42 protein-coding genes (2 of these 42 only partly in view) are annotated in these 57,671 nt (G+C 40.6%); 19 read left to right on the plus strand and 23 right to left on the minus strand.

The window, feature by feature from the left end:
* The 5 genes in view from J8M01_RS03060 to J8M01_RS03080 are tightly spaced (at most 21 nt apart) and all read right to left on the minus strand, a layout consistent with a single transcriptional unit that may run on beyond the window.
* Positions 1-603, minus strand: partial view of a hypothetical protein gene (locus tag J8M01_RS03060; protein ID WP_211056961.1) — the 5' portion only. It extends 159 nt beyond the left edge of the window; only the first 603 of its 762 coding nucleotides appear in the window; its start codon is at positions 601-603; its stop codon lies off the left edge, out of view.
* Positions 590-2,869, minus strand: coding sequence for a hypothetical protein (locus J8M01_RS03065; RefSeq protein WP_211056962.1), 2,280 nt, complete (start codon positions 2,867-2,869; stop codon positions 590-592). The genes J8M01_RS03060 and J8M01_RS03065 overlap by 14 nt, the downstream gene beginning before the upstream one ends.
* Positions 2,856-5,969 (minus strand): poly-gamma-glutamate biosynthesis protein PgsC/CapC, encoded by a 3,114-nt coding sequence (locus J8M01_RS03070; protein WP_211056963.1) that lies wholly within the window; start codon positions 5,967-5,969, stop codon positions 2,856-2,858. The genes J8M01_RS03065 and J8M01_RS03070 overlap by 14 nt, the downstream gene beginning before the upstream one ends.
* On the minus strand, positions 5,969-7,948 hold the full coding sequence (locus J8M01_RS03075) for a hypothetical protein (RefSeq protein ID WP_211056964.1): 1,980 nt from the start codon (positions 7,946-7,948) through the stop codon (positions 5,969-5,971). The genes J8M01_RS03070 and J8M01_RS03075 overlap by 1 nt, the downstream gene beginning before the upstream one ends.
* A gap of 21 nt (positions 7,949-7,969) precedes the next feature.
* A complete protein-coding gene (locus tag J8M01_RS03080) occupies positions 7,970-10,201 on the minus strand; it encodes a CapA family protein (protein WP_211056965.1) in 2,232 nt (743 codons plus the stop codon).
* 260 nt (positions 10,202-10,461) lie between these two features.
* Here J8M01_RS03080 and tyrR point away from each other — a divergent pair, with 260 nt between their 5' ends.
* Positions 10,462-12,018, plus strand: coding sequence for a transcriptional regulator TyrR (gene tyrR / locus J8M01_RS03085; protein ID WP_192508310.1), 1,557 nt, complete (start codon positions 10,462-10,464; stop codon positions 12,016-12,018).
* Between the two features lie 30 nt (positions 12,019-12,048).
* Here the strand turns inward: tyrR and J8M01_RS03090 are convergent, their stop codons facing one another.
* A complete protein-coding gene (locus tag J8M01_RS03090; protein ID WP_192508309.1) occupies positions 12,049-12,537 on the minus strand; it encodes a hypothetical protein in 489 nt (162 codons plus the stop codon).
* A gap of 133 nt (positions 12,538-12,670) precedes the next feature.
* On the opposite strand from J8M01_RS03090, the gene J8M01_RS03095 reads away from it, so the two are divergent.
* Entirely contained in the window at positions 12,671-13,207 is a 537-nt protein-coding gene (locus J8M01_RS03095; RefSeq protein ID WP_192508308.1) for a thioesterase family protein, read from the plus strand.
* A gap of 53 nt (positions 13,208-13,260) precedes the next feature.
* Here J8M01_RS03095 and J8M01_RS03100 read toward each other — a convergent pair whose 3' ends face one another.
* The gene (locus J8M01_RS03100; RefSeq protein ID WP_192508307.1) at positions 13,261-13,911 is read right to left on the minus strand and encodes an OmpW family outer membrane protein; all 651 of its coding nucleotides are present in this window, start codon (positions 13,909-13,911) and stop codon (positions 13,261-13,263) included.
* Positions 13,912-14,195: 284 nt separating this feature from the next.
* Between J8M01_RS03100 and dapE the strand changes: the two genes are divergently transcribed.
* From dapE to J8M01_RS03130, 6 genes are all read left to right on the plus strand, one after another.
* Positions 14,196-15,383 carry a succinyl-diaminopimelate desuccinylase gene (gene dapE / locus J8M01_RS03105; RefSeq protein ID WP_211056966.1) on the plus strand — a complete coding sequence of 396 codons (1,188 nt, stop codon included), beginning with the start codon at positions 14,196-14,198 and terminating at the stop codon, positions 15,381-15,383.
* A gap of 169 nt (positions 15,384-15,552) precedes the next feature.
* Complete coding sequence (locus J8M01_RS03110; protein ID WP_192508305.1) at positions 15,553-15,999, plus strand: Hsp20 family protein; 447 nt, start codon at positions 15,553-15,555, stop codon at positions 15,997-15,999.
* Between the two features lie 249 nt (positions 16,000-16,248).
* Positions 16,249-18,783 carry a YdbH domain-containing protein gene (locus tag J8M01_RS03115; protein WP_211056967.1) on the plus strand — a complete coding sequence of 845 codons (2,535 nt, stop codon included), beginning with the start codon at positions 16,249-16,251 and terminating at the stop codon, positions 18,781-18,783.
* An 11-nt stretch (positions 18,784-18,794) separates the two neighbouring features.
* Positions 18,795-18,974 carry a YnbE family lipoprotein gene (locus J8M01_RS03120; protein ID WP_210995492.1) on the plus strand — a complete coding sequence of 60 codons (180 nt, stop codon included), beginning with the start codon at positions 18,795-18,797 and terminating at the stop codon, positions 18,972-18,974.
* A gap of 11 nt (positions 18,975-18,985) precedes the next feature.
* Complete coding sequence (locus tag J8M01_RS03125) at positions 18,986-19,306, plus strand: YdbL family protein (protein ID WP_211056968.1); 321 nt, start codon at positions 18,986-18,988, stop codon at positions 19,304-19,306.
* Positions 19,307-19,452: 146 nt separating this feature from the next.
* A complete protein-coding gene (locus J8M01_RS03130) occupies positions 19,453-21,054 on the plus strand; it encodes a winged helix-turn-helix domain-containing protein (protein WP_211056969.1) in 1,602 nt (533 codons plus the stop codon).
* A 17-nt stretch (positions 21,055-21,071) separates the two neighbouring features.
* Here the strand turns inward: J8M01_RS03130 and J8M01_RS03135 are convergent, their stop codons facing one another.
* From J8M01_RS03135 to J8M01_RS03145, 3 genes are all read right to left on the minus strand, one after another.
* Positions 21,072-21,986, minus strand: coding sequence for a glycoside hydrolase family 16 protein (locus J8M01_RS03135; RefSeq protein ID WP_247670959.1), 915 nt, complete (start codon positions 21,984-21,986; stop codon positions 21,072-21,074).
* Between the two features lie 385 nt (positions 21,987-22,371).
* The gene (locus tag J8M01_RS03140) at positions 22,372-23,466 is read right to left on the minus strand and encodes an efflux RND transporter periplasmic adaptor subunit (RefSeq protein ID WP_211056970.1); all 1,095 of its coding nucleotides are present in this window, start codon (positions 23,464-23,466) and stop codon (positions 22,372-22,374) included.
* A gap of 11 nt (positions 23,467-23,477) precedes the next feature.
* On the minus strand, positions 23,478-26,600 hold the full coding sequence (locus J8M01_RS03145; RefSeq protein ID WP_211056971.1) for an efflux RND transporter permease subunit: 3,123 nt from the start codon (positions 26,598-26,600) through the stop codon (positions 23,478-23,480).
* Positions 26,601-26,963: 363 nt separating this feature from the next.
* On the opposite strand from J8M01_RS03145, the gene J8M01_RS03150 reads away from it, so the two are divergent.
* Positions 26,964-27,428 (plus strand): hypothetical protein, encoded by a 465-nt coding sequence (locus J8M01_RS03150; protein WP_211056972.1) that lies wholly within the window; start codon positions 26,964-26,966, stop codon positions 27,426-27,428.
* Between the two features lie 3 nt (positions 27,429-27,431).
* On the opposite strand, the gene J8M01_RS03155 is transcribed toward J8M01_RS03150, so the two are convergent.
* The 6 genes from J8M01_RS03155 to dinG form a co-directional block, all read right to left on the minus strand.
* On the minus strand, positions 27,432-28,169 hold the full coding sequence (locus J8M01_RS03155) for an NPP1 family protein (RefSeq protein WP_211056973.1): 738 nt from the start codon (positions 28,167-28,169) through the stop codon (positions 27,432-27,434).
* A gap of 141 nt (positions 28,170-28,310) precedes the next feature.
* Complete coding sequence (locus tag J8M01_RS03160) at positions 28,311-28,472, minus strand: DUF2496 domain-containing protein (RefSeq protein ID WP_210995499.1); 162 nt, start codon at positions 28,470-28,472, stop codon at positions 28,311-28,313.
* The gene (locus J8M01_RS03165) at positions 28,469-28,741 is read right to left on the minus strand and encodes a late competence development ComFB family protein (protein ID WP_210995500.1); all 273 of its coding nucleotides are present in this window, start codon (positions 28,739-28,741) and stop codon (positions 28,469-28,471) included. The genes J8M01_RS03160 and J8M01_RS03165 overlap by 4 nt, the downstream gene beginning before the upstream one ends.
* Before the next feature lie 122 nt (positions 28,742-28,863).
* On the minus strand, positions 28,864-29,466 hold the full coding sequence (locus J8M01_RS03170; RefSeq protein WP_211057024.1) for a primosomal replication protein: 603 nt from the start codon (positions 29,464-29,466) through the stop codon (positions 28,864-28,866).
* On the minus strand, positions 29,460-30,239 hold the full coding sequence (locus J8M01_RS03175) for a TSUP family transporter (RefSeq protein ID WP_192508294.1): 780 nt from the start codon (positions 30,237-30,239) through the stop codon (positions 29,460-29,462). The genes J8M01_RS03170 and J8M01_RS03175 overlap by 7 nt, the downstream gene beginning before the upstream one ends.
* A gap of 2 nt (positions 30,240-30,241) precedes the next feature.
* A complete protein-coding gene (gene dinG, locus J8M01_RS03180; protein ID WP_211056974.1) occupies positions 30,242-32,311 on the minus strand; it encodes an ATP-dependent DNA helicase DinG in 2,070 nt (689 codons plus the stop codon).
* A 70-nt stretch (positions 32,312-32,381) separates the two neighbouring features.
* Here dinG and J8M01_RS03185 point away from each other — a divergent pair, with 70 nt between their 5' ends.
* The 3 genes from J8M01_RS03185 (at position 32,382) to J8M01_RS03195 (ending at position 41,129) form a co-directional block, all read left to right on the plus strand.
* On the plus strand, positions 32,382-34,709 hold the full coding sequence (locus tag J8M01_RS03185) for a DNA polymerase II (RefSeq protein WP_211056975.1): 2,328 nt from the start codon (positions 32,382-32,384) through the stop codon (positions 34,707-34,709).
* A gap of 199 nt (positions 34,710-34,908) precedes the next feature.
* On the plus strand, positions 34,909-37,773 hold the full coding sequence (locus J8M01_RS03190) for a TonB-dependent receptor (RefSeq protein WP_211056976.1): 2,865 nt from the start codon (positions 34,909-34,911) through the stop codon (positions 37,771-37,773).
* A gap of 494 nt (positions 37,774-38,267) precedes the next feature.
* Positions 38,268-41,129 carry a TonB-dependent receptor gene (locus J8M01_RS03195; RefSeq protein ID WP_211056977.1) on the plus strand — a complete coding sequence of 954 codons (2,862 nt, stop codon included), beginning with the start codon at positions 38,268-38,270 and terminating at the stop codon, positions 41,127-41,129.
* 116 nt (positions 41,130-41,245) lie between these two features.
* Here J8M01_RS03195 and J8M01_RS03200 read toward each other — a convergent pair whose 3' ends face one another.
* On the minus strand, positions 41,246-43,576 hold the full coding sequence (locus J8M01_RS03200) for a DEAD/DEAH box helicase (RefSeq protein WP_211056978.1): 2,331 nt from the start codon (positions 43,574-43,576) through the stop codon (positions 41,246-41,248).
* A gap of 114 nt (positions 43,577-43,690) precedes the next feature.
* Between J8M01_RS03200 and J8M01_RS03205 the strand changes: the two genes are divergently transcribed.
* Complete coding sequence (locus J8M01_RS03205) at positions 43,691-44,515, plus strand: M90 family metallopeptidase (protein ID WP_211057025.1); 825 nt, start codon at positions 43,691-43,693, stop codon at positions 44,513-44,515.
* A gap of 95 nt (positions 44,516-44,610) precedes the next feature.
* The gene (locus J8M01_RS03210) at positions 44,611-47,781 is read left to right on the plus strand and encodes an amidohydrolase family protein (RefSeq protein WP_211056979.1); all 3,171 of its coding nucleotides are present in this window, start codon (positions 44,611-44,613) and stop codon (positions 47,779-47,781) included.
* Positions 47,782-47,855: 74 nt separating this feature from the next.
* Here the strand turns inward: J8M01_RS03210 and J8M01_RS03215 are convergent, their stop codons facing one another.
* From J8M01_RS03215 to pspF, 6 genes are read right to left on the minus strand one after another with little or no spacing between them, the layout of a single operon-like run.
* Complete coding sequence (locus tag J8M01_RS03215) at positions 47,856-48,617, minus strand: ATP-binding cassette domain-containing protein (RefSeq protein ID WP_192508286.1); 762 nt, start codon at positions 48,615-48,617, stop codon at positions 47,856-47,858.
* The gene (locus J8M01_RS03220) at positions 48,602-49,609 is read right to left on the minus strand and encodes an oligopeptide/dipeptide ABC transporter ATP-binding protein (RefSeq protein WP_192508285.1); all 1,008 of its coding nucleotides are present in this window, start codon (positions 49,607-49,609) and stop codon (positions 48,602-48,604) included. The genes J8M01_RS03215 and J8M01_RS03220 overlap by 16 nt, the downstream gene beginning before the upstream one ends.
* Positions 49,609-50,502, minus strand: a complete 894-nt coding sequence (locus J8M01_RS03225) for an ABC transporter permease subunit (RefSeq protein ID WP_192508284.1) — start codon at positions 50,500-50,502, stop codon at positions 49,609-49,611. Before J8M01_RS03225 ends, J8M01_RS03220 begins: the two co-directional genes overlap by 1 nt.
* A complete protein-coding gene (locus tag J8M01_RS03230) occupies positions 50,489-51,523 on the minus strand; it encodes an ABC transporter permease (RefSeq protein ID WP_210995509.1) in 1,035 nt (344 codons plus the stop codon). The genes J8M01_RS03225 and J8M01_RS03230 overlap by 14 nt, the downstream gene beginning before the upstream one ends.
* A complete protein-coding gene (locus J8M01_RS03235; protein WP_312037116.1) occupies positions 51,523-53,100 on the minus strand; it encodes an ABC transporter substrate-binding protein in 1,578 nt (525 codons plus the stop codon). The genes J8M01_RS03230 and J8M01_RS03235 overlap by 1 nt, the downstream gene beginning before the upstream one ends.
* Positions 53,101-53,133: 33 nt before the next feature.
* Positions 53,134-54,216, minus strand: coding sequence for a phage shock protein operon transcriptional activator (gene pspF, locus J8M01_RS03240; RefSeq protein ID WP_192508281.1), 1,083 nt, complete (start codon positions 54,214-54,216; stop codon positions 53,134-53,136).
* A 185-nt stretch (positions 54,217-54,401) separates the two neighbouring features.
* On the opposite strand from pspF, the gene pspA reads away from it, so the two are divergent.
* The 5 genes from pspA to J8M01_RS03265 form a co-directional block, all read left to right on the plus strand.
* Positions 54,402-55,061, plus strand: coding sequence for a phage shock protein PspA (gene pspA, locus J8M01_RS03245; RefSeq protein ID WP_210995512.1), 660 nt, complete (start codon positions 54,402-54,404; stop codon positions 55,059-55,061).
* Between the two features lie 77 nt (positions 55,062-55,138).
* The gene (gene pspB / locus J8M01_RS03250; RefSeq protein WP_192508279.1) at positions 55,139-55,369 is read left to right on the plus strand and encodes an envelope stress response membrane protein PspB; all 231 of its coding nucleotides are present in this window, start codon (positions 55,139-55,141) and stop codon (positions 55,367-55,369) included.
* Positions 55,366-55,767, plus strand: a complete 402-nt coding sequence (gene pspC / locus J8M01_RS03255; protein WP_192508278.1) for an envelope stress response membrane protein PspC — start codon at positions 55,366-55,368, stop codon at positions 55,765-55,767. Before pspB ends, pspC begins: the two co-directional genes overlap by 4 nt.
* Before the next feature lie 83 nt (positions 55,768-55,850).
* Entirely contained in the window at positions 55,851-57,257 is a 1,407-nt protein-coding gene (locus tag J8M01_RS03260; protein WP_211056980.1) for a YcjX family protein, read from the plus strand.
* Positions 57,254-57,671: the start of a TIGR01620 family protein gene (locus tag J8M01_RS03265; protein WP_211056981.1), read on the plus strand. Its footprint extends 617 nt past the window's final position; the window shows 418 of its 1,035 coding nt (coding positions 1-418); the start codon lies at positions 57,254-57,256; the stop codon falls past the right edge of the window. Before J8M01_RS03260 ends, J8M01_RS03265 begins: the two co-directional genes overlap by 4 nt.

Raw genomic sequence — 57,671 nt, forward strand, 5'->3', positions numbered from 1 at the left:
AGACGTTCCGTATAAATACGCGATAAACCCAATGCTTGTGAAGCAAGTAGTGAGTTGTTGACCAGTCAAGTCGGACGTTTTTCCTTGGCTCACAATGATATCTGCATGTTTTGCTATTTTTGAACGCCTTTTTTTGTTACTAAAACCATGAATTTGGAAGATACGTGCGCTGGGGTTGTGAGTTTGATATGCAACTAATGCCGCATTATGAATATTGTATGGCCGTTTTGAAAAATCCATTGGATATTTATCGGGACTGTCGACGTAGCGTTGATGAGAATTACTTAGCATAACCTGACAAAGGTGAGTGTAGATATGTTTACCGATCATCAGCGTGCCCGTATCATAAAATTGATGCGGAACAGACACGACACAGCGTTGATTAATCGGGTTAAAATAAACGTGTCCACCGCCCTCTTTCGTGGATGTAGCCAGTAATGCAGATTGCGATTCAACTTGTTGAAATTGCCATGGTGCAATGGCCGTAGGAACTTTAAACCATACAACCATATCGTTGTATAATGGTTGAGAGTAATTACTCAACGCACACTGCGAAAATATTATGCAGATTAGATAGAGCGTCAATTTGCTAATTGACTTCATATAACCACCATTTTGCTTGTTTTTGTTGTTCTGATGTTTCTTCTAGTACACTAACCCAAACATCTTGATCGGCCTTTATCGTAAATTTCTTTAATAATTCTATATCGTTATTAATCGGTATTGTTATTGAAGGATAGCTGAAAAGTGATGTTTGAGCAGGGTGAAGTAAAAATGCTTTATTCTCATTCGCCTTGACGAGGGCATAACGTTTTTTCGAAATTGTGTACTCGTCGGTGAGCTTTTTAGAAAAATGCCCATGTAAATGGGTATCAACGGATAAAGGTGTGTCTTGCTCATTATCTGAATAGAGTTTGATTACAATCGAATCAGGTCTTTTATCAAAGCTTAACTCAAGTGATTGACCTGCTTTTAATTTAAATAAGCGCTGTTTTGCCCAGCTCCGATTAGAACCTAGATTGGTATAAAAGTGTGAACGCTTCGATTGTATCCTTAGAGGGGCATCATCAGGTAAGTCATTTAGTGCATATTCAGTATAAAACGGGGCACTTGATGATAACTCTACGACACGTGATTTAGCGAGTAATATCGGGTCGTTAGGCACTGTAATTTCTGACAGGTTTTTTAGTGGCCTAAAATTAAAGTCTTTAGGGGGATCAATAGGATCGAAGTACTTTGGTTCGGTTTTAATTAACGCTGTATTTGAGCGAGGTAAGATATCGATTAGATTTCGACCATAATGAAAGGTTTGCTTAACCTCAATTTCAGGGGGAGGCTCAAAGAGTCTAACATTCAACATCTTTTGTTGTTCAGTAAAGGTAAAGTCATTCTGCGCTTGTTGAGAAAACCACGCATCTATTTCTGTAAATTCAGGTAAATCGACTTGGCATAGAGCTTCGCATAATACCGTTTGGTAATGAAAGTGAGCTTGTCTCGCTTGCATTTTTGCACTAATTGTTTCTTTACTACTTATCGATAAAAACGCAGCATTGCTTGGAAGGCGCAGGTAAAACCTTTCTGAATCTGTGGTTACGCTTCTGAGTGTGTCGGGAGTGATGATGCGGTCAAACAGTGCTTGCTGTCCTTGCAATTTGACTTGATGAGTTTCGATAAGTTGTTTCTGAGTGTTAAATAAGGAAACAGATATGAGAGCGCCTTGTGCACCTCTAAATTGAAAATTTATATCACTATTTGGCGCGACTCGATAGTTGGCAGATAAACTCTCATCAATACCGTAATAATAACTGTGCAATGGTGAGATCGGGGTTGTATCAGCTAAAAACCAACTAGATTGTGCCATTGTTTTGGACTGAATGACGATAAGACCTGGTTGAGTATTAAGTAATTGATAGGTATTAGGGCTTTCTAATTTTTCCAGTGTTAATTTTTTAGGCTTTTCTCGTTGTTTAAGGTCGTACCAGGTTATGTTGATATCTGCGATGTTTCCCTTGATATTTGCAGTAATATCGCCCCCTTCATAAACTCGAAATGAAGCCGATAAGTCTTGATCGGTATAGAAACCGTCAAGATCCAATTGTTGCGCACCAAAATCATATGTCAAAACATGATAAGGGAGAGTTTCATATAAAGTATCGGCTTTGAAATCAATATCAGGTACACCTTGTGGCGCAAGCTTTAGCCAATCAAATGTCACTGCATTATGAATTTCTCGAGTGGTAATCGCATTGGCGCCAATGGTGTGGTAAGCAATTGTACGTTCGCGCCATTCTACCGGGAGCTTTAACCAAGCGCTATTTATGTCATCTGTATCTGTTGGTGTTTTTGCATGTATGCGAACGACCACGCCTTTGAGGCTAGAATCTTCAGGTATTACCCGCAATGCAATCCGACTTGCATTGGTGAGCTGCTCACTATTTATATAAAAAGATTGTCCAGAAGACACTGATAATGCTGCTTTATTCTCAATAATTTGTTTAACTTGTTGTTGGTCGGCGTCCAGAGCCAACTTCGAAGCGTGATGATACACTTTTTGCATCAGCTGGTTATTGTCTTGGTCAAGTAATGTGTATTCTATGGCATAATTAATAGGCTTATCAAACTCGACCTGTTGAGCAAAAATTGCATTCGATAGAATTCGCAAGTTATATGTTCTCGATGGAGAGAAGTTATAAACAAGGGCTTTATCTGAATGTAGCCAATGTACATTCGACCGAGTTTCTTTATCTGAACGTTGCGCCATAGGCTCTGCTGATTGTAGCCAAAAGTAAAAGCGTACCCCAAACCAGAAAACAATAATAAGCAATACTAACCAAAATGTTATTTTCAACAGCCACTTAATATAATACATGCTGGCCCCTTCTTATCGCGGCTTCATATACATGGCGGTCTATTAGCTTGTTTCGGGTTGGTAAGTATAGGGCAATCAAGGTACTCCCGTTTTTAATGGCCAATGCGAGCTCATATTCCGGATCAAGTTTGACAGCTTGTAAAGTACAACGTTTTCCGGCTTTGCAATAGTCAGTGAGTAAAGGTAAGTGTTGAGATATTGCATATTCATCAGTGATGTGGCGCAGCTTTTCAATACTGGCTTTATCTACACTAGCCCAATCATTTGGTGCGAGCGTCGATAGCATTAAACTGGGTAAGTATGCGACATCTGAAATTGCCAATAATCGTTGCAACAGTGCTTGTTCAGATATAGAAAAGTGTTTTTTAAAATCGGAGGCTAACCATAATGTAGCGAGTTCACTATTTGGGGCAAATAACTGATAACCAGTTTGTGGTGATGTGCCGAGCTCTAAGCCCCTTGTTGCAGTTTGACCTTGTACTATTTGATGCTCAACACCTAGTTTTGTTAACGCTAACCGTAAATCCCTTAATACCGTGCTTTGGAATGTGTGCGGATGCGTAAATTGAAATGCAATTGCACTGGGTCTTATATGTGACGGTGCACTATGACTGCGAATTTGCAAGTTCATGATATTTTTATCGTGATCATGACGCAAGACACTTTGATGTACTATGTTAAAAAGTGACTTCACATTTGCAGGGGTCATTACATTAGAAAAAGGGCTTGCGTACGGGTGCGCACCTGCGATAGACAGCACTTTACCTTGAATGTGTGTAAATAATTGTGCTGAAAATTTTAAAGTATTACTTTCGAATAAAGGCCTCGGCACTTGAATATTGAGTGATTTTGCTGGGTTTAGGTTAATAAAGAAAATACCTTGACCCTTTTCATAAAACTGCTGTTCAGGAATGGGGGCTATCATGATGTAACGGCCTTGCTCTGACATCATGAGTGTTAGTTCGTAACCCACCATTTGTGCGATATTGTTAATTTGATTGAGCCTGTTTTGGATATTGGCATTAATCGTTTGATTATTTAAACCATCTACTAAAATGTACAGGGGACGGAGTATCTCAAACTCCCATAGTGCCGCTTCATTATCTGACAATAATGCAAAGTGCTCACTGCCTTTTGCACTAATATGTGGGATGTAATGTTCAATTGCATTTTCTACTGAATCAGTCAAATATGTGATTGGAGCTTGATTAATTTGGCCGTCGGCGAGTGCCACTTTTGACATCAAGGAGGTATAATTTGCGGTGTCTAAAAAGGTTTCTAAAAACTGACCTGAAAACTCTCCCCCAGGTAGGCTAAATGAGCTTGCTAAACCAAACGAACTATTTTTGCAATTAAGCAGTTCTCTTAATTCTTTTTGGCTAATTGCATTCGGTAGTTGATTATAAGCCCACAGTTGACACTGATGTATAAATGGACTGTTGTTTAAGAGACTTTGGCTACGCGTATTTATTTCTCGTACTTGTAGGATTTGTTCAGCTGACAGTGCATTAATGAACGCAAGGTAGTACTTACTTTGTTGGCTAGATGAACTGGCACTCAAAGATTGTGTTAGTTGCGTGCCAAAGAGCAAAGCGCCGCTATTTAAATGTGATAATAATAACCCTGCGGCATCACTTGCTAAGCGCTCAGATGAGGGATGTGGTACTGTGACCAGTAGTTCAGAAGTTGGTTGTTTCGTTAATATAAATAAACCACGCAGAGAAAGCTTTCTTGCATCTTGAATATAAATATAGTGTTCGTCTTGGCGTAGCAAAAAATCTAGTTTCATTAACATAGCACGGGCTTCATCAAAGAGTTGCGTATTTTGCCTGTCTCGGTTTAACAACCTAACAGCGGACTGAAATTGTTGTAATTGTTGCCCCTGTTGATATTGGCTAATCTCAATTTGGTTTTTTTTATCCGTATATAAATAGCTTTTGTATTCACTGATCATATGAGTCAGGCCACTCACGGCTTGATGTGTCTGAAGCTCTTTTATATGTGCCGAGCCAAATATGGATGGTACAAACATGATCACAAAGCCAATCGCGATGGCGATAAAGCCGCCAACAACAGAGGTTTGAAATGTGGCCCTGATCACCAGTCCGAGCGCACTTTTTTGATAAATTTTTAATGCGAGTAAAGTTGAGAGCATATAACCGAATGCAAAAGTGTCGGTGACTTTTAAACTTGGATAATATTGAACAACGACGTAATTTAACAAGAGCTTATACACAAAACCAATATTAAAGAAAAATAGTAGGAGTCGAGCGCCTTCGAAATTAGCATGACGTAGTCTAGTAAAGTGCAATAGCCCACTGCCAATAATAAGAATTACAGCGGTTTCTGCAAATGATGTGAGTAATTTACTCGGCTGCATTAATTGTAAAGCGAGCAATGCAGGGAGCATGATGCCATTAAACTCCCAGCCGTATTTAATATTTGCACGAGATGCGATAAACGCGGTGATGACCAAGATAATGTACGCTTTCGGCGCTGCTATAATGGATGCTGCAACGGCTTCATACATAATAGCAAGATTAGCAATACTAAAGTTGCTGTAAGGCATTAAGATAAAACGGACAATGACATAGGTGAGTAACAGCTGGATTAGCGTCACTTTTGCACCGTATCTGAACCCTCCATTCCACATGACATTCGCGGTAAGAGCAATAATAACGAGCCCTAAGCTATATAATTGGGCAGCATAATCAAAGGTAATGTCCCATAAAGAGAACAGCGACGCGATAGTGGGCCAGAATAAGGTGTCCATGGTGACCCTTACCAAAATGCTGATCAAAATTATGGCGAAGAACCTATCTCTGCCAAACATTTCAGCAAACCCAAATCGTTCCATCATAGTTTTGGCTGATAATTTCATCACAATGTAAACAATCACCGCCTCAATTAAAATAACAGTGGCAGAGGTAGGGCTTACAATAAAGAGTGGAACTAAATACCCCGGGACAACGAGTCCCGTTAAGGGGAATCCAAAGCGTAAATTGAGAAAGCAAACAACCCCAATACCTACCCAAACTGTTGTAATAACAGATTGACCCAGGCCTCCCCCATTCGGGAATATATTTAATAACCAGTCCATTAATCAGATATCCACTCAGACTGCTTTTGAATTTCTTGCTGTTGGGTCAAAGTGGATAATTGTGATAATAACAAGCTGGGGTCATCTAGATGTGCGACGAGATCTGAAATATTTATAAATTCGAACAAGATCCCACCTACCTCAAATGGGTCACCCGCGCTATTTTTCACCTCAGAAGCCCCAATGGTACGCACAGAAAGAATGTAAACTTGATCATCGAAAGTCACTGGCTGGTACAACTCACCCCTATGAAGTGTTAAATAACGTAACTTCCCCTTAGCTACATCATGTTCGAGCTGGCCCACCTTAGCGAGTAAATCTAAAGCTGTCATGTCAAAAATTGATAAACTCTGCTGTCGAGCGAGGGTTTCTAATGCTTGGTTGGTTTGGATAACTTGTCCAAATAAATTAAATAAAACGGTCGCAGAACCGACTTGATTAAAAACGTGTTCAAGTGTGGATAGTTTCTGTTCCATTTCATTGATTGAGAGCTTTATTTTTTGGCTCAGAGGTTTTTCTAAATTTAATGTTAATGCCCGCGTGATCACACTATTATTAGCACTGTCTTGGGCGCTAAAAATACGATAGTGAAATAATAACTCACCTATTTGGTTAGCAAAGCGGTTTACATTTTTTAAAAAAGCCGCTTCATTAAAGTGTTCATCGGTGCGAACAGTCATCGCCCAAAACCCTCTGATATCCCCCGCGTACATGAGAGAGACAATATATTGTGTTTCATCGTCGGTGATATTATCAAAAAATGGCCGCGTAATGCTTACCGCACCAAACTGCTTAATGGCGTCAGAATAGGGGGGACGTTCATAGTCTCGCCGCATTTCATGGATATTTGAGAGCTGGCAGTTAACGGCACGAATTTCGTAAAGTCGATGATCTCCTTCTTGGCGAGCAAGAAATATGCTTCTATCTAAGTCGAGTTGTTGCTTAACGAGTTCAATAATTGCATCCCAAGGATTGCTTTGTTCAACAAAAGATTTAGGCAGGTAGCGTCCTAACATACGTTGCTGGATATTGTTAATAATGCGTTGTAAGTCGTCTTCTTCTACCCATTTCTTAGCAAAGAACATCCACACCAATGTTAAAACAGTATAGGTAGTGAGTTGTCCCGCGGGAATTAAAGTATGCCAATAAATGAGTATAAAATACGCACTTATAAACCAGAATAGGCAAAGACCAAAAGCAATTATCAGGTTTATATTGATACTAAATTTTTGATAAAGCACCATTAATATTAAAACAATAATGACTTGCACAGTTAACGACGGCCAACCATCAAATGTAGCCACTAAACTATTTGTATCGATATTGTGTGCAATGTAGGCATATAAATAGGCGGCATCATGAAATGAGTCGATCTTTGGTGCTTTTAATCTCATTCCATAACCGTGAGTTCGTTGTGTTAATACGATTATTTTATTGTTTAATTGAGATTCTAAAATATCGCCAGATAATACACGATTGCTATCGAATTTTGGGAGGGCGTGTGGTTGTAATGAAAAATTAATCAGTGCGGTATCGGGTAATTGTTTTTTAGGGAAAATGAGGTGCCAAATGTTATCACATGGTTCAGTTGGTAAATTTTTAAAAATGATCGTGTAACCAGCCCAACTTTCAATGGGCGATAAGCATTGATTAGTCTGTGCATGAGGATATAGTACCGTACTAGAGTGTCCGGTCGAGGTGCTGAAAATAAGGTCTGAAAATACAATGACAGCTTTTGGCGACCCAGCATCTATAATGTGGAGTAACGCATTATGCTGTCTTTGAAGGTCGCTACTTTCAATGACAACGACGTCTGTATTTTGCTCAGATTGCACTACACTGAGTAAGTGATATATAGGCGCATTTATTTTCTCGATCGTACCACTTAACTCTAAGGCAAGCATGCACCCCACCAAGCTTAGCATGAGCCAGAATGTTTTTTGGCGCCGAATGATAAAGTACTGCTGCTTTATCGACATATTACTCCTTGCGCAGAGCCGCTAAAAACTGCGAAAAGAAAGTGTTAATGTGAGTGCCTCATCAGTATTGACTCTAAGAAAATCAAGGCCATGCATTTTACTAGTTTGCCATTGAGATTCGTTAAATTGCAAGGGCCTTTGCCATGAAATCAACGCAATTTCATCTAATTGTAGAGTTGCATTACCGTCAGTGGGAGGAGCGTGCGTTAATGCTAAATTAACACCTCTAGCTGGCAGATTTTCAGGACCCATAACTTGACTATCATCAGGGAGTTCAAAATGATGGACGAACGGTGTCCAATCATAACTTGATGCAGTCATAAGAGGGACTCTATTGAATGAAAATTCGAACCCATCTTCAGCTGTCGTTACAGTTAATTCAGCATTAAAGTCGCCTGCATTGTCACCTTTAGCATAGCCAAAAAGTGTAAATTCGTGGTATGCATCGGAAACACTTTCCGATGGGGTGATAGGCATAGTGCGAATTGTTTGTCTAAATGGTAACCGCAAAGGGGTATTGTCGAATTGTGTTCTTGTAAGGCACATACCTTGGCGATGTCTATATACACCTGTTATACAAGGTATTGCATCTTCATCACTGTGTTCCCAGCGAGATACTTCACCAAACTCATCATCGTTATCCCAGTCTTCAAAGTCACCGAATATCATCAAATCTCTGCCGAGTGTGAATTGAGCACTGTTATTTTTGTCAGCAGTAATTTGCGCTAAAAATGCATTGCTTGGCGCGAAAGCTCTTAAATCTACAATTTGTGTTCCAGCCGATATGGTGATTGTTTTTGTGGTAGTTATCGGTGGAGTATTCAGGCCTTGAAAAGTGACTAAGGCATAGCCTGATTTAGGAATAACAGTCACGTTATCGTCTGAAAACTCCGCGAGCCGTCGTGATAAATAATCACTCAAAAAGCCATTTACTAACCGAGGTTGGTAGTCTTCAATATAAATTGGATATGCTTTAGCGCGCTGTATTTTGTGTTCAGCAGCATTATCAATGGTTACAGATACAGCCACACCTAACAAAGTCTCCAAGCGGTTTTGGTCGAATATTAAGTTGCCTAAACCTAAAATCGCGGGTGTCGAGTCATAAACAGCGAAGCCTTGGGCAACGTGAGGGTGGTGTGCAATAGCCAAATCAATAGAGCGTCGAGCTGCGAATTCGAAGCGGTTAGTTATGTACTGTGTCGGAGAGAAAGAGTACTCATCGCCACCATGCATTTGTACTATTGCAAAGTCATGATTTGATGCGACATCAGTGAGTGCATTGTTTAACTCTAAATCGTTGGTTAAATCGGCTGCCCCTCCCTTATTTTCTTGTGCGATATAGTTTATAGGATTGGCGTTACCGGTAATTGATGTCGCAGATACCAAGCCTAAATTAATGCCATTCACTCGTGTTGTAAGTGGGCGGTAAGCTTGAGTCGCATTCATGCCCGCACCACTATGGAGAAAACCCGCATCATTCACGTATTTTAACGTATCTATTAGGCCTGGTTCTAAATAGTCGTACACATGATTATTACCCAGTGCAACATAATCAACGCCTATATCTTTTAAACTATTTAATGTATCAGGGAGAGAGAAAAACGAAAACTCTTTGGTGGGGTGGACACTGCTTGGGTTTGATAATACAGGCGATTCTAAGTTTATTGAGCTAAAATCTGCAGTTGCAAACAAAGGTTTGATAAATTTAGTAATGTTTGTGGCACTGGTTGCAGCAGTTTCATTTTGAATGAGTGCTTGTGCAACATTAGGCACATTGTTGGTCATGGTCACTAAACTGGGGTCCATGAACCTGCGGCCGAACATAGTATCACCACCAAATAACAGTGTAGCCTGCTGTGATGTTTGCGCGATTAAATTAATAGTTGTTGATGTGGTTGATAATAAACGCATATTAGAAATATGTGGCGCATACCCAAGTTTATTTACAACAAGGGTATAGTTTCCGAGTTTTATATTTGTAACTTCTGCTTGGCCTACATTGTCGGTATTTAACACCTTACCTGCAAAAGTGACGAGTGCATTAGCAAGAGGTTGCCCTGAGTGATTAAGTACTTTTAGTGACATATTTGCGGTTTTGTCACTTTGTTGGTTTTGTTGTTGTTGTTCTTGTTGCTGCTGTTCTGTTTCTGGTGCATCGTAAGCATCTTCTACAGAGCAACCTAAAAGTAAGAGTGTAGTACACAGCGCAATTAATACATCTCTAATTGAAAACCATACTTTTTTTCTATGCATATAGCCTCGGACCTAAAAATAAAACATTATTAATACATAAATCCATCCTTTAGTATTGTAATTTAATTATTGTCATAACAACAGACTGTTTAAATATTTATTCAGATGAAATGAATGACTGTGTGGTGATAGCTGTACAATTTGAATGTTAATTAAGAGTATAGACCTTATTGTGCAAAATAGTTTACATTTTTCTAGTCCAGTGACTATTCTTAGAGTATGATCGCGCTAAATTGATAACACCCCTTTTTGAGGAACGAATGCGTCTTGAAATTCATTGTGCAGACCGTATCGGTATTGCTCAGGAAATACTCAATATATTAGTCAATTACCAAGTTGATTTGAAAGGTATTGAAGTGGATTCTGTTAATTGCAGAATGTACGTTAGCTTTCCACCGATTGAATTTGAACAGTTTCAAAAGATTATGCCTGAGATTCGCCTTATTGATGGGGTCGAAGACGTGAGAACGACGGCTTTTTTACCATCGGAACGTGAACATAATGAGTTAAACACTTTGCTCAGTGCATTGCCTGATGGGGTCATTTCAATTGATGCGAAAGGCTGGGTGAGGCATTGTAATGATGCGGCGAGTAAAGATATTAACCTCCCAGATTCAGATATTATTGGTGAAAACATCAATAATTTATTGAAAGGGTTTAATTTTACTCGATGGCTAGAAGGGAAAGAAGTATTAGGTCAAACAACGCGAGTCGAGGTTGGTGGTGAGGATTATATTGCTGATATATTACCGATCGCAGTGCCTCAAGGTCCAGAAGGGGATGTGTTAGCTGGTGCGGTAATTAATATTAAGTCACAAAGCCGATTAGGGCAGCAAGTGAGTGCGTTTAGGCGATACGGACAAGAAAGTTTTGCGACTATCCATAATCATAGTACCGCGATGCGACGGGTTGTACGCGAAGCGCGAAAAATGGCGCAGCTGGAAGCGCCAATATTAATTACGGGTGAAACAGGGACAGGTAAAGAGCTACTGGCAAGAGCATGTCACTATGCGTCAAATCGATCGCTCAAGCCGTTTATAGCACTTTCTTGTGCTTCGTTGCCTGATGATGTTGCTGAGTCTGAGCTATTCGGTTATGCCGGATATGAAGATAATGCTGCTCCGAAACGAGGTGTACTTGAACAAGCTGATGGCGGCACTGTATTTTTGGATGAAGTGGGGGAAATGTCTCGCCAATTACAGACCAAGTTACTACGCTTTTTGCAAGACGGTACATTTAGAAAAGTCGGGGATGAAAACGAAGTTAAAGTCAATGTTAGGATTGTAGCGGCTACACAAAAAGATTTGCCAGCGATGGTACAAGAGGGGAGTTTTCGAGAAGACCTGTACTATCGAATCAATGTACTGACTTTGGAGATCGCGCCGTTACGAGACCGAAAGGCAGATGTTGGCCCGCTAGCAGAGCACTTTATTCAAAAGTACGCGCAGCAGAATGGCCAAGTTGCTCCTTTACTAGACAGTGATTGCCTCGAGTTTCTAGAACAGTACCCTTGGCCTGGAAATATACGCCAATTAGAAAACTCTATCTATCGAGCTGTGTCGTTACTCGATGATAAGCAATTGCGTGTTGAGCATATGCAACTACCGACCTTCACTCATGATTTAGGGTATCTTGAATCAGACTTTGAAGGGTCGTTAGAGCAGGCAGTAAAACGCTTTGAAGCAACGTTATTACGTAAGCTTTATCCCGCATATCCGAGTTCTCGACAACTAGCGAAAAGGTTAGGCCTGAGCCATACGGCGGTTGCGAATAAACTAAGAGAATATGGCATTAACAGAAAAACAGTGAAGGTGTAGGTAACAGCCTACACACTTTCAAATCAGGTGTTATTTAGTCCCCATATTCTTAATAACACCTTCTAGCTTGATATACTTGATGCCATTATCTTCAAAAATTACATCGATACTAATGTTATTTCGCGCAAAAAAGTAGTCAATACCATTGAGTGTAAGTACATAACTGCCTTTAACATCACTGCTAAAGTCTCCTTTACGCAGCGACAATTTGTTTTTACCTAATGTCCAGCTGAATTCATCGATAAAGCCTTTGTAAAATTCTTGGATCCACACATTACTTTCATCTTTGCTGAGTGTAATTGCGATGGAATATGACTCTGGGATTTCAGACATATTGTAACGTTTTGGGCCAATACGAAATTTTTTAATATCGCTTTCCCAACCAAAACCAAAATAAAATCCCTTTGATGCACCGCCAGAAAAGCGCAGTTCACCAGGTCCTTTAAAATCAAAATCTGCATAGCTGAAAGGTGAAAAAGCAAATAACGCAGCTGACAGTAAGATCTTAAATTTACGCATGTTTTCCCCTATGATCAAATCGTTATAACACTGTACTAAGCCTAGTTTAGTGTTTCATTCGGATCAAGTAATACTTGTGAGTGTAAGCGGCTATGATAGAATGAAGTGCCATGCAAACTGGTAAGACCATTTTATGAATCTGTATTTTCGACTATTATTACTTTTCTTAAAAATCAAGAATAATAAATTAACTCAGCCTTTATTAGATCCAGTTGATATTGATTTTAAAGTGATGCCAAGTGATTGTGATATCAATTTACACCTCACCAATTCACGATATCTTGCTTTTATGGATTTAGCCCGAACTTGGATGACAGAGAAAATGGGGCTATTCAGTGAAGTAATGAAACGTCGCTGGTTTCCTATTGTTAATGCTACAGCGATAACTTATATACGAGATATTAAGCCATTTCAAAAGTTTACCGTCACCACAAAACTAGTAAGCTGGGACCATAAATACTTTTATATAGAACAAAAGTTTCATTCGGAGCGAGGGCTACATGCAATTGCATTTGTGCGAGGCGTTTTTCGTCATAAGCATGGTATTGTTCCGATAGAAGAAATGTTAGAGGTAGCGGGCTACAAAGGAGATACACCAGAAATGCCTGTAGAAATTATGCACTGGAAAGCGATGCTAGAGGCGAAGAAAAGCAGCAATTTAGCAAAATAAAAGGCCATTAAACATGGCCTTGATGATTGAGAAAAGTACTGGTTGAAACGATTCTAGAACTTATACTTAATGCCAAGCATGGCGACAACGGGGTCAATCTCAACATCTGACGTGAGCGCTTTTTTACCATCAGCGTACACGGTAGCGTCAGTGTCGATATCCATTTTTGATAGCATTGCGTGGATGCCCCACTTATCATTGAGTTGGTAATTGAAGCCCGCTTGTACGGCAAAACCGAAAGAGTTATCTAAATCGACTTTTACATCATTTGTTCCCAATGTCGCTTTTAATGCGGCTGTTGGCTCTTCATCAAAAAAGACTGTGTAGTTAACGCCAACCCCAATGAATGGTCGAAACTTCGCACCGGCATCTAAAAAGTGGTACTGGGCTAACAAAGTAGGAGGAAGTTGCTTTACTTTCGCGATTTCGGCACCTTGTAATCCACCCGCGCCATTTACCGTATGTGAAAAGGGGGTGGCTGCAATGAGTTCAAATACGATATTGTCTGAATATTGATAGTCAAACGTAATACCCAGTTGTGTATCTGAGTCAGCAACTAAACCAAGCGCTTTGTTTTGGTCAATTGCAGAAGCTGTACTGGTAGGGTTTACATTAATAGCACCTACATTCACGCTTAGTTTAGCTTGAGCAAATGGGGTTGCAACCAAGCATGTTGATAGTAGTACTGCGCTAAATTTTTTCATTTTCATCTCCTGAATCTCTGCAAGGTAATTTGCTTTGTTGGCCCCATGTTATAGCGTTATTTTTTTATAAAATTGTTCTAGATCAAATTTTAAATTATGTTCTTTCAGAAATTTCTGAAAGTTTGATTTGGATTAAGTTTTGCAAATAATTAAGCGTCGATGGCCTACATTGATTTTTTTGCATTACCTTCGTAAGTGACCTAAAAGCGACATAATTACGCCATTAAAGTGCAATAATTAGGCGCTGTAATAGGTAGGGTCTTTTCGCTATTTTGAGTATTGTCATGGCTCAGCAAACCGTTTTACAAAGCTCGGCACTGGATATGCTTGTTACAAGGTTACAAACACTGATACAGGCTCCGTCAATTACACCTAACGATGCAGGCACTATTGACTGGCTTGCCAATGAGTTGCAATTGCTTGGGTTTGAAATTGATGCTTTAACATCGCAGCATGGCGTTAAAAACTTGATAGCAAAGCGATGTTTTGGGGCTGGGCCTGTTATGGCTTTTTCAGGGCATGTTGATGTGGTGCCTGCGAAGAGCGTTGGATGGATTGTCGATCCGTTTCAAGGTGAAGTTGTGAATGACAGTGTATATGGACGCGGTGCGGCAGATATGAAAGGTGGAATTGCCGCTATGCTCTGTGCGACAGAGAGGTTATGTCAGCATCATGAACATGCTATTGGTACCTTTTATTGGCTCATAACGTCTGATGAGGAAGGGGAAGCTGAGCATGGTTCAAAATATATTGCGGCGCACTTACAACAACACAATGTTCAATTAAATGGGTGTTTGGTGGGGGAGCCGACTTCGGATAAGCACGTTGGTGATACGATTAAGAATGGGCGCAGAGGTGCATTATCAGCACGAATGCTAGTGTCGGGGATCGCAGGCCATGTGGCTTACCCTGAAAATACGGTGAATGCAGCACATATTGCAGGTGATATTGTATCTGCATTGGCGAACTTAACATGGTGGAAAGATGTTGCAGGTTCAAAAACCCATTTGCAAGTAACAGGCATATCAGTACCAAATATTATTGATAACCTCGTGCCGAGTGAATGTGAGGTTACATTTAATATTAGATATAGTCATGCTTATGATAGTAAACAGATACAATCGCTCGTGCTATCAGCCCTTAGTAAGTGGAATGCAAATATTTCTGTGAAGTGGGAACGACCATGCGAGCCTTATTACACGGGTAATAAAGGGCAAGGGTGTTTTTTATCAATGGTAGAAAGCGCGGTAGCGAGTGTGACTGCACAGTACCCGGCATTAAGCACTGCTGGTGGAACATCGGACGGGCGGTTTTTTTCCAGCGACTTTACCCAAGTCGTTGAGTGTGGGGTTCGAAATCATACAATTCACCAAACTAATGAGCATGTGCCAATTGCTGATTTGAAACAGGTAGAAAAAATTTACAGAGGAGTGCTCGCACGATTCTTCATTGGCTCAAATAGCGCAATATAAAAAATTGAAGTGGGGCCTTGAAAAAGCATTTGCCGACCATAGATAGGATTATGAAGGTGGCTCATGTAGGACCTTCATATTAATTTAATACTTTTTATATTTTTATTACGTTATTTTTGGTTCTTTAAGAAGAAAAGTAACGTTTATCGCTTATTTAGAGGATAGCATTATGCGTACCGTAGATTTATCTCCACTATACCGTTCATTCATTGGTTTTGATCATTTAGCATCTTTAATGGATGCCGCTGCACGTACCGATAAGCAGCCAAGCTTTCCGCCTTATAATATTGAGGCGCTTGATCAAGATAAATATCAAATTACGATGGCAGTAGCAGGCTTTTCAGAGCAAGAGCTTAATATTGAGTCTGAAAACAATACCTTAAAAGTAGCTGGTGTTAAGGCTGATAAAGTGAGCCAAGCCGAGCGTAAATTTATTCATCAAGGCATTGCCGAGCGTAATTTTGAGCGGAAGTTCCAATTAGGAGATCATGTTAAAGTGATCGCAGCTCAGTTAGATAACGGTTTGCTTGTAATTGATTTAGAAAGAGAGGTTCCTGAAGCGTTAAAACCTCAGAAGATAGCAATCAGAAAAAGCAAATTGATTGAAAGTAATTAGTTACTCGTCAAACGATAACTTGGTCAGGTTGGCCAAGTTTCAACTCTCAATATTAAGTAATGTTAAGCCAGCTTTTATACTTTGAGCTGGCATTTTTTTGTGTGGACATTGGCTTAATGATGCATCGCACAGTTCAAAACCCAATAGCTCAACAGTCTACAACTTCTTACACAATGGCGGATACTTCAGCGCTAAATTAACGTAAGATAGCCAAGGAATAGTGGTAAAACACAGGAATTTTTGGGTTATATGCAATTAAAACGCTGGCACGTATGGACTGTACCAAGTTTAATTATACTTTTCAGTTTATTTTGGTATAAAAACTTTTTAGTACGTTATGCTGTAAACGCTTATGGGTTACCTGCATCTTTTTCGGTTACGTGTTTGTCTTGGTCAATGAATAGTTTGAGCGAGTTAAAAGTTGAAAAGTTATGTATAAAAAATGATGAGTATATAGTAACTATATTTAATGCCATCGTCTCTCGAGAGATAGCTCTGATTGGAAAGCTAGATGTTCAACACAAAAAAAGTCAGGATGCAACATCACAAAATGTTACCGCAACCCCACTGCAGATACCACTCATTGCACAGCGGCCAAGAATAAGTATCAACGAGCTCACAGTTGCGACTGAATATTTGTCAAAGCCAATATCTATAGGTCTCTATGAACATCAATTGAATGTGTTTAGGTTAGAGAGCGACCTAAAAGGGGAGGTGGCAATAAATGCAGACGCTGTAACTGTCAGATTGCACCTAGATAGCCCATTGATTTATCGAAATACACCAAAACAAATCAAACATCTAAAAGGACAGACCTCTTTTATTTATACCGGGTTATCTGTACAGGCAACAGCGGATATAAATATAGAAAGCGCTTTTACACAGGCACAGTGCGAGGTAGGGGCTACTGTATTCGGCCAGCTTTTTCTTGATTTTGATGTGGCTACAGCATCAGCCGATCTTGATCTAAGTAAATTACAGACTGAAGCGGTTGGTACAACGTGTATAGATAGTTTACCAGAAACATATGCGAATTATGTCAAGCCTCTATTAGCGCATCCATGGGACATCTCAATTCCAAAAATAGCAAGAGGGACAACAGATACGATAGCCATTTCAAAAATAACGGCCAATAACAATCTAACGGATGAGGTCGCAATGACTGATATGGAGTTTGATATTAATAAAGCGCAGCTTACTTTTGACTGGCATTGGGCACATAGTTCGAACACGTTAGGTACATTTATACATCGCGCACAAGTCGGAGTAGATGAGCATCAGTTTACTTCACAGAATAATTTGGCGTTTCAAACGTCGGAATTAGATGTTAATGGAGTAAATTTGCATGCTGGAGTAGGCGATATCGAGTTTTCAGTCAATGGAAATATTACAGCTAGTGCCAACTTTGACGTGTCGGGCAAAGGGGTTGTACAGACACAGATGCTCAGATATGAAAGTACACAATTTAATGACGTAAGAGCGGCTATTGAATTTGACGCGCATAGGGGAAATGTTACAGAAATAGATGCCAATATTGAACTAAATACTGACTCGGTTAATTATGAACCGTTGGTGTTATTTGATATATCAGCCAAGGCTAATGTGGCACTGGATAAGTTGCAAAATGTGGTATTGCGTTCAGAGTTATCCGTTGGAAAAATACAACACGCGGATCTACAAATAAAAGGGGTCGAACAGCAGCTTTTTGTTAATGCCAAACTTGATACTAGCGAAAGCCATGCAAAATTTCGTTTACAGACAGCCATCGATGCGATAAAAACGCCCTCGATGAAAATTGGGGCCATTGATATTGCGAGCCAAGGAGATTTTAATCGAAGCTTATCTCTAGAGCATATTATAAGCTATGCAGAGCAAGAGTTACTGCTAGAGCATCAGTTAACCCCTCAAGGTCATCCATTCACTCTGACAATAGCACAGCAGCCGGTTGTAAACTTACAGCCTCTACTGGCACAAGTTATGCCTCAATTACAGGTAACTCAAGGTACTTTTAATGGTAAAGTCGACGGCGATTTAGCATTGCAAAAAGCTGATTTTCGAGGACAACTAAAAGATGTTTCGGTGCTGTATGATAGTCACTTTATTGATGGTGTTGATACCACTTTTTCGGGAAGCCTGAGTTCAGGAGATATTAAGATTGAAAATTCTAAACTGAACATTGAGCAAATACGAACAGGCGCAGTGTTATCAAATATTACGGCTGATTATTGGGTTGATGGACAGCAAGCAACGATTGCAAAGCTGCGCGCTAACGTCTTTAACGGACAGGTGTATTTACCCCAGTTACACGTTTTTTCTGAACAGCAAACATTAGCGCTGTCGTTGCTTGATCTTGACTTGGGTATGGTTGCTGAAGCAGGCCGTGATGCGGGAATAGCGCTATCTGGTAGAGTTTCGGGCAAGTTACCTATCTTTATTAATGGTAATGCCATTAGCATTGAAAATGGCACACTCTATAATGTAGACACGGGACAATTGGTCGTTGAAGACAATGCATCGGTGAACGCCCTGAAAGCTCAACAACCAAGTCTAACCACCGTCATAGGGTTACTGGATAACTTAACGGTTAATACATTGACCAGCGACGTAAATCTCACCGCAGACGGGTGGTTGACATTAGGGGTAAAGATTGTGGGTGAAAATGAAGAGCAAGCTCAACCTGTTAATTTTAATTATACCCATACAGAGAATATTTTTACCCTGTTTAAAGCGCTACGGTTAAGTGATGAAATAACCCAACGTGTTGAACAGGCCCTCACTAAATAGGAGTAAGTTAAATGAAATGGATGATACCCATATTGAGTATTTTACTGTTATCGGCATGTACTCATAAAGTGCAAGTTGAAACGAAAGAGCCGATCACGATCAATTTGAATGTCAAAGTTGACCATGAGATACGCGTAAAAGTAGATAAAGAGTTGGACGATTTGTTTAGCGATGACAGCGAATTATTCTAAAGGAGAATGAAATGAAAATAATTAAATTAGCATTGGTAGTTATTGCATTTAGCATGACTTTTTCTGCACTTGCACTCACGCTGACTAACGCCAAGTCGCAAGGCTTAGTCGGGGAAACGGAAAGTGGATATTTGGCGTTGGTAACAAGCAACCCACAAGCACAGGCTTTAATTAAGTCAGTTAATGCAAAAAGAAAAAGTAAATATGCACAATTGGCAAAGAAAAACAATTTAAGTTTATCGCAAGTAGAGACTTTAGCTGGCCAGAAAGCAGTTGCAAAAACAGCCTCAGGTCACTTTATTAAAGTAAATGGTCAGTGGATAAAGAAGTAACTTTGTGTGGCGACACAACCAAAAAATATTCCCATACTTTTTTGGTTGTGTGCGTTCGTAACCGCCCGTTTAAGTACGATATCAGTTCCTGTTTAAGCTCTTTTTTGTAATACTCTGCTTATGCTTTTCAATTGAAATATGGTGTCATGCAGTACAACATTAATGGCTTATACGTAGATTTAGTGAAGGGAGTTGTGATTGATGGAGTTGAGTGCGCAACGATTCGTAGTAAGACATTACAAGTATTAGTGAAGTTAATTGCAAACCGAGAGCGTATTGTTACCAAGCAGGAGTTGCTAGAGGATATTTGGCATGATGTCATTGTGCAAGAGCAAGTACTGGCGCAATCTATCAAAGAACTTCGAGATTTATTTGGAAGCGACACCATAAAAACCTTCCCTCGCAATGGCTATCAATGGATTGCTGATTTAGAAGTATCCTCGGTAAAGAATAAAAATAATCAAGATAAAAAAAAGATGATATGGGTAAGCGCGATATGTGTCGTTAGTTTGCTGGTATTGACGTTGGTAAATACTCTCTCTTCAAAGAGATTGAGTATTGCATTTTTGCCTGTTGATAATGCGATGCAAGATACAGAGCATAATTGGGTGTCAGTGCAAGGTCTGGAATACTTAAGCCAGCGGTTATCTCAGTCGAGTGAACTTGATGTTATTGACAGCGGCCATATTTTATATGCTTTAGAGCGGTTAGATGTTAATCAACGGCAACGATTCGACGGTGCGAATGTTTATCCTTTGCGTGCTAAATTAGAAGCTGACTTATTGGTGAAAACACGTTTAACGGGGTTCCCTGAAGATTATCAATTACATTACTTTATCTATTCTGAGCATAATGCTGAACGAGGTGTGGTTAACGCTAGAACGGTTAACCGAGGATTTGAACTATTAGTTGAGTTAATCGCAAAGCGCTTTGATTCCTATCAGCCGAGCAACTTTCAACTTAATAAAAATGTGTTTAGTAATGAAGCCTTCGCAAGGGGCGTAGAGTTATATTTACAAAATCAGTTTGAGCAAGCAAGTGCACTATTTGCAAGCGCATTACAAAGCAATCATGAGTTGTTAGCCGCAAGGCGATATCTTGCCGCTAGTTATGCAAATACCGCACGTCAAAGCGAAGCAATCACACTATTGGAAGAAAATATTGTACTGGCAAGTAAACAGCAAAATAGAGAATTGATTAGGGCTCACTTACTGATCGGTTATTTGAAAATTAACTGGCCGACATCAGACAGTCGAACAAATGAATTAAGAGAGGCCTCAGAGCACATTGCTCAAGCAAAGAAATTGGCAGAACAACAGCAAGATAAACTATTTATTGCTTATTCGTATGAAGAACTTGGGAAAATAAAACGCTTACAAGGCCGATATACACAGGCGATTAGATTGCTGACCTTAGCATTGGCTTATCATCGGGAATTTAATAGTAGCTATGGACAAACTGCTGCACTCATTGAGTTAGCTAAGGTAGCTTCTGAACAATTTGAAGTTGATGAAAGTGAGCATTATTTACAGGAAGCACTACTTATTGCGCAGAAAAGTCATGCTCAAGCGAACTTGGTTTGGGTTTATTTAGCCAAAGCAGATATTGCTCGTAGCCAGTTAAATAAAGTAAAGGCATTGCGGTATGCAAATAAGGCCAAAGAAGTCGCGCAGCAAAGTGATAGCCAGCTGCTGATCAGCCGTGTTGAAGCATGGTTTAACCATGCTTCAGTATATAGTGTTAACTAATCAGGTGATTATACGCACTATAGGCTACAGTAGTCTTTTTGCTTAGGAGACCACTCAGGCACACTATCATATTGTTCAATACGATTGTTTCTAAATGAAGATATTTGCTGTGTTACTTGATGTGTTGATAGTAGGGTGTCTTTTGCAAAGTAGACCCAATCCACGTCTTGGTAGTATTGACGCATAACTGGATTTTGTACCAGTTGCTCTTGAATAAACCACAAATTGAAATTAATAGACATAGGTACCTCGGGAAATACTTCAGGTCCGTGAGTGGCGAATAACCGACCATTTATGTAGTAGCGTAATGTATTATCTGCCACATGTAATACGAGTGTGTTCCAACCTTGCAGACTGCGTATACTTGCGTCATGCTGGTTTACTTTTGTCCATGGTGTTAGTTGAAATGTTTCCCATGACGTTGCAAATAAAGCATGGTTCCCTTCTCCCCAGCCCCCATTAGCTAAATATTCAAAGTCCATTTCACTGTAGTTTTTATCCATAGGCGCTACGAGTGGACTAATTGCATAAAAGGTCTCTACTATGCCATCTCCATCAGGCCCATATTGTGGTATGTCGTTAAAGTATACTCGGGCAGCATAGGTACCTTCTCGATATTTTCGCTTGTGACAAACCTGAGTTTGACGGGTATTTACGGATGTACCGTCTGTTTTTGAGGTTAGCCTCATTATAAAGTTAGTATGATCTAAAGGGTGCGGATGGAAGGTGACACCTTCTTTCCACCATGTCGCACCTTTAACACCAGGGTGGCCTTTTTCGGTTCTAACCATCCAACCATTTTCTTTCGCTTGGGTAAAATTGGCGTAATTAAAGTCGTCAAACATTACGTGTGAATATGATTGCTCAACGCCCAGTACGTGAGAGAGAGGCGCTAAGCATAGAATGCTAATAAACATCATTTTTCTGTGCATGACTGAATACCTTGTGGTCAATATTGTTTTCGGGTTTTCAGTTGTAGTTATGTTTGTTATGGGTTGCGAATTAAATTACATTAAATTTACATTTTTTAGAGATTAAAATTTTTTAAATATATGTATATTAATATTTTTATTTTAGGTCTTTTTGATTTAGGTGTTATTTACACATAAGGAAAGCGCACACTCAAAAGGAAAACATTTTGATTAGGTAGGTGCATTACAAGAAAAATGACTATTGAAGTGAGTGTGGGGAAGCGCGAGAAGTTGCTCTGATAATGCTGATGGTTGGTATGATGGAACTTAGAAGAAAAATGAGTAAGGTATACCTAAGTAAACCTTACTCATTGGGCTAGTAACTTTAATTGTGGAATAGTGAGTGCTATGCGCTTGGCACCATTTGTACTTCAACTTCTTGACCCGTTTTTAATCGCTCAGCACCTCGAACAGCTACATTGTCACCGATGGATAATGAACCTTGGCTGATAGGCGTGATGGCAACAAGCGTGCCTTGCCCTTTGCCAACAGTCACTGGGATTTTATGCGCGGTGTTTTTATCATCAATTTTAACTATGTGTACGCCTTCTTTGCGTAAAATAAGGGCATCTCTATTGATTAACCAAGTTGTACTGTTAGTTTTGAGAGGGACTGAAACGTCGACTAGTTGGCCGACAGCCCACAGTTGTGCTGTGTTTTGTGTGAGCGTTGCGCGAACTTCAAATGACTGTGAACGAGGATCGGTTGTTGGAATTATACTGGTAATGATAGCCGTGCTGGCCTGTGGCTTATCTAAATTACCTGCTGTAAAAGGCAGTGATTCGCCTTTCTTTATATAGCTAAGGTACTTAACAGGGATGTACATTCTAATTTCTAAATTGGTCATATCTGTTAGTTGAAGTAACTCATCGGCACGATTAATATCTTTTCCAGAACGCATATAGCGGGCGCTGATCACGCCAGAAAATGGCGCAACCAATGTCGCTCGATGTAATTTATCTGCAATGACTTTTAATGCAATGTTCGCAAGTGCAATATCTGACTGAGCTAAATCATGTTTATTTTGAACTAAATCAACTTGGCTTGCAGCTGCACTACTAGACTGAGCGAGCTTTTTGAGGCGGCTGAGTTCTTGTTTATGGAATCGCAAGTTGATTTTCGCTCGGGTCAACATTTCTTGCTGCCTAGCTTGTTCAAACTCCAATGGGAGCGTATCGATTCTGGCAAGCACCTCGCCTTTTTGAACAGCTGTTCCTGGTTCAATTACATGTGTAAGTAGACCATCAATACCGGCCGTTAATTTAACATCTTGTTTGCCATGCAAAGTGCCATGAAGTGCAAGTTGACTGGTTAATGGCGCCTGTTTAATACTTTCGACTGCGACAGGAACGGCAGCATAAACGCCATTGCACATCATTCCTGCGGCTAAGAGGACGAACTTACTAAAACATGTCAGTTTTAACACTACTTTTTGGTACATAACGCGTCCCTTTATTGATTCGCAACGAGATTAACAATTGAAGCTTTGTCTTTAATAATGTGTGTTTCTTTTGGTTTCTTTTGCTGGCCAAGTAATAATAAACTGGGCATTAATATCAAGGTGAATAAGGCACTAATAGCCATTCCACCGACAATAACAGTGGCGAGACCTCGATAAATTTCAGATCCGACACCAGGCACAAGCATCAAAGGCAGCATGCCAAACAAGCTGGTCAATGTACTTAAATAGACCGGTCTGGCTCTGAGTAATATAGCTTGTCGAACTGCGTCTTTACGTACTATGCCTTGCTGTTCTGCAGTACGGGTTTGGTCTACAAGCAAAATGGCGTTGTTGACGACTAACCCGAGCAAGATAATAAAGCCTATCATAGTGAGTAGGTCTAGGGACTGGAAAGTAAATAGGTTCAGTATATATAACGCAAGCACACCACCTGCAATCGCAAGAGGCATCACCAAAAGTACCAATAAGCTGTCTTTTGCAGATTTAAACAATGCAGTCATTAGTAAAAAGAGGATGAATAGTGCCAACATAAAGTTGAGAGTCATCTCTTCGATAGCTGAGTTCATCTTCTGTGCATTGCCAGCCAATATGACACTGGTATTTTTTGGAATATTTGCTCTGACTGTCGGCATAACCTTCTCAGCTAAAATACTTTGGGCTTCTTGCAAACTCATATTTTCTGGAGGAGTAACAACAACTGACACGGTACGCTTACCGTTAACTCTTCGCAGTTGACTCGGGCCGACAGTACGCTCTATAACTGCTAATTCACCTAAAGTTTGTATTCCTGAGGAAGGAGTTACGATTGGTAGTGCTTTCAGCTCCTCAGGGGTTGACCATGGATGAGCTCTCAAAATAACGTTCATACGCTCATTCCCGTTGAAGTATTCATTAATGAATAGTCCCCCCGTAAATGCCTGCACAGCTTGAGCGACATCATTTCGAGTAAGTCCAGCTTGCGTTATTCTACGATCATTGGGGTGTAGCCTAAGCTCAGGCTCTGCCATATCAAGGCTTGGTTGAGGTTGCGCTGTTGCATCAGGAAATGCCTCTTTTACGGTTTCTAAAGTGACTCTTGCACCCGCTATGAGTTCATCCATATTAGGGCCAGTCAAATCTATATTGATAGCTCGGCCATCACCGCCATTGGAGACACTGATCATTGAACCTCGAAATAGAAATACTTGGGTATCAGGCAGATCATGAAATATCTCTTTTTTGGCAACTTCCATTAACTCTTCAACACGTGTGGGGTCATCTGAATAGATAAATCCACCGGCATTGGCTCCAAAAATATAAAAGTTGTAATCCTTTATTTTTGGGAGTTTTTCGCCATCATGGTAAGGCTTAATACGTTGCTTGACCCGTTTTGCTAACTCTTCTTCCATAAAGCCGATATTGCCACCAGGCGGTGTATTCAAAGAATAAAAGAAGCCATCGGTTGGTGCGCGTGGCATAAAATCTGTTTGTGGCAATAAAGTGAAAGTAATGAACATTGAACCACCGAGTAGCCCAGCCACCCAAGCAATTTGTTTTGTTTTCGTATTGGTTATTGTTGTAATAAAGGCGGTTAAATTGTGCCAATATTTCTTATATGGATCGGCGGTTGGCGTTTTATCTGGCCAAAAGTGATTCGCAATTGGGATCAGAGTCAATGCGCAGACCAATGATGTAATGACCGCAATTGACAGTGTTAGGGCAAGATCTGAGAAAAGCTGACCTTCGATACCAGCCATAAACATGATGGGTAAAAAAATAGCCACGCTTGTCGCTGTCGAGGCAAATAAGGCTCCAGCGACTTGTGTGGCACCAATCAGAGCAGATTTCTTTTGGTGTTTACTGTCACTCGATAGACGTGAGATGTTTTCTTGGACAATAATTGCAGCGTCAAGCACTAACCCGACAGCGAAAGCTAAGCCTGCAAGTGAGATCACATTGAGGCTACGTTCGAAAAGGTGAAGGGTGAAGAAGGCTACCATTAACGACACAGGGATAGTTGCAGCGATTATAAGTGTGGTTTTTATACCTCTAAAAAAGAGCCACAATATCCCGCAAGCAAGCAAAACCCCTAACCCTAGATTACTTTTGACCAGCGCTAAGGCGTTACGTATATGTACTGAAGAATCAAAACTAAGCTCAATAGCTAGGCCTGCTTCTTTTAATACTCCGCTGTTCAATTCACTTATTGCTTGGTTGATTTCATCAAGTACAGCCACTGTGTTTGCGTCATTATTTCTTGAAACAGTGATGTAATAAGCCGGTTTTCCATTTCTTAATGTCATTGAACGTCTGTCTGTAACGGTATCTTCAACAGTCGCTATGTCTTTTAGGTAAATTGCTCGGTCATCTGAATAGCCAACGCGCATCTGGCTAAGCGTATCGACATTGTATTTACCTGTGAACCGCACTGTATATTGTCGTCTCCCAACATCGGCGATGCCGCCTGAGGTATCTGTGGATGTTGAAATAGTGCGTCGAATAGAGGCTAAATCAATCCCTAGAGAAGCGGCTTTGTATGGATCAAATGTCACTCGTAGCTCACGAGCGCGTTCACTGGCCATGTTTACATGTGATATGCCTGGAATTCGCGCTAATCTTGGCTCAATAAAATCTTCAATTTGCTTTTGGTATTGCGCCATATCGAGTGTTTCAGAGTCATAATTTAGGGGGACCACGAGTAAACTTGCTGCTGTTGGCCCACCAGAGCCTGGTCCACCACCGCCACCAGCTGTTACAACTGGGTCAATCGCATCTAATGGGAGTGGAGGTACCTGATTGAGACTCGTTAGTACGTCTAGCATTGCTTGTTGCATATTGGCATCGACAGCAAAGGTCAGAGTAATTGTGCCATTACCTTGATTGATTTGTGTATTAACTTCTAATGCTCCCGGGGTGTTCTTCACTGCGTTTTCAATTGGCTCTATGATCATGGACTCAATCTCTTCGGGTGCTGCTTGTCGCCAGCCAGAAAAGATAGAGATTTGAGGTTGCACAATCTCAGGAGTGAGTTGTAGAGGGAGTTTAAAAATACTGATAGTACCGAATAGTATAATTAGTACCAGTATCACTAATACACTCGCTGGGTTTTTTAGCGAACTGCGTGTTAAGTTCATAGCCATTTCCATTTCTCGACGACAGGGGAAGTATTAAACAAAACAAGGCGGCTTGCTAGTGTGAAAATAAGCAAGTAGCAGAGAATATGTTATCCATCGTAATTTATAGTTGCTCTAGCCCACATACGTTACGCTTTGTAACAATTTAATCGTCTTATATGCTGTGCTTTTATTGTAATTAAAGCATTTAAAGTTACGCAGATAATCAAATGTAATCTGATGATTATAAAATGTTTGGTAACTCGAAATCTAGTGGTCCTCTTTTTAAAACATAAAGAGGAGTAAGAGAAGGTATTTTCTAGTTCGACATTACCTTGTACCCTTAGGCTTAACTGACGTTAAAGTACTAATAAAGGAATAGTTATGTTTATTGCATTAAAGTGGGATCATCAAATAGGCGCACATTTTGTTTCATGGTTAGTTGTTGAGTGTTCATCTGTCACTGAAAAGTTTGGGTTACCTCAAGCTATGCCGCCTAGGAGAGACGTGGCTTATTTTGTTGATGACAAAACTGCTGAGCAAGATGCAAAAGCGTTTGCTACTTATAAGAACAGTGCGAAAGAGGAAGGGAAGCAGGAGCATCACTATTCTGCTTATTTATCGGCGCACCATGGTTACAGTCATTATGAGTGGGATCATTCGTATTTCTCAGGGTTCATTAAGCATGCAGTACTGTATTGGGAGGATGGTGCACATATTAAACCTAGTCCCGTCAGAGATGATGTTGCTTATTTTATATGCCCAGGTAACTCAGAATTAGACAGCCGATTTTTTGCTCAATATAAAGTGAGGCAGTACTCGATAGAGGGGATGGAGCCCCCTCTTTGAAGTTTAATTTAAGTCTGATTGCGCAAAATCGGGATAGTGTGCGGGTTTAAACTTATTTAAGTTAGTTAGAAAGCGACTATCTTTAATGGGCAGCGTTGCTGAGCCATAGTCAAAACGATTTAATCTTTCCCTAAAGGCTGTATTATCGAGGCCATCGCTTTGTATTTCATACCAGCTTACAATAGGGGGTGTAACAAATCGGTTATATTCATTTTCTGCATACTCGGTGTTTTTCGCAAAACGCAATGCATGGGTGAGTATTCCGTCTTTATGATAGACGATTTTTAGGTGGCCGTTTTCAAAAGGTAATTCATTTGCTATTTTTGTAACGAGTTTGCCATGTGCACTATAGCTACCATGCGTTACAACAGAGTCATGTGTCCATATAGCCGCATATTCCCAATCATGGCGATGGCCACCACCGAAAAACGGAAAAATTTGGTCTTTTTTGAAGTACAGGGCGTAAAAGTGGCCGCAAAACTTCCCGTTGACAGTTTCATGGCAAGCGTATCGATGAAAGGTATTTGACGTGTTAAGAAATGATAGCGCTCGGCAGTTTGTGCCGAGTCCTTGAGAGGTTTTTAGGCCAGTATTTTTAATCCCTTCCTGACTTATTCCAGAGCTAGGTAAGCAACCGTCAGTGTCAAAATCAAAAACGGGCTCGGTATTATTGATAACATAATCTTCAGGAAGAGCCTCTGCTAGAGCTACGAAGTCGTTTGCAATTGAGATTGGGCTCATAAGAAAGGCTAAAGGAAATAAAAAAAAACATATTCGTTAAGGTATGTGGTTTTAGTAATATTGTCATCTTATATACTCGTAAAATGACGACTATAATCTCGCTTTATTACAACAAGATAAAATCTATATTATTGCCAACCATTACTTTGTTGAAGTATTTTTTAGTTTGTTCTGGTAATCAGCTTTTACCAGTTCAAGTGCAGCAAGTACTTCAGTCTCAGGTAAATCATGTTGCTCTAACAACATAATTAAATCGATGGCCAGTTTTATATGTGAGGGGGCTGATTCTAGTGGGCTGCTCATTCTGGCGTAGCTCTTTTTTTGGCAACTTGGCTCATTGCGACATCGATAGCAATATTGACACGCTTTTCCATTTGAATTCGTTCATGCTGAGGTAAATAAAATGCCATGTCAACATCGTAGCGTATATAACGCGCTGGGAGTTGATTTAGAATTGTACAACAAAAGTCAGCCATCACTTCATCGCTATACTGTGTACTCAGACCTCGTTCAATCAGCAGGTCTAGCATAATTTTTTCATAATAATTATGCACGTCGTCATGTAGTTTCATTATGTTTTCCTACTGTAATTGATATAGATAAGTTTATACTAAAATAAGGTGCTTATCGACCTAGACAATAAAAACCTAGGCAACAAAGTGTAGAGCAGAGATGGGGAACTGATTTGATGAATTTAGCGGTTTTGTTGTTTTTCTGCAAACTGGATTTTTTCTTCGGTCGCTGAAATTGCTTTTCGACATCGCCCAAGTCTGCCGTGCAATGTCAAAATTTCTTGGTTCAGTGCGCTTGATTGCGCGCTTGTTGCATTATTTAACTGGACTTTGCGCAATTCAATCATTTCTACAAGTCTGCGTTCGAATTCATGGTTTTGAGAGAGCTCTTGATACAAATCATGAGAGCTTTGTACAATTTTTTTTACTGCACTACGGTAAACTTTCTTTTTCTTTGGATAGGAGATTTTATTTTCTTTAGCCCATACCGATGTGGATTTTAATACCTTTAATATCGCTTCAATTTGTGTGGTCACTTTACGCAGTGCAAAAGCATAAACGTGCCTTTTTTCTGCGGGGGGAAGGTGTTCAACCACCGATTTTATTTCATTGACATAGTCGATTAGTTGTAGGCTTTTTGTGGTAAATACAGTGCGGTCAAATAAACTCGGCTGCGATTGAATATAGCGATTCTTTGCAAACCATTTGGCATTATCGAATTGCTGAGCTTGTATCGCTAAATGCTCAATTTGGTTATGTAATTTCTGTAATGCTGTGTTCATGATAAATAGGCTTCAACAATGAGCTTAGCTGCAAGGATTATCACAATGGTATTGAAAAGTGGCTTTATCAGTTTGCTGCCAAACTTAATCGCTGAATGCGCGCCTATCCATGCGCCAAGCATAAGAAACATTCCCATAGTGACACCGAGTATAAAGTTGACGTGTCCAAGTGCAACAAATGTAATGAGCGAAATAAAATTAGATACGAAGTTCATTGAACGGGCTAAGCCACAATTGAGCAATAAACTCATTTTATAAAGAAGGCTATTAGAAGCCGTCCAAAAAGTACCGGCTCCGGGCCCTGCCAAGCCATCGAAAAAGCCTAAAGATAAACCTTGAAGCCATTGCTTGATTTTTAACACATTACTTTTTACTGGTAGCGTGTGTGCTTCGGTTGGGCTCAATTTACCAAATAAACTATAGCAGGCAACTATGATGATGATAATGGGTAATAACTTATTTAAAAAGTCAGTACTTAATTTATCAACTAGCAGGGTACCAAGTATTGATCCAATGGCAGTTGCAAGCACTGAGGCAGCCCAAAATCGAGGGTTAAATAATTGTTTTTTATAATAGGTTACGCTTGCAGTAATGGAGCCAAAACTGGCCGCTAGTTTATTAGTTCCTAGCGTTAAGTGAGGCGGCAGCCCAGCAGTAAGTAATGCCGGAACGGTCAGCATTCCACCGCCACCAGCAACAGCATCAATAAACCCAGCGGCAAGGGCAACCAGGCATAATAACCCCCATGTCATTGGGTCAAGGGCAAGTTCAAACATGATTAATCAATTTGTCTCTTAAATGGTGGGAGAGTATCTAACATGGCTTTACCATATCGCTTAGAGACTAAACGCCTATCGAGCACTGTGATACGGCCAAAGTCCGATTCTTTTCGAAGCAGTCTACCACAGCTTTGCACTAATTTCTTGGCTGCATCGGGAACCGTAATGGTTAGGAATGGATTCCCGCCATTGCTTTGGACAAATTCGGCTTGAGCCTCCTCAATTGGGGAGGTAGGTACTGCGAATGGGATCTTAGTTATAACTAAATTTTCTAAATATTTACCAGGGAGGTCGAGTCCTTCGGATAAACTTTGGGTGCCAAATAAAATGCTGCCTTTGCCCGCATCAATTCTTTGTCGGTGCGTTTTCAACAAACTGTCTCTAGACTGCTCCCCTTGAACAAGGACTTGCCAATTATTAGCCCGTATAAGTTTCACGACATGCTCCATCTGCCAGTACGAAGCAAACAATACAAGGTTGGCTTTTGTGTTGTCGAGGTATGTAGGGAGTATATCAGCCAAATAGTCACTAAATGCTTTGTCAGTAGGTTCTTTGGTTGTTGCCGGTAAGTGAAGGATTGCCTGTTTGGGATAATCAAACGGAGATGTAGCACGAATATATTTTACGCCAGGCTCGTTACGTAACCCACTTTCTTTCGCGAAGTGATCAAATGTACCAAGTGCACTGAGTGTTGCGGAGCAAAGTATGGCACCGGCACATTCTTGCCAAAGTTTATCTTTTAAGTAGTATCCAACTTCAATAGGGCAATCACACAGTAAGTGGTCATGGTGATGTTTGTATTCTAGCCGTTTAATCCAGCGTGCATGCGGGACACTTTCTCCTTTACTTGCATAACTAAACCAAAGTTTATTTAACTGCTCTAAACGATTTATATAAAGACCGCTCTCAGCGAGTAAAGGGTCAGCTAAGTAAGGTTTAACATCTCCATCACTGACATCTACAGTCAGTGCATCGTGCATTTTAGATAGCGAACGAAGCGCATCTAAAGTGGCATCACTAATATCTTTGGCTTTACTGGTTAACGACTCGGGGACGACGCCATGCTCAAATCGAAAAGTATCATCGTCATTATAGGTAAAGTCAGCATTATCTAAGATATCTCGGACTGAACGTAAATCTTTATTGGCATCATTTGCGGCATCATTGAGTTTAAAATTTTGTCCTATTGCTTTTTGGGACTCGATAACATTGGCCATTTTACCACTGAATTTAAGCAGTTTATCTAGCCAGTCAATTGTGCCTTTAATTGTTGCAGCAGCAGAAGAGAAATCTCGGGTAATGTGTGGTAAATGGTGTGCTTCATCAATAACGTAAAATGACTCAGCAGGTTCAGGTAAGATCTTTCCACCTCCGAGTTCCAAATCGGCAAGCAATAATGCATGATTAACTATTAACACATTCATTTGCGCCATTTTTTGCCGAGCAAGATGAAATGGACACAGATGGTGAGATTTCATCTGTCGCTGGCAGGCGTGTTTATCGCACGCAATCAAGTTCCACACTTTATCCGGTATAGTGTCAGCCCAACTATCTCTATCTCCTTGCCACTGTTTATTTTGATATGCCTTTTGAAGGTCATGCAAACATCGCTGTTCCATGTCCGAAAGTGGGGAAGAGAGCGTCGGCACTATAGACATTTGCACTGTATCTTCACTGAGTGCAGCATTGAGTTTTTGAACACATACATATCGTTGTCGACCTTTGACAAGGTCAAACTTAAATTCGAGGCCCGAGTGTTCTTTGAAAAAAGGTAACTCTTTGTCGATTAATTGTTCTTGCAACGCGACTGTAGCCGTAGAAATGATCAAAGTCTTTTTCTTGGCAAGCGCAAGTGGCAATGCACCTAAGCAATAAGCGAGCGATTTTCCCGTCCCAGTACCAGCTTCAATGACGCAGATTCTTTGCGTTTTGTGATATGCACCGGCGAGTGTTTTAGCAACTTCAGCAACTAGGTAGTTTTGACTCGAACGAGGACGATAACCGTCTAAGTTGTCGGCTATGTGTTTATGGGTTTGCCGAATCGTTTTTTTCAAAGCGTCTGAAAGCATGTTAATCGCCTAAATTCATATATATGTATATAATTACAGTATCGAGAGCTATTTTAGATGGGGAACTGGTTTGACACAAGCGGTCTACCCGGGATTTATATTATCACGCCAACAGGTTAATCATAAAGGTCAACTTAATCTGTGCTTTTGGCTAAAAACTGAACAGGGAGTGTTTAGAGCCATAGTTGAAGCACAAACTCCGGTGTTTTTTATTCGCCAAAGTGAAGTTGAAAAAGTCACACACATTTTACAAGCTCGAAAAATACATACAGATATCCGGGATGTGAAGTTAAAGCATTTTGATGGCGAAGTGGTCTGTGCGTGTTATTTCACGACGGCCAAGAGGCTGTTTGATGCGAAACGCGTGTTAAAAGGCCAGTGTGCGTTATATGAGGATGATATCCGGCATCACGACCGCTATTTAATGGAACGATTTATTAAAGGTGGTGTGTGGGTTACTGGCAATTATGTTCAAAAGCTAGGGTATGTGCAAATAAATGACGCTCGGTTAAAAGCGTACCCAGACTACACACCTCAATTGTCAGTGCTGTCGTTGGACATTGAATGTAGCGGTGAAGGAATATTGTTTTCTGTAGGGCTAGCAAACAGTGAAACTCAGTGCGTTATTATGGTCGGAGCGCCTCAAGAGGGTGATGAATACATCATTTGGGTCGCTGATGAGATTGAGCTGCTATACACCTTAATGTCAAAAATAAAAGAGCTAGACCCAGATGTATTCATTGGCTGGAATGTCATTGAGTTTGATTTCGTGGTGCTTGCAGAAAGAGCACTGGCGCTGGGTATTGATTTGATATTAGGAAGGGATGATGAAGCTATTTATGTGTATCGAGGTAATTATGTTCGAATACTCATCAGCGGAAGAGTGGTCATTGATGGTATTGATACCTTAAAAAATGCAACGTATCACTTTGAAAGCTTCAGTCTCGCTAATGTCTCTAAGCATGTACTCGGAAAAAGTAAGCTATTAGAGCAAGATAATCGACTAGAAGAGATTATTCGTCAATTCAATGAAGATAAGCTGAGCTTAGCTGCCTATAACCTGCAAGATTGCCAATTAGTACTGGCCATTTTTAGTAAATTGAAGTTGTTAGATTTTGCAATTGCTCGTACGAGATTAACCGGGCTGGAATTAGAACGTATGGGGGGATCTGTTGCGGCATTTACCAATTTGTACTTACCGCTGCTACATCGCAGTGGTTATATCGCGCCAAATTTAGGGGAACACGGACTGAGTTTTGACAGCCCTGGTGGGTATGTTATGGAATCTAACCCTGGCTTATATCGTAATGTTATTGTACTTGATTATAAGAGCTTATACCCATCTATCATTCGCACATTTTTAGTTGACCCTTTAGCACTTATTACTGGGTTAAGAGCGCCTGCTGATGCTATTACAGGTTTTAATGGCGGTGTCTTTTCACGAGTTCATCATCATCTCCCCGAGCTCGTTGCTCAGCTTCTACACGCTCGCCAGGAAGCTAAGTTAACCTCAGACCCCATGTTGTCGCAAGCGATAAAAATAATTATGAATAGTTTATATGGCGTATTGGGCTCGACAGGTTGTCGGTTTTATGACCCGAGACTTTCAAGCTCAATTACTTTGCGAGGACATGAAATTATGATGCAAACAAAGGCTTGGATAGAAGCTGAGGGTTATGAAGTTATTTATGGAGATACAGATTCTACATTTGTCTGCCTTCCAGAAAGTTGGGATGTCAAAAAGTGCAATGATACTGGCTTAATACTGATGAATTTAATTAATGAACGCTGGAGAGAATATTGTGATGTGACGTTGCAGCTTCAGAGTTATTTAGAAATTGAATTTGAGACGCATTATAGTCCGTTTTTCTTACCCACAATACGTGGGGATAAAAAGGGGTCAAAAAAGCGTTACGTGGGACAAGTATTGGATAAAGGACATCATAAATTGGTGTTTAAGGGCATGGAGTCAGTGAGAAGCGATTGGACTAAAATTGCGAGAAACTATCAGGAAGAATTATTTGAGGCGTTATTTAGTGGACAAGATTTGTTTGAAATAACGGAACAATACATAAATAACATCCGTCAGGGTAAAGTGGATCGTTTGTTGTTATATTCGAAACGATTGGGGCGGGAGATTGAAATGTACACAAAAAATGTCCCTCCACATGTAAAGGCAGCTCGAAATCATATGATGAAAAACCCTGCAATAAAGTATCGAAAAGGCCAGTTGGTAGCCTATACCATTACATTTGATGGGCCTCGTGTAGATGCGGTTCGAAGTGAGATTGATTACGAACATTATATAGAAAAGCAGATTTTTCCCATTTTGACGATGTTACCTAACTATGAAAATGTTTTTTTTAAGTTAACGGGGCAGAAGGGTTTTTCTTTTTAATATCATTGGTTTGTTACGTGAAAGTTGATTTATTGTTTGTTTTTGTTTTAGGTAATTGACATTAATTCAATAATTAGTGTTGACGCTTACGTCACTGCTTGTTTAATATTCATGGTGAATGTTGCTTTTGTGCAATTAAATATAGAGGCTTAAGCCCGAAAAATTACAAGCTACTAACAAGTGGTCCTGGGAGATACAAATGTTAAATCAAAAAGTTTCAAAAGCGGTGCGTTTAGCTATCGCATTTGGCGCTGCGTCAACAGCTGCTTTTTCAGCAAATACGTTTGCTGCGGAAGGTGATGAACAAGTTGAACGTATTGAAGTTACCGGTTCAGCAATCAAACGTACAGATTTAGAAGGTGCGTTACCAATTGATGTTATCAGCGCAGCTGATATTGCAAAAACAGGTGTTACAAGTGTACCTGACCTTATCGCAACGTTACCTTCAATGCAGGGTTTCACTACTGCAGGTGAATCTGTAGGTGGTGGTGGTGGTGGTATTCAAACTGCTTCACTAAGAAACATTGGTGCAGAGTATACGCTAGTACTTTTAAATGGCCGTCGTATGCCTTCTGCTGACTCAGGTGGCACTATCAACCTGAATAACATCCCTTTAGCTGCTGTAAAGCGTGTTGAAATTCTAAAAGATGGCGCATCAGCACTATACGGTTCAGATGCAATCGCGGGTGTTGTTAACTTTATTCTTAAAGATGACGTACAAGATACGACTGTAAGTGCACGTTTTGATAAGCCAAAAGACACGTCAAGCTCAAGCATTTCATTAACAACGGGCTTTGGTGATCTAAGCTCAGATGGTTTCAATATCTTAGCGTCAGTAAGCTATGAAGAGCAAGATAACCTTCAATCAATTGACCGTGATTTTGCTAAAACAGGTTTCATCAACTTTGAACATGGTGGCCAAAATTACCTAGCAGCCGCAGGTTCTGTAAATGCAATCCCTGGTAATGCTTATGTAACTTATAACACGCGTGATGCAGATGGTAACTTTGTTTATCAAAAGGATGCTGATACGGGTGAATTCCTTCTTGATAAAGACGGCAACAAGCAAAACGTTACAGCGACGCATTCTTTCAACCCGTATGCAAAAAACAATAATGACACATGTCATGAGACAAGTGCGCCATCTGGTACAGCTTGTCAGTTTGACTATACAAGTACGCTACAAATTCAGCCAGAGACTGAGCGTACTAGCTTCTTCTTAAGTGGTGTTGCAGAAATTAACGATACAACTGAAGCTTATTCTTCATTGTCATACACAGATTTCTCATTGACATCGCGTATTGCACCTTACCCTACAGGCACATTTACATTACCGACAGATTCAGGTGTTGTACAAGATAATGTGATCCCTCACCTTCCAGCTAATGTATTAGCTGACATGACACGTGTTGCAGCTCGCTGGCGTACACTGCCAGGCGGCAACCGTACAGATGAAAGAAACACGAAAACAAGTCATTTTGTTGCAGGTTTACGTGGTGAGATCAACGAATGGTCATACGATGTTGCTGTAACTGCAGGTGATTCTAAGCAAGAAAACACTCGTCTTACAGGTTATCCGTTAACAGAACCTTTCATGGCGCTTGTAACTTCCGGTAAGGTTAACATCTTTGATGCGCCAGAGAACCTATCTGATGAACAGCGCAAAATGGTAGCAGATACAATGTTCAGTGGCCTTTGGGAGACAACTGATACATCAATGCTAGCGGTTGAAGGTAAGCTATCAGGTGCAATTGCAGACCTAGATGCAGGTACTGTTTATTTAGGTGTTGGTTTTGATTACCGTCAATCAGAGTACTCTCTAACGAATGGTAAAGGACAAAACGACGAGATCGTATTGTTTGAGTCAGCGGGTACTGAATTTGATTTAGACCGTGATGGTTACGGTGCATTTGCTGAGATTATTGTTCCAGTACTAGAGAACTTAGAAGTAACAGGTTCACTCCGTTACGACAACATTGGTGGTGTAACTGACTCACTACGTACTGGTAACACAAGCGTAAGTGATGACGTAAATGATACGACGTATAAGATCAGTGCATCTTACCGTCCTACAGATGAGTTACTACTTCGTGCATCATACGGTACAGGCTTCAAAGCACCAACAATGCGTCAAATTGGTGCACCTCGTCTAGAGTTTGGTGTAACAGCAACAGCGTATGACTGTAATGCACTTCTAGGTGCAACAAATCACCCACTTAAGCAGTTCTGTAACCCTGAGAAAATTCAGTATGACGTATACCGTGAAGGTAATGCGAATCTTTCTCCAGAAGAGTCAGAGCAATACTCAGTAGGTTTTGTATGGGCTGGTGATTCAGGCACAAGTTTCGGTGTTGATTACTGGAACATTGAAATGACAAACCAAGTTCGTCGTTTAGAACCAAACCAAATCTGGTTTGATTCTGCAACGTACGCAGATAAGTTTGTAACTAAGATTGATAATGGTACCGGTGATACTGTACTTGCCATTATTCGTTCAGCACAAAATGTTGGTAAATCAAATACATCAGGTATTGATTGGCATTTCGACCTAACAAATGAGTTATCATTTGGTACATTGAAAACGTCTATCCAAGGTACTTACCTAATTGAAGATGAGAGCCTAAAAGTTGGTACAACTGATGAGTGGGATACTAGCCTTGGCCAAGTAGGTCCAGATGAGCAAGTTGCTTTCCGTAATATCATTAGTGTTAACAATACTTTGACGCATGGCGACTTTACACACAGCTTGAACATTCGTTCACGCAGCGGGTATAGAGATGCTGCTGTAGGTGTTGCATTCCGAGTTTCAGAAGCAGATGACGTAACAAAAACTGTTGACGGCAACCTTATCCAGAAGCAAGTACCAGTATATACATTGTTTGACTACCGTTTAGGTTATGCTTATGGTGACAATGCAAACTTTACATTTGGTATTAAGAACTTATTTGATAAAGAGCCACCTTTAACATTCAATGGTTCAGCTGGTCACCAAGTAGGTTACGATCCACGTTATGCTGATGCATATGGACGTACTTTCTATGTTCAAGCTGATTACACGTTCTAATCATTCGTTAATTATTTAATTAGCTATTTGTATAAAAGCCTCACGAAAGTGAGGCTTTTTTTATGCCTGTTTACTGAAATTCAATTTTACAACTTATTTTTTTACATGTTTTTTGTCGATAATTTAAATTATTGAAATTTATTTCAAATCCCGAATTTTGCACTTTTAAATTTTTACTTAACTATTTGTTATCTTTTTTTATCTGTGTGATTTTATTTAAGCTCCTGTTTTTAGTGCTCACGTTCCTTTTTTAATCTGCTTTCTGCTGTTTTTTATTTTACGTTATTATCCCGGTATTTGGGATTATTGGCTTGTGCGTGGTATAACTCAAAGCTAATTAAGTGTTGACCTACGCTTTTTTCAAGGATTAGTATGTCACGCAGTTGTGAAATCGGTACTTTTGAATTGAAATTGAATCGAAATTTTCAACATACAAATAAAAATTATATAGATCAGTAGTTTACATATTTGCTGATCCCAGGGAGAAATAACACATGTTAAACAACAAAGTTTCAAAAGCTGTTCGCTTAGCGTTCGCATTTGGTGCAGCTTCAACAGTTGCCTTTTCAGCAAATACATTTGCTGCAGACGGTGAGCAAGTTGAACGTATAGAAGTTACTGGTTCGGCAATCAAACGTACCGATTTAGAAGGTGCGTTACCAATTGATGTTATCAGCGCAGCCGATATTGCAAAAACAGGTGTTACAAGTGTACCTGATCTAATGGCAACTTTACCTTCAATGCAGGGCTTTACTACCGCTGGTGAATCTGTAGGTGGTGGTGGTGGTGGTATTCAAACTGCTTCATTAAGAAACATTGGTTCGGAATATACATTAGTACTTCTAAATGGCCGTCGTATGCCATCTTCTGATTCAGGTGGTACAATCAACCTGAATAACATTCCTTTAGCGGCTGTAAAACGTGTTGAAATCCTAAAAGATGGCGCTTCTGCACTATATGGCTCTGACGCAATCGCGGGTGTTGTTAACTTCATTCTTAAAGATGACGTTCAAGACACAACAGTAAGCGCGCGTTTTGACAAACCTCAAGATACATCAAGCTCAAGCATTTCATTAACAACAGGCTTTGGTGACCTAAGTTCAGATGGTTTCAATATCTTGGCATCAGTAAGTTATGAAGAGCAAGATAACCTTCAATCTGTTGATCGTGATTATGCTAAAACAGGTTTCATCAATTTTGAGCATGGTGGAGAGCAGTATCTAGCTGCCGCGGGTTCTGTAAATGCGATCCCAGCTAACGCTTACGTAACCTATAACACGCGTAATGAGGCTGGTGATTTTGTTTATCAAACAGATAAAGACACTGGTGAATTTCTTCTTGATGATGACGGTAATAAGAAACATAAAACTGCCACACATTCTTTCAACCCATACGCAAAAAACAATGGCGGCACGTGTCATGAAACAAGTGCGCCATCGGGCACCGCATGTCAGTTTGACTACACAAGTACATTACAGATTCAGCCAGAATCAGAGCGAACGAGCTTTTTCTTAAGCGGTGTTGCAGAAATCAATGACACCACTGAAGCTTACTCTTCATTCACACATACTGATTTCTCTATGACGTCACGTGTTGCACCATATCCAACTGGTACGTTCACGTTGCCAACAGACTCAAGCATTGTACAGGCAAATGTAATTCCTCACCTTCCAGCTGATGTTTTAGCTGATATGACACGTGTAGCTGCTCGCTGGCGTACCCTGCCAGGTGGTAACCGTACAACTGAGTACAATACTAAGACAAGTCACTTTGTTGCTGGTTTACGTGGTGAAATCAACGAATGGGCATACGATGTTGCTGTGACTGCAGGTGATTCTAAGCGTGATGAAACTCGTATTACTGGTTTTCCACTAGAAGATGAGTTTATGGCGTTAGTAACGTCAGGTGCGGTTGATATTTTCGATGCTCCAGAAAACCTTTCTGACGAACAGCGCCAACAGGTTGCAGGCACTATGTTTAGTGGCCTATGGCAAACAACTGATACATCAATGTTAGCATTTGAAAGTAAGCTATCAGGTGCAATTGCAGATATTGATGCTGGTACTGTTTATTTAGGCGTTGGTTTCGATTACCGTCAATCTGAGTATTCTCTTACAAATGGTGCAGGTCAAAATGCAGAAGTGGTACTATTTGAATCAGCAGGCACTGAATTTGATTTAGACCGTGATGGCTACGGTGCATTTGCTGAAATCATTGTTCCAGTACTTGAAAACTTAGAAGTAACAGGTTCACTACGTTACGATAGCATCGGTGGTGTAACTGATTCACTACGCACAGGTAACACGAGTGTAAGTGACGACGTAAATGATACAACGTATAAGATCAGTGCATCTTACCGTCCAACGGATGAGTTGTTAGTGCGTGCTTCATATGGTACAGGCTTTAAAGCACCTACCATGCGCGAAATTGGCGCACCGCGTTTAGAATTTGGTGTAACAGCAACAGCATATGATTGTAATGCACTTTTAGGTGCAACTAATCACCCACTTCAACAGTACTGTAACCCTGAGAAAATTCAGTATGATATGTACCGTGAAGGTAATGCCGAGCTTTCTCCTGAAGAATCAGAGCAATACTCAGTAGGTTTTGTATGGGCTGGTGACTCAGGTACAAGTTTTGCGATTGATTACTGGAATATCGAAATGACAAACCAAGTGCGTCGTTTGGAGCCAAACCAAATCTGGTTTGATTCAGCAACGTATGCAGACAAGTTTGTTACTAAGGTTGACAAAGGTACTGGCGACACTGTAGTTGCAATCGTTCGTTCAGCACAAAACGTCGGTAAATCAAATACATCAGGTATTGATTGGCAATTTGATTTAACAAACGAGTTGTCTTTTGGTACATTGAAAACGTCAGTCCAAGGTACTTATCTAATTGAGAGCGAAAGTTTGAAAGTTGGTACTACTGATGAGTGGGATACTAGCCTTGGTCAGGTTGGTCCTGATGAGCAAGTTGCTTTCCGTAATATCATTAGCATCAACAACACATTGTCACATGGTGACTTTACACACAGCTTGAATATTCGCTCTCGAAGTGGGTATAGAGATGCTGCTGCTGGTGTTGCATTCCGCGTTTCTAAAGCGGATGATGTTTCAGAAGTGGTTGATGGTAACTTAATCCAGAGACAAGTACCGGTGTACACTTTGTTTGATTACCGTTTAGGTTATGCCTACGGTGATGATGCAAACGTTTCATTCGGTATTAAGAACTTGTTTGATAAAGAGCCTCCAATTTCATTCAATGGCGCTGCTGGTCACCAAGTTGGTTATGACCCGCGTTATGCTGATGCATACGGACGTACTTTCTATGTTCAAGCTGATTATACATTCTAATAATTAGTAACTAAATCACTTCTAATTTAGAATAAAAAAACCTCACTTATGTGAGGTTTTTTATTTTATTACAAAGCTGTTTTTATTTTAAATGAAGTAATTAAATAGCTAAAAAATTAAATAATATTAACAGTTTTACTGGCCTTATTATATTTAATGCTAAACCCAGACCATGCCGGTAGCTCCCACCGTTTAGGTAAACCTTTTCTTTTACCATTAAGATAATGCAGCGTTATCCGCTTGGCGTTGAAATGATATTCAACACTCATTGCTAAATCATTCAATTGAATTTCAAGTGGATGCTTCTCTACGAAAGATGACACTTCCCAAGTCTCGATACCTTGATAAGTTATATCGGTAGGATCAATTAATTCTAAATCTTGTTGTTCATCGACTCCAAGACTCTTTAATTTATTATAAATGTACGAATCTGAATGAGGCGTGTCGTCGATTATATTATTGGCCTGATTATATAGTGAGTGGTACTTTATTGCTTTACTAATTTGTTTTCCAATAGGTGAAAATAAATTGTCATTTAATATAAGTTCACAACATGCATCAAGCAGAGCGGGTCCTTGCGGTATTAACTTCTTCTCGCTAATTTGCACACCAGAATAAGAGTATATTGAATTAACCATGATAATATCGTCGATTAACTCTGCATGACTTATAGTATGTTCCCCTAAATTTAATTTATTGATTAATGAAGTTGAAAAGGGCGCATTGAGTGTGGCGAGAGTCATAGCTTGTTTAGTACCTTTTCCTGCTAATGCGTAAGTATTGAGCACGAGCATTGCCTGACATTGCGCACTGATACGAGAATCTTTTGCTGGTATAACTTCAATAGTACCATTGCCAAATGCACCCCGTCGGTTTTGGCGCTTTATGTAAACTGAGTTCGGTTTAGCGTAAGCGATAGCTTCAATTAAATCACTGTGATTGAAACTTGCTGCATATTTTAGTTCAGGCAAGTCAAATGCACTACGAAGCAACTCACTAAATTGGATGGCTTCACGCAGTGCATCACACTCAATAATAAGGTCGGTTACTTGGCCTCTTACTACCCCAATCGCCAGTTCTAAGTCACACGCATTTGGGAGCTGCAGATTCAATGATTCAATTAACGTTTGTTGCTTTGGAAGTTGGTAAACCTTAGCAGGAACAGTGAGCAGTGCTGCAATATCAATCATGGCTTGTTTAAGAGAGTTATTTGGCATTGAATTGATAAGGTATGCCAGCTCTATATCGATAGGTAGAGGGTATAACCTCTTACCTAAGTCAGTTGCCTTGCCTTGCAGATCAATGGCACCTATCGAGGTTAATATTGCTACCGATGCCTGTTTTGATTTAAGTGGCAGTGCTTCGATAAACTCTAATGAATCAATACCATGACTAGAGCAAGATGCCGCTAATACGAGTTCAGTTAGGTTTTCTCGCAGTATTTCAGGCGGAGTGGATGAAATCAAAGGTGCATACTCCCCGTATAATCGTATACACAGGCCTTGTTGCGTGCGTCCCGCACGTCCTAAACGTTGTTTGGCAGAATCTTTGCTAATTGTATCTAAGGCCAGTACTGTCTTTTCTGCACGAAGATGAGTACGTCGTTCTAGGCCAGAATCAATAACACAGCTTATATTGGGTATGGTCAACGATGTTTCAGCAACATTTGTGGAAAAAATAATCCGTTGCTCGGTTTGCGCTTTTAACGCAAGTTCTTGTTGTTGCTTAGCGCATCCCCCATACAAGCTGACGACGAGTTTATTCAATTTTTTTGCTGCGGCAGCGGCAGCCTGTATTTCGGCTTTACCAGGTAGAAACACTAGGATATCGCCTTGCGTTTGCTTTAATGCATAGCTACATGCATCAACTGTACGTTCGATAAGCTGGTCTTTTGAAGGCATTTCGTTACTATTTGAAGTAAAGAAAACTTCTTCTACCGGATACATGATACCGTCACTGTGTAGCAGTTTTGCATCAAGATAATCTGTTAGTTTTTTGGTGTTGAGTGTAGCTGAAGTGATTATCAGGCGATGTTCTTTATGTTGCTTGAGTAAAGCAAGCATCAAATCTATATCCCAACGACGTTCATGGAATTCGTCTAACATAACGACACGAAATTGACTCAGTTTGTCCTCAAAAAACCACCTGAGAGCAACCCCTGGCGTAACAAATACCACGTCTGATTGTTCATTGAAATGTGTTTCAAATCGAATAGCATAGCCTATTTTAGAGCCAAGTGGTTGGCCACTTTTTAGAGCTAAGTACTCAGCTAGCGAGGTGCAAGCAATTCTCCTCGGTTCAATGACAAGGACCTTACCGATGTTGCTTGCCCAAATCGGTAGACAAGTTGATTTACCAGATCCAGTTGCGGCACTGACAATCACATCACTGTGTGTAATTGTAGAAAGAAAATCGGTTTTTATCTTATCAATTGGGAGAGTGTGCATCGAGTTCCTGGAGACGTGTCGTCATTTAGAGTGACGCAATTTTATCAAATTCATATTGAAAACACTGCATGTCGTACCAATTTAGTTTTAAAAGGTGAATAAGTAATCAATATGATAATCAATAGTATGTTATTACTGGCATTGGTGGCGTTTGTTCTGGTTTATTGGCGTTGGGATGAAGTACAAGGCTATGTTTGGAAAAGAAAATATCAACAGCAAAGTTTGTCTGAACAAGATAAAGCAACCTTACTAAAGTATATGTCAATTTATCGCAATATGACCGATAAGGAGCGACATGCTTTGGAGTGTCATATTGTGTGGTTTTTAGGTGAAAAGCGCATCCTTGGTCGCGATGGGCTTAAAATTAATCGCGCAATGGAAGTAATTGTGGCAGCAGATGCATGCTTGTTAGTGCTTAATAAACCATGGCCATTATATCCCAACGTGAAAGAGGTACTTTTATATCCAAGCAGTTATTATGTGCCACAAACCAGTAAAGATGGCGCAGGGCTAGTAAATTACCATACATCTGTGAGGCAAGGCGAATCTTGGCCTGGAGGTACACTTGTTTTAAGTTGGCATGATGTACTTGAAGGCAATAGATTACCGGGAGATGGACATAATTTGGTTTTCCATGAGTTTGCACATCAGCTCGATCAGCAAACGGGACATACCAATGGCACACCTGAGTTGTCCAAGGGTCAAGATTACAAAGAGTGGGGAAAGGTGTTTCAACGTGCTTATAGTAATTTAAAAAGCCATGTGGCGTATCAGATGCCTCATGTCATACATAGCTATGGTGCCACGAATGAAGCAGAGTTTTTTGCGGTGCTAACCGAAACATTTATCGAAAAGCCCCATGAATTGAGAAATTATGATCCAGAGCTTTATGGGTTACTGCATCAGTATTATCAATTTAACCCAAGCAGCTGGGTTTAGTGAGCGTTAATTTCAGTCATTGATGGCATTTTTCTGGAAATTTGCAGGTTATTTTGTTGGTATAGTCACAACAACATAACCAGAGTAAAAAAGTAATGAAGAAGTACTTACTAAGTGCCCTCGCATTGGGTGTATCTATAGCAACAACAGCACAAGAACAAGAAAAACCTGAAAAGTGGCAAGTCGATACACCGCCAGGGCAGTTTATTGATGCCAACATATCGGTTGATCAAGGTACTTGGATGAATATCGATGTGAGCCCGGATGGCAAATCCTTGGTATTTGATTTACTTGGTGATATTTATATTATGCCGATGTCTGGGGGCCAAGCTAAACAATTAACCAGTGATATTGGGTGGCAGATGCAACCACGCTTTAGCCCCGATGGACAGTCTATTGCCTTTACCTCAGACCAAGGAGGGGGAGACAATATTTGGGTGATGAATATCGATGGCTCAGAACAAACAGCGGTAACAAATGAAACTTTTCGGTTGTTAAATAGCCCTACTTGGAGTCCTGATGGGGATTTTATTGCAGCTCGTAAACACTTTACAGGGACTCGCTCCTTAGGTGCAGGAGAAGTGTGGCTGTATCACAAAGCTGGTGGCCAAGGTGTGCCGTTAACGACACGTGAAAATGACCAAAAGGATTTGGGGGAGCCTGCGTTTTCACCTGACGGAAGATATGTGTATTTTTCACAAGATGCGACTCCAGGTAAAACGTTTCATTACTCAAAAGATTCAGTTGCTGGTATATATAAAATCAAACGCTTAGATCGAGAAAGTGGAGAGATAGAAGTTATTTTATCCGGTATGGGCGGCGCGATTAGGCCTACGCCATCACCAGATGGAAAACATTTGGCGTATGTTAAACGAGATGACTTTCAATCTAGCTTATATCTCTATAATTTAGAATCTGGGAAAGAAACTAAGCTCTATGGCAATTTAGAGCGAGATATGCAAGAAACTTGGGCTATTCATGGTGTTTACCCGACCATAGCGTGGACTCCTGATAATGAGGGGTTAGTTTTTTGGGCTGGTGGCAAACTTCATGAATTGGATGTTGAGAGTAAAAAGTCTCATGAAATTGCTTTCTCTGTAACCACAACCAAAAAAATTCAAAAAGCATTACGCTTTGCACAGAACATCGATCAAACCGAGTTTGACATTAAAATGCTCCGTAACGTGCAGGTTTCACCAAATGGAGAAACGGCTATTTTCGAAGCGCTAGGACATATTTATAAGCGTGATTTATCTTCAGGGAAAGTGAAACGACTTACTCGTCAAAATGATCATTTTGAACTGTTTCCACAATTCTCTAGAGATGGTAAAAAAATTGTTTATGTGACTTGGGATGACCAAAAGCAAGGTAGTATTCGAGTCGTATCTGCAAGAAATGGCAAAGGGAAAGCTATCACGTCACAAAAAGGGAAATACGTCGAGCCAACGTTTAGCCCTGATGGTAAAACAATCGTCTACCGAAAAGTTTCTGGAAGCAGCTTATTGGCCCGTGAGTGGTCATTAAAAGCGGGTATTTATCGGGTGTCGAGTAAAGGTGGAGATGCTGAGCTTATTTCAGAAAAAGGTTTTCAACCACAGTTTGGAGCGAATAATAATCGTATTTTCTTAATGAATGAAGCGCCCAAACCACAGTTACTGGCAGTAGACCTTGATTCGAAAAAAACCAAAGTACTGTATAATTCCAATCATGCGACTGAGTTTAGAGTATCGCCAAATGGGAAGTATTTGGCATTTGCAGAACGGTTTAAAGTGTTTGTTACACTATTTGTAGAAAGTGGTAAGCCAATTACTATTTCACCATCAGATAAACAGTTTCCAGTTGAGCAGCTGTCACAACGTGCCGGTGAAAACATCAGTTGGAGCACCGCGAGTGACACATTATATTGGAGTTTAGGGCCTGAGCTGTACCACGCAAGCTTGGATGGCATGTTTGACATTAATAAAGCTAAAGATGCCGATTTCAAAGTTAAAAGTGGTGAGTCGATAGGATTTAAGCATGACATGGCTGAACCGAGTGGGTTCACTGCATTAGTCGGGGCTACGATTGTTACCATGGAAGGTGATAAAGTGATCCATAATGGCGTAATACTGACAGACGGTAAGCATATCAAAGCCGTGGGGAGCACTGAACAGGTCAAGATCCCTAAAGAAGCAAACATTGTAGATGTATCAGGTCAAACTATTATACCGGGGATTGTTGATGCACACGCCCATACATCACAAGGCAGTAGTGAAATTATCCCAGAGCAAAACTGGCGCAATTTAGCGGGGTTGTCTTTGGGTGTTACAACAATTCATGATCCTTCGAATGATACAACGGAAGTTTTTGCCGCCAGTGAATTACAAAAAGCGGGTAAAATAATTGGGCCTCGGATTTTTTCAACCGGGACGATATTATATGGCGCGAATGTGGCGGGCTATACTTCACATATTGATTCATATGAAGATGCGAAGTTTCATCTAGAACGCTTGCAAAAGGTCGGCGCGTTTTCTGTGAAATCATACAATCAACCGCGTCGCGAGCAACGTCAACAAGTTGTCGAAGCGGGTCGAGAATTAGGTATGATGGTGGTGCCTGAAGGCGGCTCGTTACTGCAACATAACTTAACCATGGTTGTAGATGGCCATACTGGTGTTGAGCATTCAATTCCTGTGGCGAATATTTATGATGATATTGAGCAGTTATGGGCACAAAGTGATGTGGGTTATACGCCGACGTTAGGTGTCGCATATGGGGGTATTTGGGGGGAAAACTACTGGTATGATAAAACGGACGTATGGAATCACCCTAGATTAAGTAAATTCGTACCTAAGAATCAACTGTTGCCACGCTCTATGCGCCGTATGAAGTCACCAGATCATCATTATAATCACTTTAATAATGCGCGTGTCGCGAAAGAACTGCAAGATCTTGGCATTTTAGTTAATCTTGGCGCACATGGTCAACGAGAAGGGTTAGCTGCTCATTGGGAGATTTGGATGTTTGCACAAGGTGGAATGTCGTCTTTAGAAGCACTACGAGCAGCCACGCTTGACCCAGCTAAATATGTGGGGTTAGATAAACATATCGGCTCGATAGAAGTCGGAAAACTGGCTGATCTAGTGGTGATCAATGGTGATCCTTTAAACAACATACGAGATACAGACAAAGTGTCTTATACTATGATCAATGGCCGTTTATTCGATGCTGCAACAATGCAAGAAGTTGGGAAAAAGCCCAGAGCGAAGCTATATTTTGAGGAATAATTAAGCCGTTTATTTTGGGCCCTGCATTAATGCGGGGCTTTTTGATACAACGGTTTTAAGACTATTTGTTGAATTTATACATTCAGTAAACGTTGTGTAACCTTCGATTTAGGTTGGGCAAATATACTGGCTGTGTTTCCATACTCTACAACCTTACCACGGCTTAGTACCAGTAATTGGTCGCTCATATGTTTCACTAGACTCAAGTGATGTGTAATTAAGATAAAGCTGAGCCCGGACTCTTTTTGTAACTGTAATAACAAATTGACCGTTTGTGCTCTTACTGATGGATCTAATGATGACAAGGCTTCATCTAGTACAACGACTTTTGGGTCTAAAATTAATGCACGGGCAAGTGCGACACGCTGTAATTGTCCGCCACTGAACATGTGAGGGTAGTATTCATAATGTTCGCTCAGTAGACCGACGCGACTTAAAGTAATTTTGATCTTTTTGTTGCGTTGTAAAGATGTTAAGCCAGTGTTGTATTTCAAGCAATCATCTAACATATCACCGATGGTAATACCGGGATTCAATGAACGAGTCGGATCCTGAAAGATCATTCTAATATGGCGACACTGGTTTTGTCTTACACCGTCATCTTCAATGGTTTTACCATCGAGTAATATTTGCCCGCAATCAGCATGATCTGCGCCAGCTAATAATTTCGCTAAGGTACTTTTTCCAGAGCCCGTCTCGCCAATGATCGCCAAAGTTTCACCTGGCCCAACCGCAAATGAGATTTCTCTTAAAACCTGAATATGTTTGCGCTTGAAAATACCCGCGCGGCTTCTAAATGACTTACTGAGCGCTTGTACTTTTAAGACTGGTTGCATTTTTGCTTGTCCTTAAAAAGTGGAAAATGGCAAGCGTATGCGTGACCGTGACTTTTATTTTGTAAAGGTGTCACAACACACTGCTTTTGCGCTTGAGGACAACGCGGTCCCAGTCGGCAACCAATAGGCAAATGTTGCAACGGTGGGATTGTGCCTTTGAGTGCATAGAAAGGTTCTTTATGCGCTAATCCTTGGGCATAATCGGGTAGGCTCTTAACCAGAGCTTGTGTGTAAGGGTGCAGTGGTTCATAAAAAACTTTTTGCGTTGGTCCAGCTTCGACCATTTGTCCGCAATACAGCACATGCATGGCATGAGACCAATGGGTGATCTCTTCTAATTCATGAGAGATCATTAATATCGACATATTCTTTAACTGATTCAGGCTTTTTAATAACCGAAATATTTGTGCGCGCGTGGTGCTTTCTAATGCCGTGGTTGGCTCATCAGCAATCAGTAGCTTAGGGTTTCTAGCAATCGCCATGGCTATCATTACTTTTTGGCATACACCTTCTGAAAGCTCGTGGGGGTAGCTGCTAGCGACTTTGACGTGTTCGCGGATCCCGACTTTATGCAGCAGCGCTTTCACTTTTTCTTTGCGCTCTGAATTACGGCTGAAAAATCCTTTTTTAAATGTTTTTTCAGGCAAAGACTCGGCAACTTGTTCAAATATTTTAGCTGTAGGGTCTAAGCTGCGGCTTGGTTCTTGGTAAATCATCGCCATATCTTTGCTGACAATTTTCCGGCGTTTTTCTGCACTTAAGCGCATTAAGTCAACACCCTGCCAATGCATGCGATCTGCGGTGACGGTCCAACGAGAATTGAGTACACCAACAATCGCTTTGGCAATGAGGCTTTTCCCTGACCCAGACTCGCCCACTAATGCATGTACTTCACCTTCTTTTAGGCTTAAGTTTACTTTATCAACGGCGCGAATAACGCCATCTTCAGTACGAAGCTCTATGGTTAAGTTTCTTATATCCAGTAGTTGCATTAGTCAGCCTTACGCTCTTTTAATACCTGTCTTAATCCATCACCAACTAAGTTTGTGGATAGTACGGCAATGAATAACAGTACACCAGGTAAACCCACAGTCCATGGTGCCAAATAAATTAGGCCTAAATTTTCAGCCAAAATTGCGCCCCATTCAGTGGTTGGAGGCTGAGCGCCTAACTTTAAAAACCCCAAGGCTGCAATATCTAAAATAGCAGTGGATAGTGCCATAGTAAAAATTACGACAATATGTTCGTAAATATTTGGCAGCACGCCACGGACTAATAGTTGCCACCGAGACGCACCATCAAGTCGAAATGCACTGATGTAATCTTTATTTAATTCATCGACGACGAGGTTTCGGATAGAGTGGACATATTGTGGGAGCAGTGCAAAAATAATTGCCCAAACAGTATTAAGTAAGCCTGGGCCCAAAATAGCGATAATAATTATCGCCAGCAATAGTGATGGAATAGATAATGTTATATCTAATAAATGGTTTAGCACGCTCGAGCGAAATCCGTGGCTTATTCCCGCTAAAGTCCCGAGTAATACTCCAACCAATGTGGTGATGAGGGCTGCGATTATAGACAAACCAAAAGTGAATGTAGCCCCATTCATTAAACGAGATAACACATCTCGGCCTAAGTCATCTGTGCCTAAAATAAATCTGACATCCCCTAAGTCATGCCAAGAAGGGGGCAGAAGTAGTGCATCGCTATGTTGTTGATTAATGCCATAAGGCGCGATAAATGGTGCTGTCAGCGCAAGTAAGGTAAGAGCAATAAACACCCATAGAGCGACCAATGCAGGGTGGTTGCTTTTAAATTTTCGCCATAATCTGGACAGCGGTGAACGGTTTGATTCTTCGCTAAAAAGGCTAAACTTTGCCATATGCTTGATTCCGTGACAAAGGGTCAAAAAGAGTATGACTAAATTCAGCGAGCATATTTGCTAAAATAACGAACATAGACACAGCTAAAAGGCCGCCTTGAATAGCTGGATAGTCGCGTTGGTATATACTATCAATCAGCCAACGTCCGATCCCAGGCCAAGAAAAAATGACTTCAGTGACCATAGCTAAGGTGATCAATGTACTAAATTGTAGTCCGATTTGTTTGATAACGGGAAGTAGTGCGTTTCTAAGCGCATGATGTAAAATGAGTTGACGTCGATTGAGCCCTTTTGCACGGGCTGTTTTTATATAGTTTTGTTCTAATACTTGCAACATTGAATCGCGCGTAAAGCGCACGAGTACGGTGGTAGGGTACATTGCTAACACAATGGTGGGCAGAGCGAGGTGCCTTAATGCATCAAAAAAGGCGAGTCCATGATAGGGGAAGCCTTGAATGATAATATCCACCAGGATGAAGTTGCTAACGGGCTGTATTTCATACAATAAGCCGATTCTGCCTGACATGGGAAATAGCCCTAATCCAAGACAAAAAACCATGATCAACAATAACGCAAGCCAGAATATGGGAATGGAAAAGCCCATCAAAGTGAGAGAGTTTATAACGCGGTCAGGCCATCTTCGATGGTATGCTGAAGCGATTATTCCAGCGGGAATACCGAGTAATACTGCGACACATAAAGCGTAGACACACAGCTCTAACGTTGCTGGAAAAAGTCGCGTAACATGCTCAAATACATTTAACCCTGATGACAGCGATATACCCCAATCTCCCGTTGCAATGCGTGCTAAAAATGCCCCATATTGCACCAACAGGCTTTCATCAATGCGATACTTTTCGACCAGAGCTTGTGCCTGGGTGTAATTGGTATTTACTTGGCCACTAAAGTTAGTCAGTACATCGCCTGGAAACAAATAATTAAGAGAAAAGGTAAAAATTGTCAAAGTGACAACCATAAACAGCAGCAAGCTTAGTCTTCGTAATAGATATTCAATTAACATTATTTACGCCTTACTCGACCAAGTGAAATACCACCAAAGGGCCTAAGAGTAACGCCCGTTATGTCATTGCTAGTGGCTTGAAATCGAACGCCATGTGCAATGGGGATCAATGGAAGTTGTTCTATCAGCATTTGTTGCGCTTTATGGTAAAAAGTTTTGCGTAAATTAATATCAGTCGTATCTAAAGCTTGTGTAAGGAGTAAATCAAACTCCGGATGACACCAATTAGCAGGGTTTTTTCCACTAAAAGTAGCGGTGCAACTTAACAGTGGACTAAAGAAGTTATCGGGGTCGGGTGTGTCAGCTGCCCAGCCGAGCAGGACACTGTCATGCTCATGATTGCCAATACGTTCAATAAAGGTATTCCATTCATATTCAACGATCTTTGCCGAAATACCAATATTCTTGAGGTCACTCTGTATTAGCTCAGCCATTTTTCGTGCGTTCGGATTGTAAATTCGTGAGACTGGCATGGCCCAGAGCGTCATATCGAAGCCATTTTCATAACCTGCTTCTTTGAGGTACTTTCTTGCCAATGTGGGATTGTATTGGGGCATATTTTCTTGTGCTTTAAAAGCCCATGAAGAGGGCGGCAAGTGGGAGCGAGCTAAAATACCGTTGCCATAAAAAACTGCTTGCATTATTTTATCGAAATCAACTGAGTGCGCGAGTGCTTTACGCACGAGTAAGTTATCAAACGGAGGTCGTTCAGTATTAAATGCCCAATAGCCAATATTAAGATTAGCCGCTTTATCAACTCGGATGTCTTCTCTGGCATTGAGCACACTTAATTGTGTTGCACTTGGGTGGGCGGTAATATCACACTCTTTGGTCAACATTTTTGCAATGCGGCTGGTACCATTGGTGGTGATGTCAAACACAAGTTGTTGCATGGGTACACTGTGTTTCCAATATTTTTCATTACGGTGATAACGCACCAGATTATCGCGCAAAAAGTTTTTATATTTATATGGACCTGTCCCGATGGGAAAATGGTCGAAAGCGGGTTTATTTTCTTGAGCGATAAGCTGCTGAGCATACTCTTGCGATAAAATAACGGCAAAATCGGTAGCAATATTAGATAGAAAGCTACTTTCCGCGTTAAATAACTCAAATCTTACAGTATGCTCGTCTACTTTGATGACTTGGCGTATTAGTTGATCGGTTCCTACGCTTTGAAAGTAAGGGTATTCAGCGTCTCCGACGAAATGGTACGGGTTATACACATCAAATAGACGGCTAAAAGAAAATACCACGTCATCTGCGGTTAATGGCCTTGAAGGTTGGAAGTAATCAGTACTATGAAATTCAACGCCTTGGCGTAATTTAAAGGTAATGGCTTTACCTTCATCACTGACTACCCAACTGGTGGCTAATTCAGGTTGAAATTCGGCAGTTTCAGGATCAATACTGATCAGGGTGTCGTACAACTGGCTTGCAATCAGGTCAATAGTCGAGCCTGTTGTTGTGACCTGAGGATTAAAAGACACAGGGTTGGCTTCAGCGCAATAAACTAGGCCCTGAGATTTTTCATTTGTTAACTGTGGGCTCGCATCAACACAGCCAAGTAAATAGATACATATCGCACCTAGTACTATATTCCGCACGCCTTACGCCTCTTGTTTTTGACCTGACTCTAACAGGTTGTATTTTTTCAAATAACCACGTAGTTGATGATACGTTAATCCGAGCATTTGTGCAGTTTTCTTTTGATTAAATTGGCTATGTTCTAGCGCTTGTTGTAATAATTCAATTTCAAACTCATTCGACAGCTCTTTTAGATCACATGGGAATGCTACATTTTGCTTGGGTGCCATATTTGTAAGGGGAGACGTAGTTGGTTCTTTTATTGCAGCGTGCTCGGCAATAGGCGCACTAATAGTAGGAGCTTTCACACGTTGTGTTGGTCTAAAAGGGCTTTCAAACGGGTTGAGGATAATTTCGTGTACTGGCAGTTGTTCGCTGCCATGCCTATATAGGCTACGTTCAACCGTATTTTTGAGCTCTCGGATATTGCCGGGCCAGTCATAGCTCATTAGCGCATCAGTTGCTTTGCGAGTAAAGCCACTAAATAAAGACCAGTTTAAGTCTCTAGCCATATTGATGGCAAACTGCTCGGCCAAGAGCATGATATCTTCTTGGCGTGCGCGTAACGGAGGTAAAGTGATCACGTCAAATGCTAAGCGGTCGAGTAGATCATGCCTAAATTCGCCATTGTCAGCGAGTGAAGGTAAGTCTTCATTGGTTGCACAGACCAAGCGTGTATCGACTTTGACTGTACTTTTGCCGCCGACACGCTCAAATTCGCCGTATTCAATGACACGTAGGAGTTTCTCTTGCACCATTGCGGATGTATTGGCGAGTTCATCAAGAAAAAGAGTGCCACCGTTTGCTCGTTCAAACCGCCCTTCATGACGCTTGCTTGCGCCAGTAAACGCGCCACTTTCGTGGCCGAATAGTTCACTCTCTAATAAATTTTCATTTAACGCCGCGCAATTTAGTTTAACGTAATTTTGCTCCCACCTTTCAGAAAGGAAGTGTAGCCGAGCGGCGATGAGCTCTTTACCTGTGCCTCGCTCACCAATAATTAACACCGGCTTCTCTAGAGGGGCCAGTTGTGACACCTTATCTAACACAGTTAAAAAGCTGTCTGATTGACCGAGTAAATTGTCTTGTTGGCGAAATTGGCTCATATTGGCTAACTCTTAGTTATTTTTGCTAAGTGTTAGTGTATTTGATAATTACTGCGAACTAAAGTTTTTTCTGATATGATTTAATCTATTGATATTTATAAGCTTTTATTTTTAAAAAAGTTGGCAAGTTAATTGATACTAGTAATGTAAGCAACTTAAATTTAGAAACTAAAGAGGTAAAGATTATGGGAATTTTCTCACGTTTTGCAGATATCGTTAACTCTAATATCAATGCTATTTTAGATAAAGCTGAAGACCCTGAAAAAATGGTTCGTCTTATTATCCAAGAAATGGAAGATACGTTGGTTGAAGTGCGTTCAACTTCAGCTAAAACGTTAGCAGAGAAGAAAGAGTTAACACGTCGTGTTGGGCAGTTAAATGAAGAAGTTGAACAGTGGCAAAGTAAAGCTGAATTGGCGCTCACTAAGGGTAGAGAAGATTTAGCTCGTTCAGCTTTACTGGAAAAGCAGAAGTCTGCTGATGCGGCTGCAAGTGTTCAAAATGAGTTAGAGCACGTTGAGTCACATATAGAGAAACTGCAACAAGAAGTGGCGACGCTACAAGATAAACTGGCTGATGCTAAAGCACGTCAAAAAGCCATTGTACTTCGTCAACGCTCAGCAGAGTCTCGTTTAGAAGTGAAAAAAGCGCTAGATAGTTCGAAAGTAGAAGATGCTTTAAATCGTTTCGAGCGTTACGAGTCTAAAATTGATGGTCTAGAGTCACAAGTTGAGTCGTATGACTTAGGTAAAAAGAACCTGGCTGACGAGATCGCTGATTTACAGAAAAACGAACAAGTTGATGATGAGTTAGCTGAACTTAAGAAAAAACTTGCTGGTAAATAATTGAGATAAAACGCATCGACTGACCAAGCTGTCGGTGCGAATAACATAGAACAAATAAGTCGCAGGAGTATCGAGTTATGGATCTTGAAGTATTAGTAGCACCAATTATTATTTTTATGCTGGTAGTGGCGCCATTATGGCTTGTACTTCACTATCGCAGTAAGAAACAGGTGAGTCAGGGGTTAAGCGAACATGAACATCGCCAGTTGCTTGAACTTGCAAGTAAAGCTGAAAAGATGGCAGAGCGTGTGGAAACACTAGAAGCAATCCTTGATCAAGAGGCGCCCGAGTGGAGACGTAAAATATGAGCAACATAAAGCGAGAACTTTATAGAGATCCAAAACGAGGAAAGCTGGCAGGCGTTTGTGCGGGGCTCAGTGATTACTTTAACATGGAGTTATGGTTAGTACGCATCTTGTTCATTACTGCAGTGTTGCTATCTGGTGGCCCATTATTTGTTGTTGTATACATTGCTTGTTGGTTCATTTTAGATAAAAAAAGTGATTATGTGACGACCCCTTCAACACATAAAGATGCAGACCCAATTGCAGTCAAATTTAAAGTTTGGCAAAAAGGAGAGCCACCAAGGCAGGCATTATTTGATCTAAAAGAGCGATTAAATCGTTTAGACGATCGAGTTCAATGCATGGAAACATACGTTACCTCTAGCGAATTTACGGTCAGTCGAGAAATTAATAAGTTATAGTTTATCGCACGTGATGTGGCGTTTAATACGCCACGGCTTACTTTGGTTCTGTAACTACGTTGTTCAGGAGTAACACTTAATTTATGAACACCAGACGCTTCAGTAAAGATACTTTTGAGAAACTTAAAAATAAAGCACAAAAAACCCTGCACAGAAGTTTAGATCAACACATTAAGTTAGCTGTCACTGGATTTAGTGGAAGTGGAAAAACGGCATTTATAACGGCATTGATAAAACATTTAACAACCCAAGCAGACAAGCAAAACCTGCCTTTTTTCGATGTTGCTAGAGAGCAAAGACTGATTGCCGTTAAGGCGATTCCGCAACGCGCGTTAGATATTCCCACATTTGATTATAACTGCGCAGTGAACTCTTTATTGGCAAACCCACCTAGCTGGCCTTCCTCTACTCAGCGTATTAACACATTGACACTTGCATTGAAGTTTGAAACACGTAACGCGCTTAAGCAGCACCTTTCACCTATAAGTACGGTTTATCTTGAATTAATTGATTACCCTGGAGAATGGTTGGTTGATTTACCGATGTTAAATCAAGATTATCAAACTTGGAGTAAGGAGGTGCTGACATTATTAAAGCAACCTCAATATATTGATTATGCAAAAGAGTTTTTAACGGCTGTGGGCACTTTCGATAGTGATGCGGTTGTTGATGAAACGATATTGAAAAAATTGTCTGAGCAATATCAAAGGCTACTTTTAAGTTTGAAACATCACACAAAGGTTGCTCAGTTACAACCAGGAAGAATGCTCATTCCCGGCGATTTGGCGGGCGCGCCGATACTGTTGTTTTTTCCATGTGATGGGGTAATGACAGTGAGTGATGAGACTCAGTATATGCATTTGGAAGCGCGTTTTAATGCATACAAGCAGCAGGTTATTGGCCCTTTTTATAAGCAGCACTTTTGCCAATTCGATAGGCAAATAGTGTTAGTTGATATATTAAGTGCTTTAGCTGATGGTCCAGATACTTTGCGAGAGCAAGAGCAGGCATTACGTAACATTGTGGATGTTTTTGATTATGGAAAATCAAATATGTTGAAACGACTGTTCTACCCAAAAATTGACAAAGTTTTATTTGCGGCGAATAAGTGTGACCATGTCAGCTATGAGCAGCAACCACAGCTCGCGAAATTGTTGCATAGTATGGTCCATGAGAAAAGTAATGACTTACGCTTTGCGGGTGTAGAAATAGACACAATGGCTGTTTCTGCAGTACAAAGTACGCAGCAAACTCAAGTTGTTGAATCAGGGAAAACCCTTAATTGTATTGTGGGAAAGCCAATTGATGAGCCCCACCAAATTACATTTTTGCCACCTCAACCTCCCACTCACTGTTTGAGCAAAGAGCAGTGGCCTGAGCAGGGTTTTGATTTTCTTTCTTTTGCCCCTTTGCCTGCAAAGTGTGGAAACTTAAGCCATGTTCGTTTAGATCATGTACTGCAATTTTTACTCGGAGATAAGTTACGATGACTGAGCAAAACGAGTTGCGTGCAGGGCGGCGCATTAAAATAGACAAGGTGCAGCAGCCAGAGCAATTGAAGGATGACTCACTGCTCACGGGTAAGCGTATTGTACAAGCCACATCAGTAGAGATAACACAAGTTGATGAAGCCGAGTCAGCGTTAGATCAAACACTCAAGCCTAAATCGTCAGGAATGAGTATTAAGCGATTGCTGTTTATCGGTTTAATGATTTTGATTGTTATTGAAAGTGTTTACAGCATTGTGGACGCAATTCAACGTTCATGGTTTTTGGGCGGTGTGTACATAGTAGTTTTGCTGCTAGCTTTAATCGTTGTGTTGCGCTTTACAATTGGAGAGTATCGCGCACTGCGATTACTCTCCAATCGCACCAGTACACAAAGTGATGCTTTAAGGCTTTTAA

Source organism: Pseudoalteromonas sp. MMG005 (genome assembly GCF_018101015.1).
Lineage (GTDB): Bacteria > Pseudomonadota > Gammaproteobacteria > Enterobacterales > Alteromonadaceae > Pseudoalteromonas > Pseudoalteromonas aurantia.

Coding starts and splice junctions, on each gene's coding strand:
- J8M01_RS03065 (WP_211056962.1), bottom strand. CDS start 2,869: ATGTATTATATTAAGTGGCTGTTGAAAATAACATTTTGGTTAGTATTG.
- J8M01_RS03070 (WP_211056963.1), bottom strand. CDS start 5,969: ATGGACTGGTTATTAAATATATTCCCGAATGGGGGAGGCCTGGGTCAA.
- J8M01_RS03075 (WP_211056964.1), bottom strand. CDS start 7,948: ATGTCGATAAAGCAGCAGTACTTTATCATTCGGCGCCAAAAAACATTC.
- J8M01_RS03080 (WP_211056965.1), bottom strand. CDS start 10,201: ATGCATAGAAAAAAAGTATGGTTTTCAATTAGAGATGTATTAATTGCG.
- tyrR (WP_192508310.1), top strand. CDS start 10,462: ATGCGTCTTGAAATTCATTGTGCAGACCGTATCGGTATTGCTCAGGAA.
- J8M01_RS03090 (WP_192508309.1), bottom strand. CDS start 12,537: ATGCGTAAATTTAAGATCTTACTGTCAGCTGCGTTATTTGCTTTTTCA.
- J8M01_RS03095 (WP_192508308.1), top strand. CDS start 12,671: ATGAATCTGTATTTTCGACTATTATTACTTTTCTTAAAAATCAAGAAT.
- J8M01_RS03100 (WP_192508307.1), bottom strand. CDS start 13,911: ATGAAAAAATTTAGCGCAGTACTACTATCAACATGCTTGGTTGCAACC.
- dapE (WP_211056966.1), top strand. CDS start 14,196: ATGGCTCAGCAAACCGTTTTACAAAGCTCGGCACTGGATATGCTTGTT.
- J8M01_RS03110 (WP_192508305.1), top strand. CDS start 15,553: ATGCGTACCGTAGATTTATCTCCACTATACCGTTCATTCATTGGTTTT.
- J8M01_RS03115 (WP_211056967.1), top strand. CDS start 16,249: ATGCAATTAAAACGCTGGCACGTATGGACTGTACCAAGTTTAATTATA.
- J8M01_RS03120 (WP_210995492.1), top strand. CDS start 18,795: ATGAAATGGATGATACCCATATTGAGTATTTTACTGTTATCGGCATGT.
- J8M01_RS03125 (WP_211056968.1), top strand. CDS start 18,986: ATGAAAATAATTAAATTAGCATTGGTAGTTATTGCATTTAGCATGACT.
- J8M01_RS03130 (WP_211056969.1), top strand. CDS start 19,453: ATGCAGTACAACATTAATGGCTTATACGTAGATTTAGTGAAGGGAGTT.
- J8M01_RS03135 (WP_247670959.1), bottom strand. CDS start 21,986: ATGCACAGAAAAATGATGTTTATTAGCATTCTATGCTTAGCGCCTCTC.
- J8M01_RS03140 (WP_211056970.1), bottom strand. CDS start 23,466: ATGTACCAAAAAGTAGTGTTAAAACTGACATGTTTTAGTAAGTTCGTC.
- J8M01_RS03145 (WP_211056971.1), bottom strand. CDS start 26,600: ATGAACTTAACACGCAGTTCGCTAAAAAACCCAGCGAGTGTATTAGTG.
- J8M01_RS03150 (WP_211056972.1), top strand. CDS start 26,964: ATGTTTATTGCATTAAAGTGGGATCATCAAATAGGCGCACATTTTGTT.
- J8M01_RS03155 (WP_211056973.1), bottom strand. CDS start 28,169: ATGAGCCCAATCTCAATTGCAAACGACTTCGTAGCTCTAGCAGAGGCT.
- J8M01_RS03160 (WP_210995499.1), bottom strand. CDS start 28,472: ATGAGCAGCCCACTAGAATCAGCCCCCTCACATATAAAACTGGCCATC.
- J8M01_RS03165 (WP_210995500.1), bottom strand. CDS start 28,741: ATGAAACTACATGACGACGTGCATAATTATTATGAAAAAATTATGCTA.
- J8M01_RS03175 (WP_192508294.1), bottom strand. CDS start 30,239: ATGTTTGAACTTGCCCTTGACCCAATGACATGGGGGTTATTATGCCTG.
- dinG (WP_211056974.1), bottom strand. CDS start 32,311: ATGCTTTCAGACGCTTTGAAAAAAACGATTCGGCAAACCCATAAACAC.
- J8M01_RS03190 (WP_211056976.1), top strand. CDS start 34,909: ATGTTAAATCAAAAAGTTTCAAAAGCGGTGCGTTTAGCTATCGCATTT.
- J8M01_RS03195 (WP_211056977.1), top strand. CDS start 38,268: ATGTTAAACAACAAAGTTTCAAAAGCTGTTCGCTTAGCGTTCGCATTT.
- J8M01_RS03200 (WP_211056978.1), bottom strand. CDS start 43,576: ATGCACACTCTCCCAATTGATAAGATAAAAACCGATTTTCTTTCTACA.
- J8M01_RS03210 (WP_211056979.1), top strand. CDS start 44,611: ATGAAGAAGTACTTACTAAGTGCCCTCGCATTGGGTGTATCTATAGCA.
- J8M01_RS03215 (WP_192508286.1), bottom strand. CDS start 48,617: ATGCAACCAGTCTTAAAAGTACAAGCGCTCAGTAAGTCATTTAGAAGC.
- J8M01_RS03220 (WP_192508285.1), bottom strand. CDS start 49,609: ATGCAACTACTGGATATAAGAAACTTAACCATAGAGCTTCGTACTGAA.
- J8M01_RS03225 (WP_192508284.1), bottom strand. CDS start 50,502: ATGGCAAAGTTTAGCCTTTTTAGCGAAGAATCAAACCGTTCACCGCTG.
- J8M01_RS03230 (WP_210995509.1), bottom strand. CDS start 51,523: ATGTTAATTGAATATCTATTACGAAGACTAAGCTTGCTGCTGTTTATG.
- pspF (WP_192508281.1), bottom strand. CDS start 54,216: ATGAGCCAATTTCGCCAACAAGACAATTTACTCGGTCAATCAGACAGC.
- pspA (WP_210995512.1), top strand. CDS start 54,402: ATGGGAATTTTCTCACGTTTTGCAGATATCGTTAACTCTAATATCAAT.
- pspB (WP_192508279.1), top strand. CDS start 55,139: ATGGATCTTGAAGTATTAGTAGCACCAATTATTATTTTTATGCTGGTA.
- pspC (WP_192508278.1), top strand. CDS start 55,366: ATGAGCAACATAAAGCGAGAACTTTATAGAGATCCAAAACGAGGAAAG.
- J8M01_RS03260 (WP_211056980.1), top strand. CDS start 55,851: ATGAACACCAGACGCTTCAGTAAAGATACTTTTGAGAAACTTAAAAAT.